This window comes from Kitasatospora sp. NPDC097691 (genome assembly GCF_040302665.1).
Lineage (GTDB): Bacteria > Actinomycetota > Actinomycetes > Streptomycetales > Streptomycetaceae > Kitasatospora.
In genome coordinates this window covers 1-55,980 of record NZ_JBEORY010000026.1, presented here as the reverse complement: position 1 = coordinate 55,980, position 55,980 = coordinate 1, and the positions used below count along the sequence as shown (strand labels likewise).

At 70.3% G+C, this 55,980-nt stretch carries 52 protein-coding genes and 5 pseudogenes; 32 read left to right on the top strand and 25 right to left on the bottom strand.

The window, feature by feature from the left end; all coding sequences use genetic code 11:
• Window positions 1–690: 690 nt before the first annotated feature.
• Together ABTY56_RS19970 and ABTY56_RS19965 are read left to right on the top strand one after the other, a co-directional pair.
• A complete protein-coding gene (locus tag ABTY56_RS19970) occupies window positions 691–900 on the top strand; it encodes a hypothetical protein (RefSeq protein ID WP_350630254.1) in 210 nt (69 codons plus the stop codon).
• Entirely contained in the window at window positions 893–1,150 is a 258-nt protein-coding gene (locus tag ABTY56_RS19965; RefSeq protein WP_350630253.1) for a hypothetical protein, read from the top strand. The genes ABTY56_RS19970 and ABTY56_RS19965 overlap by 8 nt, the downstream gene beginning before the upstream one ends.
• Window positions 1,151–1,320: 170 nt before the next feature.
• Here the strand turns inward: ABTY56_RS19965 and ABTY56_RS19960 are convergent, their stop codons facing one another.
• Together ABTY56_RS19960 and ABTY56_RS19955 are read right to left on the bottom strand one after the other, a co-directional pair.
• Entirely contained in the window at window positions 1,321–1,896 is a 576-nt protein-coding gene (locus ABTY56_RS19960; protein ID WP_350630252.1) for a hypothetical protein, read from the bottom strand.
• Between the two features lie 310 nt (window positions 1,897–2,206).
• Window positions 2,207–2,632 carry a hypothetical protein gene (locus tag ABTY56_RS19955; RefSeq protein ID WP_350630251.1) on the bottom strand — a complete coding sequence of 142 codons (426 nt, stop codon included), beginning with the start codon at window positions 2,630–2,632 and terminating at the stop codon, window positions 2,207–2,209.
• A gap of 582 nt (window positions 2,633–3,214) precedes the next feature.
• Here ABTY56_RS19955 and ABTY56_RS19950 point away from each other — a divergent pair.
• Together ABTY56_RS19950 and ABTY56_RS19945 are read left to right on the top strand one after the other, a co-directional pair.
• Window positions 3,215–3,949, top strand: a complete 735-nt coding sequence (locus ABTY56_RS19950; RefSeq protein WP_350630250.1) for a hypothetical protein — start codon at window positions 3,215–3,217, stop codon at window positions 3,947–3,949.
• Between the two features lie 305 nt (window positions 3,950–4,254).
• A complete protein-coding gene (locus ABTY56_RS19945; protein ID WP_350630249.1) occupies window positions 4,255–4,719 on the top strand; it encodes a DUF4265 domain-containing protein in 465 nt (154 codons plus the stop codon).
• Between the two features lie 177 nt (window positions 4,720–4,896).
• On the opposite strand, the gene ABTY56_RS19940 is transcribed toward ABTY56_RS19945, so the two are convergent.
• Entirely contained in the window at window positions 4,897–5,283 is a 387-nt protein-coding gene (locus ABTY56_RS19940) for a hypothetical protein (protein ID WP_350630248.1), read from the bottom strand.
• Between the two features lie 349 nt (window positions 5,284–5,632).
• Between ABTY56_RS19940 and ABTY56_RS19935 the strand changes: the two genes are divergently transcribed.
• Entirely contained in the window at window positions 5,633–6,340 is a 708-nt protein-coding gene (locus ABTY56_RS19935; protein WP_350630247.1) for a hypothetical protein, read from the top strand.
• 463 nt (window positions 6,341–6,803) lie between these two features.
• Here the strand turns inward: ABTY56_RS19935 and ABTY56_RS19930 are convergent, their stop codons facing one another.
• The gene (locus ABTY56_RS19930) at window positions 6,804–7,016 is read right to left on the bottom strand and encodes a hypothetical protein (RefSeq protein ID WP_350630246.1); all 213 of its coding nucleotides are present in this window, start codon (window positions 7,014–7,016) and stop codon (window positions 6,804–6,806) included.
• 20 nt (window positions 7,017–7,036) lie between these two features.
• A complete protein-coding gene (locus tag ABTY56_RS19925) occupies window positions 7,037–8,488 on the bottom strand; it encodes a radical SAM/SPASM domain-containing protein (protein WP_350630245.1) in 1,452 nt (483 codons plus the stop codon).
• Between the two features lie 203 nt (window positions 8,489–8,691).
• Between ABTY56_RS19925 and ABTY56_RS19920 the strand changes: the two genes are divergently transcribed.
• From ABTY56_RS19920 to ABTY56_RS19910, 3 genes are read left to right on the top strand one after another with little or no spacing between them, the layout of a single operon-like run.
• Window positions 8,692–10,749 (top strand): carbamoyltransferase family protein, encoded by a 2,058-nt coding sequence (locus ABTY56_RS19920; RefSeq protein WP_350630244.1) that lies wholly within the window; start codon window positions 8,692–8,694, stop codon window positions 10,747–10,749.
• A complete protein-coding gene (locus ABTY56_RS19915) occupies window positions 10,743–11,867 on the top strand; it encodes a cupin domain-containing protein (RefSeq protein ID WP_350630243.1) in 1,125 nt (374 codons plus the stop codon). The genes ABTY56_RS19920 and ABTY56_RS19915 overlap by 7 nt, the downstream gene beginning before the upstream one ends.
• The gene (locus ABTY56_RS19910) at window positions 11,864–12,439 is read left to right on the top strand and encodes a 2OG-Fe(II) oxygenase (RefSeq protein WP_350630242.1); all 576 of its coding nucleotides are present in this window, start codon (window positions 11,864–11,866) and stop codon (window positions 12,437–12,439) included. The genes ABTY56_RS19915 and ABTY56_RS19910 overlap by 4 nt, the downstream gene beginning before the upstream one ends.
• A 586-nt stretch (window positions 12,440–13,025) precedes the next feature.
• Here ABTY56_RS19910 and ABTY56_RS19905 read toward each other — a convergent pair.
• Window positions 13,026–13,424, bottom strand: coding sequence for a hypothetical protein (locus tag ABTY56_RS19905; RefSeq protein ID WP_350630241.1), 399 nt, complete (start codon window positions 13,422–13,424; stop codon window positions 13,026–13,028).
• A 291-nt stretch (window positions 13,425–13,715) separates the two neighbouring features.
• A complete protein-coding gene (locus ABTY56_RS38865) occupies window positions 13,716–14,888 on the bottom strand; it encodes a helix-turn-helix domain-containing protein (RefSeq protein WP_502893151.1) in 1,173 nt (390 codons plus the stop codon).
• Window positions 14,889–15,312: 424 nt separating this feature from the next.
• On the opposite strand from ABTY56_RS38865, the gene ABTY56_RS19890 reads away from it, so the two are divergent.
• A complete protein-coding gene (locus ABTY56_RS19890) occupies window positions 15,313–15,684 on the top strand; it encodes a hypothetical protein (RefSeq protein WP_350630240.1) in 372 nt (123 codons plus the stop codon).
• 324 nt (window positions 15,685–16,008) lie between these two features.
• Complete coding sequence (locus ABTY56_RS19885; protein ID WP_350630239.1) at window positions 16,009–16,761, top strand: hypothetical protein; 753 nt, start codon at window positions 16,009–16,011, stop codon at window positions 16,759–16,761.
• A gap of 251 nt (window positions 16,762–17,012) precedes the next feature.
• Here the strand turns inward: ABTY56_RS19885 and ABTY56_RS19880 are convergent, their stop codons facing one another.
• Window positions 17,013–17,609 (bottom strand): TetR/AcrR family transcriptional regulator, encoded by a 597-nt coding sequence (locus tag ABTY56_RS19880; RefSeq protein WP_350630238.1) that lies wholly within the window; start codon window positions 17,607–17,609, stop codon window positions 17,013–17,015.
• Window positions 17,610–17,767: 158 nt separating this feature from the next.
• On the opposite strand from ABTY56_RS19880, the gene ABTY56_RS19875 reads away from it, so the two are divergent.
• Window positions 17,768–18,721, top strand: coding sequence for an alpha/beta hydrolase family protein (locus ABTY56_RS19875; RefSeq protein WP_350630237.1), 954 nt, complete (start codon window positions 17,768–17,770; stop codon window positions 18,719–18,721).
• Window positions 18,722–19,004: 283 nt separating this feature from the next.
• Here the strand turns inward: ABTY56_RS19875 and ABTY56_RS19870 are convergent, their stop codons facing one another.
• Window positions 19,005–19,880 carry a LysR family transcriptional regulator gene (locus ABTY56_RS19870; protein WP_350630236.1) on the bottom strand — a complete coding sequence of 292 codons (876 nt, stop codon included), beginning with the start codon at window positions 19,878–19,880 and terminating at the stop codon, window positions 19,005–19,007.
• Between the two features lie 122 nt (window positions 19,881–20,002).
• On the opposite strand from ABTY56_RS19870, the gene ABTY56_RS19865 reads away from it, so the two are divergent.
• A complete protein-coding gene (locus ABTY56_RS19865; protein ID WP_350630235.1) occupies window positions 20,003–21,001 on the top strand; it encodes an NADP-dependent oxidoreductase in 999 nt (332 codons plus the stop codon).
• Window positions 20,998–21,312 (top strand): nuclear transport factor 2 family protein, encoded by a 315-nt coding sequence (locus ABTY56_RS19860; RefSeq protein WP_350630234.1) that lies wholly within the window; start codon window positions 20,998–21,000, stop codon window positions 21,310–21,312. Before ABTY56_RS19865 ends, ABTY56_RS19860 begins: the two co-directional genes overlap by 4 nt.
• Here ABTY56_RS19860 and ABTY56_RS19855 read toward each other — a convergent pair.
• Window positions 21,234–22,142: a LysR family transcriptional regulator gene (locus ABTY56_RS19855; RefSeq protein WP_350630294.1), complete on the bottom strand. Its 909-nt coding sequence runs from the start codon at window positions 22,140–22,142 to the stop codon at window positions 21,234–21,236. The genes ABTY56_RS19860 and ABTY56_RS19855 overlap by 79 nt on opposite strands.
• A 138-nt stretch (window positions 22,143–22,280) precedes the next feature.
• On the opposite strand from ABTY56_RS19855, the gene ABTY56_RS19850 reads away from it, so the two are divergent.
• The 3 genes from ABTY56_RS19850 to ABTY56_RS19840 are packed head-to-tail and all read left to right on the top strand — an operon-like array spanning window position 22,281 to window position 23,920.
• Window positions 22,281–23,099 (top strand): 3'(2'),5'-bisphosphate nucleotidase CysQ, encoded by an 819-nt coding sequence (locus ABTY56_RS19850; RefSeq protein WP_350630233.1) that lies wholly within the window; start codon window positions 22,281–22,283, stop codon window positions 23,097–23,099.
• A gap of 41 nt (window positions 23,100–23,140) precedes the next feature.
• Window positions 23,141–23,737, top strand: coding sequence for an NADPH-dependent F420 reductase (locus ABTY56_RS19845; RefSeq protein WP_350630232.1), 597 nt, complete (start codon window positions 23,141–23,143; stop codon window positions 23,735–23,737).
• A 30-nt stretch (window positions 23,738–23,767) separates the two neighbouring features.
• A complete protein-coding gene (locus tag ABTY56_RS19840) occupies window positions 23,768–23,920 on the top strand; it encodes a hypothetical protein (RefSeq protein WP_350630231.1) in 153 nt (50 codons plus the stop codon).
• Window positions 23,921–24,131: 211 nt separating this feature from the next.
• Here the strand turns inward: ABTY56_RS19840 and ABTY56_RS19835 are convergent, their stop codons facing one another.
• Complete coding sequence (locus ABTY56_RS19835) at window positions 24,132–24,860, bottom strand: TetR/AcrR family transcriptional regulator (protein WP_350630230.1); 729 nt, start codon at window positions 24,858–24,860, stop codon at window positions 24,132–24,134.
• 113 nt (window positions 24,861–24,973) lie between these two features.
• On the opposite strand from ABTY56_RS19835, the pseudogene ABTY56_RS19830 reads away from it, so the two are divergent.
• Window positions 24,974–26,106, top strand: a pseudogene (locus ABTY56_RS19830) (FAD-dependent oxidoreductase).
• 78 nt (window positions 26,107–26,184) lie between these two features.
• Here ABTY56_RS19830 and ABTY56_RS19825 read toward each other — a convergent pair.
• Window positions 26,185–26,847 carry a TetR/AcrR family transcriptional regulator C-terminal domain-containing protein gene (locus tag ABTY56_RS19825; protein WP_350630229.1) on the bottom strand — a complete coding sequence of 221 codons (663 nt, stop codon included), beginning with the start codon at window positions 26,845–26,847 and terminating at the stop codon, window positions 26,185–26,187.
• A 116-nt stretch (window positions 26,848–26,963) separates the two neighbouring features.
• Between ABTY56_RS19825 and ABTY56_RS19820 the strand changes: the two genes are divergently transcribed.
• Window positions 26,964–27,404: an ester cyclase gene (locus ABTY56_RS19820; RefSeq protein ID WP_350630228.1), complete on the top strand. Its 441-nt coding sequence runs from the start codon at window positions 26,964–26,966 to the stop codon at window positions 27,402–27,404.
• Window positions 27,405–27,567: 163 nt separating this feature from the next.
• Here the strand turns inward: ABTY56_RS19820 and ABTY56_RS19815 are convergent, their stop codons facing one another.
• Window positions 27,568–28,080 carry a hypothetical protein gene (locus ABTY56_RS19815; RefSeq protein ID WP_350630227.1) on the bottom strand — a complete coding sequence of 171 codons (513 nt, stop codon included), beginning with the start codon at window positions 28,078–28,080 and terminating at the stop codon, window positions 27,568–27,570.
• 377 nt (window positions 28,081–28,457) lie between these two features.
• Window positions 28,458–29,459 (bottom strand): serine/threonine-protein kinase, encoded by a 1,002-nt coding sequence (locus ABTY56_RS19810; protein WP_350630226.1) that lies wholly within the window; start codon window positions 29,457–29,459, stop codon window positions 28,458–28,460.
• 471 nt (window positions 29,460–29,930) lie between these two features.
• Between ABTY56_RS19810 and ABTY56_RS19805 the strand changes: the two are divergent.
• Window positions 29,931–30,101: pseudogene (locus ABTY56_RS19805) on the top strand (helix-turn-helix domain-containing protein); the annotation flags it as partial.
• 78 nt (window positions 30,102–30,179) lie between these two features.
• Here the strand turns inward: ABTY56_RS19805 and ABTY56_RS19800 are convergent.
• Both ABTY56_RS19800 and ABTY56_RS38860 read right to left on the bottom strand, forming a co-directional pair.
• Window positions 30,180–31,100: a hypothetical protein gene (locus ABTY56_RS19800; RefSeq protein WP_350630225.1), complete on the bottom strand. Its 921-nt coding sequence runs from the start codon at window positions 31,098–31,100 to the stop codon at window positions 30,180–30,182.
• A gap of 355 nt (window positions 31,101–31,455) precedes the next feature.
• Window positions 31,456–32,121: pseudogene (locus tag ABTY56_RS38860) on the bottom strand (helix-turn-helix domain-containing protein); the annotation flags it as partial.
• 702 nt (window positions 32,122–32,823) lie between these two features.
• Here ABTY56_RS38860 and ABTY56_RS19790 point away from each other — a divergent pair.
• The 3 genes from ABTY56_RS19790 to ABTY56_RS19780 all read left to right on the top strand — a co-directional run bounded on the left by ABTY56_RS19790 (window position 32,824) and on the right by ABTY56_RS19780 (window position 35,262).
• Complete coding sequence (locus ABTY56_RS19790; RefSeq protein WP_350630224.1) at window positions 32,824–33,906, top strand: hypothetical protein; 1,083 nt, start codon at window positions 32,824–32,826, stop codon at window positions 33,904–33,906.
• A gap of 291 nt (window positions 33,907–34,197) precedes the next feature.
• Window positions 34,198–34,815: a hypothetical protein gene (locus ABTY56_RS19785; RefSeq protein WP_350630223.1), complete on the top strand. Its 618-nt coding sequence runs from the start codon at window positions 34,198–34,200 to the stop codon at window positions 34,813–34,815.
• Window positions 34,816–34,947: 132 nt separating this feature from the next.
• A complete protein-coding gene (locus ABTY56_RS19780; RefSeq protein ID WP_350630296.1) occupies window positions 34,948–35,262 on the top strand; it encodes a hypothetical protein in 315 nt (104 codons plus the stop codon).
• Between the two features lie 156 nt (window positions 35,263–35,418).
• Here ABTY56_RS19780 and ABTY56_RS19775 read toward each other — a convergent pair.
• Window positions 35,419–35,624: pseudogene (locus tag ABTY56_RS19775) on the bottom strand (IS5/IS1182 family transposase); the annotation flags it as partial.
• A gap of 83 nt (window positions 35,625–35,707) precedes the next feature.
• Entirely contained in the window at window positions 35,708–36,301 is a 594-nt protein-coding gene (locus ABTY56_RS19770) for an SMI1/KNR4 family protein (RefSeq protein ID WP_350630222.1), read from the bottom strand.
• A gap of 863 nt (window positions 36,302–37,164) precedes the next feature.
• On the opposite strand from ABTY56_RS19770, the gene ABTY56_RS19765 reads away from it, so the two are divergent.
• From ABTY56_RS19765 to ABTY56_RS19755, 3 genes are all read left to right on the top strand, one after another.
• Window positions 37,165–37,557 carry a nuclear transport factor 2 family protein gene (locus ABTY56_RS19765; RefSeq protein WP_350630221.1) on the top strand — a complete coding sequence of 131 codons (393 nt, stop codon included), beginning with the start codon at window positions 37,165–37,167 and terminating at the stop codon, window positions 37,555–37,557.
• 100 nt (window positions 37,558–37,657) lie between these two features.
• Window positions 37,658–39,133, top strand: coding sequence for an FAD-dependent monooxygenase (locus tag ABTY56_RS19760; RefSeq protein ID WP_350630220.1), 1,476 nt, complete (start codon window positions 37,658–37,660; stop codon window positions 39,131–39,133).
• A 240-nt stretch (window positions 39,134–39,373) separates the two neighbouring features.
• Window positions 39,374–39,691: a hypothetical protein gene (locus ABTY56_RS19755; RefSeq protein ID WP_350630219.1), complete on the top strand. Its 318-nt coding sequence runs from the start codon at window positions 39,374–39,376 to the stop codon at window positions 39,689–39,691.
• A 135-nt stretch (window positions 39,692–39,826) separates the two neighbouring features.
• On the opposite strand, the gene ABTY56_RS19750 is transcribed toward ABTY56_RS19755, so the two are convergent.
• Together ABTY56_RS19750 and ABTY56_RS19745 are read right to left on the bottom strand one after the other, a co-directional pair.
• Complete coding sequence (locus tag ABTY56_RS19750) at window positions 39,827–40,936, bottom strand: mechanosensitive ion channel family protein (RefSeq protein ID WP_350630218.1); 1,110 nt, start codon at window positions 40,934–40,936, stop codon at window positions 39,827–39,829.
• Window positions 40,937–41,213: 277 nt separating this feature from the next.
• The gene (locus ABTY56_RS19745; protein WP_350630217.1) at window positions 41,214–41,774 is read right to left on the bottom strand and encodes a TetR/AcrR family transcriptional regulator; all 561 of its coding nucleotides are present in this window, start codon (window positions 41,772–41,774) and stop codon (window positions 41,214–41,216) included.
• A gap of 37 nt (window positions 41,775–41,811) precedes the next feature.
• Here ABTY56_RS19745 and ABTY56_RS19740 point away from each other — a divergent pair, with 37 nt between their 5' ends.
• Window positions 41,812–42,900, top strand: coding sequence for an epoxide hydrolase family protein (locus tag ABTY56_RS19740; RefSeq protein ID WP_350630216.1), 1,089 nt, complete (start codon window positions 41,812–41,814; stop codon window positions 42,898–42,900).
• Between the two features lie 178 nt (window positions 42,901–43,078).
• Here ABTY56_RS19740 and ABTY56_RS19735 read toward each other — a convergent pair whose 3' ends face one another.
• Window positions 43,079–45,316 carry a serine/threonine-protein kinase gene (locus tag ABTY56_RS19735; protein ID WP_350630215.1) on the bottom strand — a complete coding sequence of 746 codons (2,238 nt, stop codon included), beginning with the start codon at window positions 45,314–45,316 and terminating at the stop codon, window positions 43,079–43,081.
• A gap of 68 nt (window positions 45,317–45,384) precedes the next feature.
• Window positions 45,385–47,829, bottom strand: a complete 2,445-nt coding sequence (locus ABTY56_RS19730; protein WP_350630214.1) for a GH92 family glycosyl hydrolase — start codon at window positions 47,827–47,829, stop codon at window positions 45,385–45,387.
• 95 nt (window positions 47,830–47,924) lie between these two features.
• Here ABTY56_RS19730 and ABTY56_RS38855 point away from each other — a divergent pair.
• A pseudogene (locus tag ABTY56_RS38855) lies at window positions 47,925–48,535 on the top strand (SDR family oxidoreductase).
• Window positions 48,536–48,805: 270 nt separating this feature from the next.
• Here ABTY56_RS38855 and ABTY56_RS19715 read toward each other — a convergent pair.
• Complete coding sequence (locus tag ABTY56_RS19715) at window positions 48,806–49,075, bottom strand: lipopolysaccharide assembly protein LapA domain-containing protein (RefSeq protein WP_350630211.1); 270 nt, start codon at window positions 49,073–49,075, stop codon at window positions 48,806–48,808.
• A gap of 725 nt (window positions 49,076–49,800) precedes the next feature.
• Window positions 49,801–50,445, bottom strand: a complete 645-nt coding sequence (locus ABTY56_RS19710; protein WP_350630210.1) for a GAP family protein — start codon at window positions 50,443–50,445, stop codon at window positions 49,801–49,803.
• Between the two features lie 519 nt (window positions 50,446–50,964).
• On the opposite strand from ABTY56_RS19710, the gene ABTY56_RS19705 reads away from it, so the two are divergent.
• From ABTY56_RS19705 to ABTY56_RS19685, 5 genes are all read left to right on the top strand, one after another.
• Window positions 50,965–51,396, top strand: a complete 432-nt coding sequence (locus ABTY56_RS19705) for a hypothetical protein (RefSeq protein ID WP_350630209.1) — start codon at window positions 50,965–50,967, stop codon at window positions 51,394–51,396.
• Window positions 51,397–51,504: 108 nt separating this feature from the next.
• The gene (locus ABTY56_RS19700; RefSeq protein WP_350630208.1) at window positions 51,505–51,684 is read left to right on the top strand and encodes a hypothetical protein; all 180 of its coding nucleotides are present in this window, start codon (window positions 51,505–51,507) and stop codon (window positions 51,682–51,684) included.
• Between the two features lie 295 nt (window positions 51,685–51,979).
• Window positions 51,980–53,482, top strand: coding sequence for a serine/threonine-protein kinase (locus ABTY56_RS19695; protein ID WP_350630207.1), 1,503 nt, complete (start codon window positions 51,980–51,982; stop codon window positions 53,480–53,482).
• 736 nt (window positions 53,483–54,218) lie between these two features.
• On the top strand, window positions 54,219–54,848 hold the full coding sequence (locus tag ABTY56_RS19690; protein ID WP_350630206.1) for an LppU/SCO3897 family protein: 630 nt from the start codon (window positions 54,219–54,221) through the stop codon (window positions 54,846–54,848).
• Window positions 54,849–54,930: 82 nt separating this feature from the next.
• Window positions 54,931–55,071: a hypothetical protein gene (locus ABTY56_RS19685; RefSeq protein ID WP_350630205.1), complete on the top strand. Its 141-nt coding sequence runs from the start codon at window positions 54,931–54,933 to the stop codon at window positions 55,069–55,071.
• A 297-nt stretch (window positions 55,072–55,368) separates the two neighbouring features.
• Here the strand turns inward: ABTY56_RS19685 and ABTY56_RS19680 are convergent.
• The coding region (locus ABTY56_RS19680) for an NADP-dependent oxidoreductase (protein WP_350630204.1) at window positions 55,369–55,980 on the bottom strand (612 nt) is incomplete at its 5' end.

Here is a 55,980-nt window from a genome sequence, read left to right as displayed (position 1 = left end):
ACCGCTGACGGACGTCCTGGCCGCCTGGCTGGGGCCGGAGGTGGTACGGCCCGTCGACTGGCCTGCCGACTCCCACGGCCCCTCCCACCCGGCGGTCGGCGCCGCCCTGATGGCCTGTGTCCGCGCCGCACAGCGAGCCCGAGGCGAGGACGGTGAGGTGCTGACGGGAGTGCTGAACGGGAACACCTCATACCTGCAGTTCGCCGGCCGGATCCCGACGACGGACACATGGCACGGATACCTCGCCCACACGACGCTGCGCCACCTGACGTTGTGCGCCGACACTCCGTGAGCCGCGACCGTTGCCAGCGCTCGGCTTCGCGGTGCATCCGGCCCGCGGCGGCCACCACCCCATGCTGTCCGCATCGGCCGGGTCCGGCGGACGCGAGACGATGCAGCGGGCACGCCGGTTCCTCCCGTGCTCGGCGCGACCCGCCGCGGTCGGCGGACGAGGACACCCAGCCCCCGAGCGGAGCCAGGCGGCGATCCGGACGGACTGCCTGCGGACAACCTCGCCACCGCAGGCATCGGAGCGCTCCTCGCCTTCGCCGCCCGGATCCTCTCCCGAGGGAACACGGCCGGCCGTGAAACCCGGACCGGGGCCGACGGCCACTCATCCCCACCGACGCGACCGGAAGCCGCAGCGACCCCCTACCCTGAGAGACAGCAGACCAATACCAGGAGGACGCGATGCGGAGGGTGTTCGACCCCGACGAGTCCGAAGCACTGCGCGCCACCGCCCGCGACGCGGCGTTGGAGGACCCGACCCTGGCGTACGTCCTCCTCGACCTGGCGGACAGCGGCGTCGACCCGAACGACCGTCCCACCCGGGACGACATCAAGGCCGAGTGCGGCATCGAGACCGCCCCGGCGACCGGCGGCGAGCAGCGCGTTGCCTGACCGCCAGCCGCGCCGCGCGGTCATCACCTTCCACGAGGTCGCCGAACGCCAGCTCGCCGAGATGGACGACGCCGCCCTCGCCCGTCTCGACCCGCACCTGGACACCATCGCGTTGACCCCGAAGACCGCCGGTATCCAGACGCGACCCGACAGCCCGGTCCGCGACTACGCCAAGGACGGCGTCCGGATCGCCTACGTCTCCACCGTGCTCGGCACGATCATCCTCGTCGCCTACATCGAGGCCGACTGAACCACCCGGCCCCGCGTCGCCGCCAAGACTCCGGCTCGGCCGCGAGCCCCGAGCAGCCCGGCCCTGACCGTTGTCACCGCCCTCCAGCACGCACTGCGCGCCGAACACCACCGGAGGACCGTGTCTGCGTGAACGAGGTCGGGCGACCCACAGCCGGGCCACACACCCCGTCAGGCCGTGGACCGGCCGTTGACGCGGTACTCCTCGAAGGGCACCGAGTCCCATTCGGTATGCGCGCCGTCGCGTGCCACCATGAACAGCGGGCGCGATCGGAGGGCCTGCCCGACCAGTTGGCCGCGCATGACGACCCCGGAGTCATCCGGTCCTGGGTAGCCCTCCGGTGTGTAGCGGAAGTGCACGTCCATCGTCTCGGCATACGCGATCATGTCGTTCTCCAGTTCCGACAGGTCCCGCCCGACCAGCGGGATTCCGTCGTACGCGACCTGGGGACCCTGCATGGCGTCGGCCGCGATGCAGTACAGTCCCGCGACCTGGCTCACGTAGGCCGTGACGGCGGGCAGCGAAGTGGCCGCTCCGCGACGGACGACCTCGACCTTCCAAGCCGGCGAGAAGATCGCGTGGTGCCGTGCACAATCGCTGGCCCTCGTCTGGCCGAGGACCTCGGCCGCCTTGACCACTTCGTCGACGGTCATGCCGAACCGGAGCGGTCCGACGCCGACAGCCGACGAATAGGACCACTCGTCCCGTTCGACGGCTTCGAAGTAGGCCTCGGTCCTGAACGCCATGGTCACTCCTTCAGCGGCAGTGAGACTTGCCGCCGCTCATCGTGTCGATCGCCGACCGGCAGACTGCTGTGACTGGAAGCGCCACGTGTTCCCCGCCACCGGCGGCCTTCTTCGGTGGGCGGACTCGGTCCAGGCCGACCGGTTCTTCTGGCTGACCGGTTCCGCCGATCCCGGCCGCCGGCCGATTCTCGCCCAGCCGCTTGATGGCGTCGCCGCCGGCTGGGAGCGATTCGCTGGACCCACCGGCGAGTTCACGCCAGGGCGACGGCGCTCGCCGGGGCCAATGGGGCTTGACATGCCGGCCCGAGGGCTACGAACGCTCGGCACCACCGAGCTTCCCCAGGAAGCGATCCAGCTCAGAACGGGAATGGAACGAGACGTTCAGCCGGGTCGGCCTTGTCTTGCCGGGGAGGTTCAAGAACAACGCGTTCCAGGTGCGGCCGATCTTGACGCGGCTGACCAAGCCGCCGGCATCCTTGAGCGGGACGACGTGCACCAGCTCCTTCGGATGAGGGTTCAAGCGAGGGCCGCGGTGAATGAAGACCGACCGATCCGTGACGCTGATGAAGTAGGACTTGATCAAGAACATGCTGAGCAGTCCACCGAGCAAAGCGCCGACGAGATACTGACTCGGCCCGCTGATCGCCAAGAGCACCAGGCGGGGTCGCTCAGTCTGGTCCAACTGCAGAACTGCCCGTCTGGCCTGCGACTGAAGCTCGAGCTTCTGATCGGCCATGAGATGCCCCCACTTCGAAAGAACTGTGTCCCACCTGGACACGGGAGCAGACGATAACGATCAGTGTGATGGCTGCGGCCACCAGGGGTGCAACAGACTCCCCGCCCGCCGGCTGCCCCAGGCCGACCATCCCCACACCGCAGCCCCACACCGCAGCCCACACCGCGGCCACCCGAAAGCTGCAGATCATCGAGCTGCAGTACGGTTCAACCACCACGCTCTCACTCTCGCGGAGGGGTTGGCCGCGCCCCGCTCGGCTTGGCCCCGGCCCGGCCGTGGGCAGCCGTCGATGCTCTCATAGCTGAAGAGGGTCACCCATTCGAAAGTCTGACCGCCCCTGCTGTCATCATGCCGCGGCGTGCGAACCGGCTGCTCGACCTTCTTCGCATCGCGGAATCCCGGTCAGAGCTGTAACCCGCCTTTCTGATCTGCCTGCCCCGGGCACAGCGGCCCCGCCACAGCGGTGTCCGTCACCGCGGCGTCGGTCACCGCGAACTCGGAGCTCGGCCACGCGGACCGGGAACCGGCCGGTTTCGCACCTGCCGCCGGGCCCGCTTCTCGAATGCCCGTACGATGCGCCACATGTTCCTCGCAATTGACACACATTCCGACGCGTACCTGGACGGACAGCTCGTCGGGGCCGGCACGGTCGGGCTCGTGGCCGGGCTGCTGGTCTGGACACTCACCCGTTCCTGGCGCAATCCGGTCGCGCGCACGATGGAGGACGCCCCGCGTGTTGCCGCGCTGCGCGCCAGGCGCCGTGCCGTCGTGTCGGTGGGGATCCTGCTGTTTGTGGCCGCTGCGGTGGCCGTGCCGGCTGTCAGTGCGACGTCCGGCGCACCGTACGGTCCCGCCGCCCGGTCCGGTCCGACCGGGCGCACGGTCGAGGGGCCCGCGACGGTGGCCGGGTACCAGTTGATCACCGGCGATGCTGCGGACCAGCTGTCGGCCAGGGTGCGGGGGAGCGCGGAACACTACTGGTTCTACTCGGCCACTGCGGACGGGACCAGGCCGGACGTCGTCCTCGCCGTTTCCACGACCGCGTGGGATCCGCGATTCGCCCAGGAGAACGCCGCGCACTCGCTCTCTTGGGGCCTGGCCAACTACTTCGCGGGTGCCAAGGTCGACGACCCCGAGGACGTGGACCCCGGCCCGCTGGGCGGAGTGATGCAGTGCGGCCGCCAGAGCAGCACCGGGATCGTCGTCTGTCGCTGGGCGGACGCTTCGACCGCGGGCAGCGTGATGGCGCCGGCCGTCAAGGACCTTCACCAGGCCGCGGTTTTGGCCCTCCAGGTCCGCACCGCGGCCGAGCAGTGACCGCACACGGGCGGTAGCGCTTTCCTGCGGTCGGCGCCCCTGCCCGGCCCGTCGTCGTACGCCGCAGCCGGTTCTGACGGGCCCTGCCCGCCATCGATTCGGGCCTTCGCCGCTCTCCCGCAGAGCGACTGGGACGCTGTCGTCAACGGTCTTGCGCACGAGTGGAGTTCGGGTGCCGGGTTGCGCGGATCGAGCGCATCACGTGCCGGTCGTGCGGCCGGGTCTCCTTCCCGGTGTCTCCCTTGCGCTTGCGGATCTCGGATGGCCTCGGGGCCGTGGTCGGAGGCGTGTGGGACGATCACTCAATGACCTCCGATCCTCAGCCGCCGACTGGCACCCACGTACGCCTTCTGGCTGGGCACGCCGGGTCCGGGCGCCCGGTGTTCGAGGTTCTGCCGGCCCGCCTGGTGAAGCCGGGCCTGTTCGAACTGGCGGGAAGCCCGGGCATGGTGCTCGGATGCGCGGCCGGTGACGTGCTACGGGTCGCTGATGACGGCCGGTTCGAGGTTGTCGAACAGGGCGAGAACCTGTGCATCCAGGCAGCCGGCCTCGGGCAGGTGAGCCCCGAGGCGTTTGCGGCGCTCAAAGACGCGGTCGGGAAGCTCGCGGGCGTAGCTGAGGCGCCGGCAGGCCTGCGCTTCATCGTCGTCACTGTGGGCCGCGCGGTTGGCCTGGCCGCGATCGAGCAGGTCATGAGCACCTGGGCCGCAGGCCTCGATGGCGTCGAGTGGTGGTTCGGCAACGGAGATCACTCGGCTTCCTCCGTCTGAGCAGGCCGGTGGGCGGACCGCCGGAGGCGCGTTCTTCCGATCCTTCGCTCCGGTGCCGGCCGAGCCTGCTCCGGCGATCTCCCGCCCACGGTGTCATCTCGCCCGGCGTGCCGGGTTGACCGGCGACTCCTACCGGACCCGCCGGCGACGCGATCTCCTGGCGAAGGAGAACCGAGCTCACCAGGACTGAGCGTGCCGGTCGTGCTGGTCGGCCGAGCGATAGATGTGCTCTTGCCCTTCGAGGTCTTCGAACTCGACGTTGAAGGACACGCCCATCCCGTTCAGTGACGCCAGCAGGTCAGTGATGCGATCGGGGTCCACAAACCCGCTGAACACGACGGGTTCGAGCGGCATCAGCTCAAGTTCTGCGGACTCGTTCTCGACCTGGAACTCGGTCCAGCTCGATCGACGGACCCGCCAGCCGGCGCGGAAGAACAGCTCGGCCGCGCTTTGAGCGCTGGTTGTCCCGGTCAGAGATCCCCAGACGTTGTTGCCAAGATCAAGCTGAGCCATGGCGGCGGCGTCAAGACGCGGCCCGTCCGTCCCTCCGGAGGTGAAGTCCACGCCGGACAGTATCGGGCAGACGACCTTCACCTCGCGCATGAGCCGGCGGACAGGCCCGCACCGGCCCCAGGGGGTCAGTTCTGCGGGACTGGTGCCCGTCGACACGAGTCGGCCGGGCCTGGACGCCCCGGAGACGGAGGGCATCCACAGCCCGGACCGCACGCCCTTTCTCGTGCCGTGGACCGATCCTCCTCCAGCGGAACGGGCGCGCTCGGTGGTGCAGCACCACTGGTTCCGCCGAGGGAATCGGTCGCCGGACAACTGGGCCCTGGACTGCGCCTCGGTGCCCTTGCGTCTCCCGGCACCGTCGGGTGGAGCCGGCCGACGGTGCCGGGGGATGATCCCCTGCGTGGCTGAAAAAGCAGGTGCGGATGTGGACGAGGCTCGTGCATGGGATGAGCGGCTGGGCTGGGCGTTCGGACTGATAGCGGATGATCCGGCTGCAAGAGCGGCAGCGCTGGTCCGTCTGGCTGAGGCTCAGCGGAATGTCGCGGAGGCGCTCGGCCGGTCCAACGAGATGTGGTGGCTGACGCGGCCTCTGGGAGCGGACGAGCAGTACCGGGAGCCGGCTTTTCTGCAGGCGCGCCGGAGGTATCAGCAAGCCCAGAGGCATTCGCTGCCTGATGGGGTGTGGGGTAGACCTGTGGGCGGAGATCTGGCGACGTGGCCGGGGCTGCCCTATGCGCTGCTCTTCCTGGAGTGGGAGGCGAGGTACCCGCGGGAGTGGACAGAGTATGCGAAGGCGTGGGGTACGAAGCAGAGCCTGATCCGGGACGTGGCCCGCACGCACCAGGACGAGGCGGTCAAGGCGAAGCTCACCGACCTGGTCGAGATCGTCGTCCACCGCGCGTATCGCTGCAAGGATCGCGAGTACGTGCGGGTCGCCCGGGCCGTCGACAGCGCCGACCTGCGCGGCAGGCTCGATCGTGCAGCCGATTCGGACAGCCCGTGGGCCCGCTGCCAGGCCGGCTATGTGCTCTGGCTCCTTGACCACCCCGACCTGCCGAATACCCGTCACGTCTGGCGAGCCTGGGTAGCGGGCAGGCTGCGGCATTGACGTGACCGGGGACGATACCGGGAAGGCTTCCGTGATCACGGATTGCTCTACGCCCCGTGACCTGTCTGGAGGACCGTGCCTGCCGACGCATCGTCCCCGATCCGGCCTGCCCTTGACCAGCTGCGCGAGTAGCCCGATGTCGTGTCCGGGGGAGGTGCTCGGTCTGCTGGAGCGGCCGGCCCAGGTCCCGGACCCGCGCGATCCGCGCGGAGTGCGGCACGCGCTGACCGTCGTCCTCGCCTCACCGCGTGCGCGGTGCTTGCCGGGGCGGCCTCGCTGCCGGCGGTCGGCGAGTGGATCGCGGACGCGTCGCCGCCAGCTTATGCACCGGCACCACCGGCCGGTGCGCAGAGTGTTGAGCGCCTGGACGGTCAGTCGGGGGCGAACGCGCGTCCTGGAAGCGTTTCGGTCGAAACGCTTCCAGGACGCGCGGCCGAGGCTGAACGTCACCCTGCCCGGTGAGTCAGCAGCTGGGCCCACCGGGCGCGCTGATGCACCCGGGCGAAGTTCCCGAGTTTTGATCCATCATATCGCTGAGGTCCGCGAGCTGGTCCTCGTCGAGCGCGATCCGCATTCCCTTGCCGGACATGTCGATGTTCGCCTCCGGGACGAAGAACGTGAGCCGCTCCTTGTATTTCGGTTCCAGGGACTCGGGCACCTCGGGTTCGTCGGGCATGATTTTCCCTTTCTCGGCCGTTACCGCATGTGCTGGGCGAAATCGCCAGCCATCTTCACGTAATTGCGATGCTTGTCCTCGGGCGTGCACGTGGTGATCAGGCGAGAGCCGGTGTTCTTGCTGTCGCGTACGCGGCACGTCCCGCCGCAAAGGTATCGAATCTCGCACGTCTTGCAGCCCTCGACGTGGTCGACGTCGATCTGTGTCGCCAGTCCCGCCACCAGGTCGACGATGTTGCGCAGGGGCATGTCGTCGATGTGGCAGACCTTCCCGTCCAGCAGGTGGCAGGGGTAGACCGACCCATCGGGTCCGATCACCATCTGGTCAGCGTATCCGCACGTGGCCATATACCGCGTGATCTGGGGAGCGGTACCGTTGACCGTTGCAAGGAAGTCGCGCACTTCCTCTCGCGACGCCGGCCCGGCAGGGTCGATTTGGCTGCCGCGGCCGTGCGGCATGATGCCGTAGGTAAACTTGAAGGCGACATTCGGCGCCCCCGCGAAGCGATCTCGCAGCTGAGGGAATTTCTGCACCCAGTTGGGCCACGTGGCGGGCGCGATCGTCATGCCGATGCGCGTCGGAGTGCCCAGTTCGGTCAACCTGTCAATCGCCGCGATCGCGTGCTTGAAGGAGTTGCGGCCGCGGATGGCGTCGTGTGACTCGGCGTCGGGTCCGTCGATGCTGATCTGCACCAGGTCGGCCAGCGGATGAATCTGCTCGGCCAGCTTGGGAATCAGCAGGCCGTTGCTGAACAGGGTCACCTTCATGCGGTGCTCCTTGGCGGTCGCCATGAGCTCGAGACAGCCGGGATGCATCAGTGCCTCACCGCCGGTGAACAGCACCTGCCTGCCCCCGAGTGCGGCGAAGTCGTCGATGAACGTGCGCCACCGCGCCGTCGGGAGCTCGTTCGCGCGATCGATGTGCGGGCTCGAATCCGCATAGCAGTGTGCGCATTCGAGTTGGCAGGCCTGCGTGAGGTGGAGGCGGGCGAACAGCGTGACGCCCACGGGTTTGCGGTCGCGGTAGCCCGTCAACCCGCGAATCAGCCCGGAGGTCGCCAGGAGGGACACGACGTTCGAAACATTGTTCCATCCGGCGTCGTTCGCGATGCTGCGCGGCGACTCGCCGGCCGCGAATCTGAGGATGAGCCGGTGCTGTGCGTCGTCCGCCACGGCCAGTGCCGCCTCCTGGACGCCGACCCAGACGTGGGAACCGTTCACCGGCTCGTGGTGTAGTTCGTGGACCAGTGGCAAGGGTTCGTCGAGCGCGAGCGTGAGCTCCGTTGGTCCCGAGTCGGTCGGTGATGCGTTCAGCGTGACGTGCTCGGCCTGCTGGTCGGCTGCTCGCTGCACCAGAGTGCGCAGTTCTGCCTGCAGCGCGAGGGCGGAGATGTCCGGTGGGCGGGATTTGGACGGGCACGAACCGCACCCGGATGTGTTTGCGACGTTCAAGATCGGCAGCTGTTTCAGCATCCCGCCTCCATTCGTTCGGACCGGAAGCCGCAATCCCCGTGCTGAACCTACTAGACGTGCCGCCGTTCGGCGCGCGGGCTTCATTCGGAAGGATTAACGGAGCGGCCTGCTGCTGTGCGATTCGACGACTACGCCACCCCTCCGGGCATAGGCTTGGCGCGCGCCGGGTCGCCTCGAATTCCGATGATAGGCCGGGAGAACACTTGAGAAACACTGAAACGCCGTGGATTCTCGGACTCAGTGCCGCGCACAACGGCGGAGCGTGTCTGTTGCACGGAGCCGAGATCGTCGCCGCCGTCCAAGAGGAGCGGCTCTCAGGCATCAAGCGCGACCGCACCTACGGCGCCCGCGCCAGCCTGGCCACCGAGTACTGCCTTCGCCATGCCGGGATCGAGTCAGGGCAATTGGACGCCATCGTGCTGTGTGCGCAGGGGGAGGCGGGTCACGCCGAGCAGGACGTGAGCCTGAATCGTCAACTGCGCCAATGCTTTCACGGGATTCCTACCCTGCGGATATCGCACCACCTCGGCCACGCCATCAGTGCCTATGCCCTGTCAGGCTTCTCGGACGCCGCCATTCTCGTCGTGGATGGAATGGGGTCACCCGATCAAGATCTCAGCGAGGAGGAGCGCTGCGCCGTCATCGGCGCACCCTCCGGCTGGGAGATCATCTCGGCGTACGACGCGTCGGGAACGACCATCCGTCCCATCGCCAAGCAGCTCGTCCCGGATGGCAAGTGGCTGGACCACGCTGGCGAGGGAATGCCAGGCTTCGGCAGTATCGGCGGCATGTACTCCGCCGTCGCTCAGCAAATCTTCGGCGACCCGATGGACGCAGGCAAGGTCATGGGGCTGGCCCCGTTCGGTACGCCGTCGTTCCAGCCGCACGAATTCGTGTCCGTGACCCACGGCCTGGCGACGTTCGCCACTGCGGTGCCGGAGAAGTTTCGGCACTCCGAGCGATGGCCTCTGCGCCAGGGCGAGTACGCCGACCTCGCCGCCTCGGTTCAATCCGCCCTCGAGGAGGCGATCCTGGCGCTGGTGAGTCGGTTGCGCGCGTCGTCCACCTCGGCGTACCTGTGCTACTCCGGTGGCGTGGCGCTGAACTGCCTGGTGAACGAACGCCTGATGCGCGAGTCCGGCTTCTCCGACGTCTTCGTCGCGCCATTCGCCGAGGACAGCGGACCCGCCGTCGGCGCCGCGTTCTACGGACTCTGGCGTCACCACCAGCACCGCCCGGCCAGGCTGGTGAGTGAGGGATTCGGGCACCGCTATGGCCCGAGTGAGGTGCACGAAGCCATCCGATCGATCCCCCTTGTCGCCGTGTGCCCGGACCGAGATGTGACCGACATCGCCGACGTCGCTGCGGATCGGTTGGAGCGCGGACAGTTCGGGGCGTGGTTCGACGGCGGGAGCGAACTCGGCCCGCGCGCGCTGGGGCAGCGCAGCATCGTGGCGGATCCTCGCTGTGCGGAGCACAAGGTGAGGCTGAACCGCGACGTCAAGCAGCGAGAGGCGTTCCGCCCGTTCGCTCCATCGGTGCTGGCCGAACACGTCCACACCTGGTTCGACGTCGACGAGGCGCGGTGCGACAGCCCGTTCATGCTGCGCACGTTCACGTTCCGACCGGGCCGCGGATCCCGGGTGCCCGCCGTCGCGCACGTCGACGACAGCGCGCGCGTGCAATCCGTTCACGAAGAGCTCCAGCCACGCTTCCACTCGCTGATCCGGCGCTTCCACGAGCGCACCGGCGTGCCGATGATCTTGAACACGTCGCTGAACGGTTCCGGCCAGCCCATCGTCGAGACGCCGTCCGACGCGTTGTGGACGATGCTCGAACTGGGGCTGGACTTCGCGGTGGTCGAAGGCGTGCTCGTCGAGCCGGCGCCGGACTTCGAATCCGTCCTGGGGCTGGTGCCCGTCATCGTCGCCGATGGTTACACCGTCGACTATTCGTTCCCACCAAGGCCCACGACCTCGGTCACGGGCCGGGCGTCGGCCGTCCACTTCAAGGTGGTCACACCGTGGGGCAGCAGGCTCCAGCCAGTCACTGCGAGGGACCTGTCCGTGCTGGCACTGATCGACGGCGTGGCGACGGGTCGCGAAATCCACGAGCGGCTTCGGCGCGACCGGAACGACGAACTCGACGCCGCCCAGCTGATCCGGACGATGCGGTTTCTACGCCGAACCCGGATCATGGACTTCCGGGCAAGGTTGCCCTCGATCCCATTGGTTGATCGCCAGGAGGTTGTCGCATGGTGACGGGCAGTGAGACGGTGACACGCGGTCGGGTCGACGACTTCGTGTCCTGCACGGCCGCCGAGCTCCGGCACCGCTGGCGACGGTCCGACAACACCCCTGAATCGTTTCCATCCATTGCCGCCCGAGCCATCTCGGATGGCCTCGCCTGCGAACCTGTCACAGGCAACGACGTGCTGCACTGGGTGCTCGACGGTGCCGAGCTCCCCTTTCAACCGCGGCTCGACGAGACCTTCGGACAACCGCCCGTCACGCTCTACCACGACGGCGAGTTTCAGCTTGACGCACTGTTCTGGGTCCAGAGCAGCACCGACGTGCACGCGCACGGGTTCTCCGGTGCGTTCGCCGTCCTGGACGGTCAGAGCGTCCACACCCGCTTCGAATTCGCCGAAACACACCGGGTCGACGAGCATTTCATGATCGGGCGGGTCGTCGCCACCGACGCGGAGTTGCTCGGCGTCGGAGCCGTGCGCGAGATTCACCAAGGCCCTGCATTGATCCACTCCGTCGTGCATCTTGGTTGCCCGAGCGTGACCCTGGTGGCTCGCACCTGTGCGCATTCCGTCCCCATCCCGGAGTACGCCTACTTTCCTCCCGCCGTCGCTCTCGACCCCAGCAAGGACGATCTACTTCGGACACGTACAGTGCAGCTGGTCAGAATGCTGATCCGTTCCGGTGCCACGGCGCTCGGCCGGACGGTGGAGACGTTGATCGCCCGTTGCGACGTACACACGGCGTTCCTGGTGGCGCGCGAACTCAGTCGCAACGCGGCGGCCTCGGCACTGGTGCCGGCGGCGCTCGGGTGGTCGGACGCGCGGTGGCCGGGAGTGGCGGGGCCGTTCGGCGACGCCGTGGTTGCCGGACTGCGCCATGCGGGCGCCGTGACGATGTTGCATCGCATCACCGAGCCCGATTACCGGGTGGTACTGGGTGCCCTGGCCGCTCTCGACGAGCCCTCACAGTTGCGTGGGTTCTTGCAGAAGTACGTGGCCGCCGAAACCGATTCGCTCATCGCGGGTTTCGTACGCGCCGTGAGGGAGACCGGCGCACTGAACATCCCCGCCGAGAGACCCTTCGACCATATGATGCTCCGACCGTTGGCGGGCGAGGCGGCAGGATGATGGACGCCAACGCCCGCGTCATCGGCGAGCCCGGGCAGTGGGCCGCGATCGTGTCCGGCCTCGGCCCCGCCGTGTGTGCGGAGCTCGCCGAGCGGTGCAGGTCTCTCTATACCGTCACCCCTGGCGTCGTCGGCCAGAAGTCCTTGCCCGATCACCGCGTCGGCCATTCACGTCTGCTTCCGCGGTCGGCGCTGTTCGAGGACGTCTATCAACTCATCCGGGACGCGGGTGAGGCACTGAACCGCCGCTACTTCGAGCTGGACCTGACGGACATCGTCAAACCCCCGCAGTTCCTCGAGTACGTCGAGGGCCGCGGGCACTTCCACTGGCACAACGACTATGGCCTCGAACGACCGCTGTCCAAACGTAAGTTGACCGTCAGCATCCAACTCAGCGATGGTCGCGACTACGAGGGCGGTGACTTCGAGGTGTTCGGCACGCCGCAGCCCATGCCGAGGGCACAGGGCAGCATCGTCGTGCTCCCCGCCTTCGTGCACCACAAGGTCACATCCGTCACATCGGGAGTCAGGTGCGCATTGGTCGGGTGGCTGGCCGGACCGCAATTGCGGTAGGGGTGGCAGCACCTCGAAGGTCACGCCATCACGTAGCGCTCACCGCCGCAAGAATCAAAGTCGGACAGTTGGGAGGGAATCCCCTATCGAAAACCCTCTGGCACCCGCCTGCAGCACCGTCGGCGCTGCGACAGCCCGCGTAACAGCCGGCTCCACAACGGGCTGGGCGGTCGGTTCGGCTGCACATGCGCAACGGCCGGGCCGCGCTGCGCACCCGGTGCAGCGCGGCTGTGGCAGGCCGTCGCTGCCCGCAGCCGAACGCCGCCGTGACGCCCGGGAGGCCCTCAAGGCCCTCGTGCGTCGCAATGCCCGCCTGTCCGAGCGGCCGATGGACGGCCCGGGCACGGACACCCAGCAGGTGTCCGTGCCCGGCCCGTTCCAGCGAGGCGGCGGGGGCAGGTGCAGACCGCTGTCCCCGATCCCTCGCTCGGTGTGAACGGTCCGAACTGCCGCGGTCAGGCTTCGGAGGACACGGCGCCGGGGCGCTGGTCGCCGCCGCGTGTCCGGTCGCCGCGGCGTCCGTTGGGCGCCATGCCCCGCGCCCGCACCTGCTGCGATGGCACAGCGGGTGCGGGCGCGGCGGCCGTCAGCCGAGGTAGATCGGGTCGGTGCCGAAGGTCCAGGCGCTTCCGGACCTCGCATAGACCTGAATCGCGGCGGAGCCGGAGTCCTCGCCGGATATGTATTCGCATTGTCCAGGCGCGAGGACGGGGGTGATGTGCCACGGATCGGTGACGTAGTGACCGGTCACGTCCCTGATCCAGAAGTAGAACCTGTTCGCCGAACTCTGGTAGTTGCACAGCCGGGCAGACACCGTCGGGTTGACGCCCGTCTGGTTCCAGCCCGTGATCTCCACGCCGTGCGCGGAGTTGGAGTCGGACCCGGATGCGGCGGACGCGCTTCCCGACGCGAGTCCGACCCCTGTGACAGCCAGTGCGATCACCGTGGCGAGAGAGGCGACTCGGCGCCCCAGCTTGACGTGCATGTCTTCTCCTTGGTCGGACGAACGATCCACTGCAAGCGATCTCACCCACCGAGACGGCGGAGACAACTGCGCTTGCGCCGCGCTTGCCAACCAGCGCTGGCACCCATGCTTGCTACGGGACAGATCGACTGACCATGACGTTGACCGGACGTTGACCGGACGTTTGGCCGGATGTTCGGCCGGACACCTCCGCGCGGGACGCGAACTGCCGCAACGGGCACGGGTTCTGCACCGGAGGCGTACAGGCTGAGGTGCATAGCCGGCGGCCCCGGCGTTCTCGACGAGCCGGCTTCAGCGTGCGGCCACTGCGAGCGCTTCCCATCGCGTCGCGGGTCCCATCGGGACCTCGGTTTCCAGGCAGAGGTTCTCCGCTCCGTAGAGGCGGTAGCGCGTCGCCAGCCGGTACTGGTCCAGGGTCAGGTCGGGCAGCCCCTCCCAGGGGCCGCCGAAGACGGCGAGATCGGAGTAGCTCGCGACGGCGCTGACCAGAAGCCCTCGTTCGGCCTCGGCGCACAGCCATCCCTGGCCGAGGAAACGGGTGGTGCCGTGGCCCGAGTCCGTGCCGGTGGCCGAGCCGACGGCTGTGATGCCGTGGAATTCGTCGACTGTCACCTGATTGCCGCCGGAGGCGGGCCAGGTCAGGGTGATCCGGTCCCGGCCCGGCCGAAGCGGTCTGGTGCGGACGGCTGTCAGGATCAGCAACCGGTCGCCGTCGGCGTCGGTCGTCTCACCCGCCTCGGTGTAGGTGTTGCCGGCGGTGTCGGTCACGGTGACCGGACCCGGCTGCGCGTTGATCAGCCGGACCGTGACGAGGAGCGAGTCGCCCCGGGCGACGGGGTGTTCGACCAGCAGGCCCGTGCCGACGCTGCCGTAGGCTCCGGCCGGGGACACATCGTTGCTGACCCGGGCAACGTAGGAGATGAGCTGGGACGGGGGCGCCGGAGGGGAGTCGGCCGCCGGAACTCCATCGCCGCCGACGACCGCTACGGCTGCCAGCACACACGCGGCGGCCAACACGCCTGAGCGCGTGACGCGGACGAACGGGCCGGGGGACCGCAGACGGCTCACGGTGGCGTTCGCGGCAGGGACGGGCCGTGAGGAGCCGGTCCGGCCACCGGAACTGCGGCTGCCGTTGTCGGGCGGAACGTCCTCCGGAGCAGACGGAGCACCGCCCGATGGTACGGGCGCCGGGGGCGGCGACGGGGGTGAGACCTCCACTGCCGGGGGAGCCGCCGTCGAGGAAGCGGCCGGCTGCGCAGCCCGCGCCAGCCTCTTCCGTTCCTGCTCCGTGAGTTCCATCGAATCCGCCAGCAGTCGTACGGAACTCAGCCGTGGCTGCCGCACCCGACCGCGTTCCAGCTCACGGATGGCCCGGGACGACAGACCGGACCGGCCGGCGAGTTCCTCCTGGGTCAGGCCGGCCCGCAACCGCCACTGGCGCAGCAGTGGACCGAATTCGGGCATATCCATCGGATCCCCCTCCGAACGGGCTTCCCCCGAGCCACCGGACGATCAGACCAGCCGGGAAACGTCCGGTCAACCGCCGGTCATGGCTTCGGGCCAACTCCGGAACTTCCGGCCAACCGCCGGTCATGGCTTCGGGCCATCCTCGGAACCTCCGGCCAACCTCCCCCTTCGTTCCTGGGGCTTTCCTGCGGGGCTCCGAAAGACTCTTGGCCGAGCCGGGCCCAGCCCGTCTCCGGCGCTGCGGCCCGCAGGCGCCGATCAATTCCTGGGATGCCGGAAGACCGTGTGCCGAGTTCACCGGCTGAACCGGTACGCCCTGCCACGGCGGCATGGCCGCACGCGAGTCCGTGGCAGGCCCGACCCGCACGGGGTCCGGGCCGAGTCGGGTCGTCAACACCTCTGTCTATCAAGGGAGATCAGCATGCGTGTCAGGAAGACCCTCGCCGCCCTGGCCATCGCCACTGCGGCCACGGTCGGCGTCGGCATCGCGACCGCCGGCACCGCGTCCGCTTCCGACAGCGGATCCGACAGCGCTACCAGCTCCACGGGTGCCTGGTACCAGGTCTACGCGAACGGCCGGATCATCGGGTGGCACGTCAACGTGGGCAACACCGACGAGCGGTTCTGGCTGACCGCGGGGGACACCTGTGGGAACAGCATCAATCTCAACTGGAACGACGTGACCCAGTCCCAGTACGACAACACCTTCGCGCAGCTCCCGTGCAACCTGTCGTGGGCGCACCTGTACCCGACGAACAACGGGATCCAGTCCGGGCGTACCGTCTCGCGGTGATCCACGCCGGCGACGTCACTCTGCTGCCCGGTATGACGGACGGCTGAGCGCCGCTCGGATCGGGCGAAGTCCCACCATCCTCTTGCCTTTCGGGTGGTGGGACTTCGCCGTGCGAGACCTGTCCCGCCGCGCAGCGCCGCCCGCGGCGTCGGCGTTGCGTCCTGCGGTGGGTGGTGCCCGGTGATCCTGCCCGCAGACCGTGCCACCCGCATGCCTCACAGCCGCGGCCGGCCTTCGCACCCGACGTTGCCAACGGGAACTCAGGTGGCTGCGGCGGGTGTTCAATGGCCTGGTCACCGCATGCTGAGCTGGGAGGGCACCGTCATGGGACGCAGGAAGCCGGGCAAGCCGCGCCGGGAGCGGTCCGCCGCCGAGTACACGCTGCAGCAGCTCCGGCCGCCGGGCTACGACGAGTGGCTGACCGTCGCCCCCGACACTGCAGAGAAGGCCGCCACCGACACCCGCCTCAGCCCGGAGACCATCGACATCACCCGCCGCCTGACCCGGCTGCGCCCCGTCTACGGGCCGAAGATCCCCGCTCAGGCGCTGTGGCTCGACCTTGCCATCGACGGCGGCGTCCTACGGCTGGGCCACCCGGACGGCACGGTCCGCCGACTGCCGGTCGCCGAACTCACCGGCATGCTCGGCGGCCAGGGCTCCGGGCAGGACCTGCGGGCCTCGGTGCACGAGCTGCACGCCGCCGGCATGCTGCTCGTCGAGCCGTACGGCGAGGATGACTGCGCGCTGCGAGTCGTCGTCGGCAAGCCCGCCCGGCCGGGCGACCCGTGGCTGTTCAACGGCGACATCGCCGGCGACCTGGTCCCCAAGGTGTGCATCCCGGCGGACCCGCAGGCGATCGGCGCCGACCAGTATGCGGCCCTCGCCTACCTGCGCTCCCACCTGTCCGAGGGCACCACCGGCACCGTTGAGGACTACGCCACGTTCAAGGGTGTCGGCTCCGTCGAGCACGCCCAGGAGCTCTTCGACGCTGTCGCCGACCTGGTCGACGTCCGAGGCTGCCCGGCCTGCCCCACCGCACACCTGTGCACCCGCGCCCCCGAGGCACAACCGGCCTGACGCGGGACGCTGGGGGCGCTCTGCACACCGTCGGGCTGCGCTCCGCCCAGGGATGGACTCCTGGCCCGCTTTGGCGATCGAGGCGTCCCTGAGATGGTCGATACGTCCAGCTTTGCTACGATCCGTCGCTCTCCCCGCCTGGTCAGTGGCGGCACGTGCCCCGCCGGAAAGCCGGGTCCGGGGAAACCAGGGGATCCGCGCGGACCTGACCACCACAGGCCGCAGGGCCGGGTGTGGGCGCGGGCGTGGGGTCAGGTGTGCCGTCGGCGCAGTCCCTGGAGGAGGAGGTCGATCAGCCTGCGGGGGTCGTAGCGGGGGTCGGTGTCCCGTCCGATGCAGAGGTTGCCGATGCCGCGCATGAGTTCGTAGGGCTGGATGCCCGGCCTGATGTCACCGGCGTCGGCTGCGGCGTCGAGCAGTTGGGCGCAGACGGGCACCAGCCGGTCGAGGAAGTGGGTGTGCAGGGCGGCGAATCGGTCGCTGTCGGACTGCAGGGCGTCCGCGAGCCCGTGCTTGGTTACCAGGAAGTCGACGAAGAGGTCGATCCACTGGCGCAGCGCGTCGAAGGGGGAGGCGGCGCCGGCCAGGAGGGCCGGGCCGGCCTGGGCGCAGGCCTCGATCTGGTGGCGGTAGACGGCGGTGACGAGGTCCGCCCGGGTGGGGAAGTGGCGGTAGAGCGTCCCGAGTCCGACGCCGGCGCGGGCCGCGATCTCCCGGATCGGCGCATCGACCCCCGAGGAGACGAACACCTCCGCGGCGGCGTCGAGCAGCGTCTGCTGGTTGCGTACCGCGTCCACCCGCTTGCTGCGGGCGGACGCCCCTTTGGGCTGGTCTGCCGTGGGCACCATGCACTCCTTCCGGTCGTCGTTGACGAAACGGATCAGCGTTCCGTATTTTAAGTGGAACAACGATCCGCTTTCAGCGTAGCCGAAAGCGGGCGCTCCGCCCTACCCTGCCGCCGACCGCACGCGATCAGGCCGCAGGGCCGTCGAGAGGCAGACCCGTCATGAGCAGTCCCGCTTCCACGGCCGATATCCCCGGCACGCCGGTCCTGTCGGTCAGCCCGGTGCTGCTGCCGGCTCCCGGCCGCGCCGGCGACCTGCAGGTGCGCATCTCCGCCCCGGTGACCGGGGGTGACCTGCCGGTCATTCTCCTGTCGCACGGTCTCGGCTTCTCGAACAACCTCTCCTCGCTGAACGGCTACGCCCCGCTCGCGAACTTCTGGGCGGCCCAGGGCTTCGTCGTGATCCAGCCGACCCACCTGGACTCCAGGACACTGGACCCCGGCCCCACCGCGCCCGGGGCCTACCCGCACTGGCGCACCAGGGCCGAGGACATGACACGCATCCTCGACCGGCTCGACGCGATCGAGGCGGACGTCCCGCAACTCGCCGGCCGCATCGACCACAGCCGGGTGGCGGTGGCCGGGCACTCGATGGGCGGGCACACCGCGAGCCTGCTGCTGGGCGCCCGCCTCACCGACCCCGACGACGGGACCGAGGTGGACCTGGCCGAGCCCCGGATCACGGCCGGCGTCCTGCTCGCCGCGCCCGGCCGCGGCGGCGACGCCCTCACCGACTTCACCGTCGAGCACTACCCCTTCTTCCTGACCACGGACTTCTCCACGATGACCACACCCGCGCTCGTGGTCGCCGGCGACAAGGACGACTCCGCCTTCCTCACCACCGCCGGCCCCGACTGGCACGCCGATCCGTACGCCCTCTCCCCGGGCCCCAAGTCGCTGCTCACCCTGTTCGGCGCGGAGCACGGGCTCGGCGGGGTGTCCGGGTACGACGTCGCCGAGACCACGGACGAGAACCCCGAACGGGTCGCCGCCCTCGCCCGGCTCACCGCGGCCTACCTGCGCAGCGAGCTCCACACCGGGGACCCTGCGTGGCAGAGCGCGCGCGACGCGCTGGCCGCCGCACCCGACCCGCTCGGACGGGTCGAATCCAAGTAGGCGGTCTCAATCGTCGCTGCCGCCGCCGTCGTCGCTGCCGCCGTCGTCGTCGTCGCCCCGCCCGGCCGCGCCGCGGGCCGCAGGGGCCCTCGGCCGGGCTGGGAGCGGTGAGGCCGTAGCGGCCAGGAATGTTGAGGTTGCGGCACTGCCTCGCCGCGAGAGCACCGTTCCCCCCGCCACGCCCGCCTGGCCGGCCCGGGGTGTGGTGGGCGTGGGGCATGCCACGACGAACACAGCGCGCGTGAGCACCGCTTGGGGCAGTTCGGTGCCAAGCGGGTCCCGGTCAGGCTGCCGGGGCGGTCAGGACGGCCTCGGCCGCCAGCCGGAGATTCCTGATCATCGGATTCGGGTCGCCCTTGCGGCTGACCAGGACGACCTGGCTCGGGGGAGCGTTCTCGACAGGGACGGTGACGAGGTCGGGACGCAGTGAGCTACGCCGATCGCCGACCGGTAGCACGGCGATCGCCCGGCCGCTTGCGACGAGTTCGAGCTTGTCCTCGTAGCTCTCGATCGGCGGCACGCCGGCCCCGAGGATCCGGTAGGAAGTCCAGTCCGCGGTCTCGAACGCGCACGGCGCCGCCTCCTCGCCGGCCAGCTCTTCCGCGGTCACCGACGTGCGGTCGGCCAAGGGATGGCCACGCGGGACCACGAGCATCCGGGGCTCCTCGTACAGCAGCGTGGTGAACACGTCGTCGGCGGCGAGCGGCAGCGGGGCCCGCGCGATCAGGGCGTCGACGCGCTTGTCGGACAGCGCCCCGACGTCGCGGCAGCTCAGGTAACGGGTGGCGATCTCGGCGTCCGGGTAACGGCGGCGCAGTTCCCGTACGGCGGCAGTGATCACCAGGTCTTCGACGTAGCCGATGGCGATTCGTTCGGTCTCGGCTTGTCCACGCACGGCCAGTTCGGCCTGGCGGGCGGCCTGCAGCAGGGCTTGGGCCCGGGGGAGGAACCTCTGGCCGGCCGGAGTGAGCCGGGTGCCCTGTGGTACGCGGTCCAGCAGTCGTGTGCCGAGATACTTCTCGAGCCGTTGGATCTGGCGGCTCAGCGCCGGCTGGGCCACGTGCAGGTCGGCGGCGGCCCGCCCGAAGTGCTGGTGCGCCGCCACCACGGTGAAGTAGCGCACCAGCCGCAGTTCCAGGTCCTGTCCGAGATCGTTCACCCTTCCAGCGTAGGCGTCATGCCGTTTCGGAATGACGAGGTTGCCGAACCGGTCTTGGACGGCCATGCCGTCCTGGGCCTTGACTGAAGGAGCAACGTTTCCCCGAGAAAGCGACAGGCGCGATGAAGGCGATCCAGTTCCACGAAGCGGGCGGGCCAGAAGTTCTGCAGTATGACGAGGTGCCGGTTCCCGAGATCGGCCCGGGCGAGGTGCTCGTCCGGGTGCACGCGGCGGGTATCAACCCGCCGGACTGGTACCTGCGTGAGGGGATGAAGGTCATGCCGGCCGAGCTGAGGCCGGCGCTGGAGTTCCCCCTGATCCCCGGAACGGACATGTCGGGCGTGGTCCAGGCGGTCGCTCCGGACGTGCTGGGGTTCGCCGTCGGTGACGAGGTCTTCGGCATGCTGCGGTTCCCCGGATTCGACGGCCGGACATACGCCGAGTATGTGGCCGCGCCGGCTTCGGACCTGGCTCACAAGCCGGCCGGTGTCGACCACGTGCAGGCGGCCGGGGCGCCGATGGCCGTGCTTACGGCCTGGCAGTACCTGGTTGATCTCGGCCACGACGTGCCGTCTCCTTTCACCGGCCAGGTGCACCGGCCGGTGCCGATCACGCCGGGGATGACCGTGCTGGTCAACGGGGCCGCCGGTGGAGTGGGCCACTTCGCGGTGCAGCTGGCGAAATGGAAGGGGGCACACGTGATCGCGGTGGCCTCGGGCCGGCACGAGCAGTTCCTGCGCAAGCTCGGCGCCGATGAGTTCATCGACTACACCAGGACGCAGGCCGCGGACGTGGTCAGCGGTGTCGACCTGGTGATCGACACCGTCGGTGGCCCGGACAGCTCACGCTTCCTGACCGTGCTCAAGCGCGGCGGCACCATGCTTCCGGTGTTCTTCGCCCAGTACGACCCGGAAGAGACGGCGAGTCGGGGCATCACAGTCTCGAACATTCAGGTGCGTTCCAACGGTCGCCAGCTCGCCGAGATCGGGCGCCTGTTCGACGAGGGCAGGCTCCAGGTCGGGGTGGACAGCACCTACCCGCTGCCCGAGGCGGGCAAGGCACACACGCGAGCCGCGCAGGGCCACCTCCAAGGCAAGATCGTGCTGACGGTGGTCCCGTGATCGCCGAACTCCAGCAGGCGGTGTCGAACTACGCCCATGCCCTGGACGAGCCGAATGTGCCCGAGCCGGAAGCGGTCCTGACCGAAGACACCACCTGGACCTTCACGAACCCCGGACAGGGAGAGCTCGGCCCGGTCACCGGACGCGCGGCAGTGCTCGACCCTGTCCGTGACGGGTACACGGGCCGGACCCGCGATCCGGACGCATGGGCGCAGCGGTCGGACGGCGCCGACTACGGCGACGCTCCGCCCATGGCCAGCGCGGTTCGTGCCAGCCCGCGCAGCCAGGCGTGGGCGCGGTCGCTGTCGTAGCGCTGATGCCATGACAGGTACACCGGCGCCGACGGCAGTTCGAGCGGCAGGGGGAGCACGACCAGGCCGAGGTCGGCGACCGCTGACCGTGTGGTGGCTTCGGGGACGCTGATCAGGAGATCGGAACCGCGTGCGAACTCCAGCGCGGCTGCTTCCGTGGGCGCGGTCGCCACCACGCGGCGGGTGAGGCCGAGCCGCGCGAGGGCGTCGTCGAGGGCATTGCTGAGGTTTCCACGTCGCGAGACGGTGACGTGCTCTGCGGCGGCGTACCGCTTTGCGGTGACAGTCCTGACGCGGGTGAGGGGGTGCCCCCGCCTCACGACGATGACGAGGCGGGTCTCACCCACGTTCTCGGCACGGATGTCCGGTGCGCTCGGGCGGTTGGCGTTCGCCTCCAGGTCGACCTCGCCGCGCCGCAACTCGGGTGTGTCGACGCTCGATTCCGCCACGAAGCGCAGTCGCACGCCCGGCGCCTGGGCGCGCACGGCCGAGAGCAGTGCGGGGCCGCTCAAGGCGACCAGGGAATCGTGCCAGCGGAGTGTGAAGGTCCGCTCCAATGTCGCCAGATCGAGTTCACGGCTCGGCGCCAGCACCCCCTGGACCTGGTGCAGCAGCGCGTGCACCTGTTCCCGGACGGCGATCGCATACGGCGTCGGGGTCATCGTGCGGCCGGTGCGCACCAGGATCTGATCCCCGGTCGTGCGCCGGATCCTGCCCAGACTCCGGCTCATCGCGGGGGCGGTGACGTGCAGGCGCGCGGCCGCCCCGGCCACACTTCCCTCCTCCAGCAGCGCGTCGAGCGCGGCGAGCAGGTTCAAGTCCAATTGCATGGGAGTAATCCTAGCCGTGCCTGACATGCATTTGAGGTTAATGGCGGGGCTGCATACCGTTGAGGCAAGAGAGCAGGACGGAACGCGCCGCTCGTCCCGACCGGCCTCATCATCCCCTGCTCAGACGGGAGTTCCACCATGTCCGAAACGCTTCAGGCCCCTGACGTCGCCGCCTCCGACGCCGACCTGCTCGCCCAGACCGCGGACGCGGTGCGCGCGGCCGGCTCCGCGCTGCGCGAGCGCTTCGGCGACGTGGTCCAGTACCGGACGCGCGAGGAGCTGATGCGCGCGCTCGCCGCCAACGACGACACCGCCCTCGACATCCTGCGCCCCCGCCTCACACGCCTGCGTCCGGACGCCGGCTGGGTGGAGGACGAGCTGGACGGTGGGGCGCTGCCGTCCGGCGAATGGTGGGTCGTGGATCCGGCCGAGGGCAACGTCAACCACCTGCACGCGCTGCCGGAGTGGGCGGTGACCGCCACCCTCGTGCGTGAGAACCAGCCGGTGCTCACCGCGGTCCACCTGCCGTTGACCGGCGAGACCTACACCGCGCTCGCCGGCGCGGGCGCCCACCTCGACGGCCGACCGCTGCACGTCTCTCAGACCGCGGACCTCGGCCTGAGCATCGTGGCCACCAGCCAGGCCCGGCCGGACGAGGACGAGAAGATCGTGCGGCGCGTCGGCTCCTCGATCACCGCGATGCTCTTCGACGCGCTCGTCGTCCGCACCGCCGTGCCCGCAACCCTGCACCTGGTGAACGTGGCCGCCGGCCGGATCGACGCCTTCTGGCAGTTCGCCGGCGCCCGCGCTGACCTGCTGCCCGGGGCGCTGCTCGTCACCGAGGCCGGCGGACAGATCTCCGACGCCGAGGGCCGCCCCTGGACCCCGCAGAGCGAGAGCCTCCTGGCCGCCGCGCCCGGCGTCCACGCCGAGGCCGTCGCCACGCTCTCACGCTGACCGCGCACCACACCCTGCACGTACGGAAGGACCACACCATCATGACCACGATCGCAGTTCTCGGAAACGGCCGCGTCGGCGGCAACCTGGCCACAGCCCTCACCCGGGCAGGGCATGAGGTGACCGTGGCGGACCGCGCGCCGGGCGCCGCCGCCGACGCCGCCCGGACAGCCCGGATCGTCATCAACGCCACCCCGGGAGCCGGCTCGCTGGACCGGCTCGCCGCCCTGCGCGAGGAACTGCGCGACAAGATCCTCGTCGACGTCTCCAACGCCACCGTCGACGGACCGGACGGACTGCCGGCCCACCTGATCTACCCCGGATCGAGCCTCGCCGAGCAACTTCAGGAAGCGCTCCCCGAAACGCGCGTCGTCAAGACACTCAACACCATGCTCTTCCCGGTGATGACCGCGCCGGCGATGCTCTCCCAGGCGCCCGACGCCTTCCTCTCCGGCGACGACCTGCAGGCCAAGCAGACCGTCCGTGAACTGCTCGTCAACCTCGGCTGGCGCAAGGAGTGGATCACCGATCTCGGTGGGATCCAAACCGCCCGCGCCACGGAGGCCGCGATACTGTTCGTGCCGCACGTGATTCGGTCCAGCGGATTCGCGCCCTTCGCGATCTCGGTCGCCCGCTGATCCGCACACAGTGCACCGCCGGGGCACGGCATGGCGCAGACGAGGTTCGACAAGCAGGTGGAAGAGACCGCCGAATCCCTCGCGTTCGGTATCGGCCGGTTCCCGGCCGGGCGCCCCATCGACCCGGACGCCGACTCCCCGCACGTCCTGATCTCCGCACGTGCTGATCTCCGCATGGCCTGATCTCCGCACGTGCTGATCTCCGCAGGCACCGGCGGCGGCAAAGTCGACCATCCTGCGCACCGTCACCTGCCGGTCCGGCGTCACGTTCTTGATCCTGCCCGGGCAGGGGGCGCTTCCGGGAATCGTGCTGCGTCGGGGGTTCGGCGCGCGCGGAGGCCGACGGCGGAGTACGGAGTTCGCCGAGGAACCTCCGGTTGGCGTTGCCGAACCGTCAGGGCCGGATGGGGAGGTTGGCCTCCCATCCGTCGAGGAGTCGTTCGAGTCCCAGTCGGAAACCGCGCTCGGCGCTGTCGGCCGCGTGGGGAAGTTCGGCATCACGAATGACCCGGGCGAGGAGTGGATGGCGCCCGGCCCTGACGACCTTGTCGAGGTAGGGCGCGTGGGCGTCCATCCATTCCTGGTTGCCGACTCCGGAGCGTCGGACGGCTTCCTGCTGGGCGAGCTCGCCGATGGCGTAGCCGCGGACGAAGGCATGCAGCGTATTGACGACGGTGATCATGACGTCGATGTCGAAGCCGAGGGGATCGAGGGCGGCGAGTGCGTGTTCGGTGGCATCGAGGGAGTTCGGTCCGAGTGATGGGCGCCCTGCCGCGAGGGAGGTCATCCAGGGATGCCGGTGGATGGTGGCCCGGGAGCGATAGGCCAGTGTCCGCAAGTCGCCGCGCCAGTCGCCGGTGGGGGCAGGCGGGCCGCCGTCTTCGGCCGCTACGGCGTCGAGCATGAGATCGAGCAGGTCGTCCTTGGACGCCAGGTAGCGGTAGAGCGAGGCTGTGCCCGTTCCCAGTTCCTTGGCGACGCGCCGCATGGACAGTGCCTCGATGCCTTCGGTGTCGGCGATCGCGATGGCGGCGGCGGTGATCTCCGCCCGGGTGCGTGAGGGTGCGGGGCCTTTCGCAGCCCGCTCCGGCCGGTTCCAGACCACCGTGTGAGCGTCGTCCATCGGGTTTCCCTCCTCACTACTGCACTCACTGTTCGCAGTAGTGCTATCGTGGCGTTCCGTTACTGCGAACACTGTACCCGAGTAGAGCGTGTCCAGCCTGAGGGGAAACCACCATGACCACTCCCGTCACGATCATCGGCGCCGGGCTCGGCGGCCTGACCCTCGCCCGGGTCCTGCACCTGCACGGCATCCCCGCGACCATCTACGAAGCCGAGACGTCGGCGGACGCCCGCACGCAGGGCGGCCGGCTCGACATCCACGAGTACAACGGGCAGCTCGCCCTCGAAGCGGCCGGCCTCACCGCCGAGTTCCGCGCGATCATCCACGAAGGCGGCGAGGCCGTGCGCGTGCTCGACCGGCACGGCGCCGTCCTGCTCGACCAGCCCGACGACGGCACGGGCGGGCGCCCCGAGGTGCTCCGCGGAGACCTGCGTCGGATCCTGATCAACTCGCTGCCCGGCGAGATGATCCGGTGGGGACACCGGGTCACCAGTGTCCGCCCCCTCGGAGACGGGAGGCACGAGTTGGCGTTCGCCGATGGGTCGACCGTGACGACCGGCCTCCTCGTGGGCGCGGACGGCGCCTGGTCGAAGGTCCGGCCGCTGCTCTCCGACGCGAAGCCCGAGTACGTCGGCACGTCGTTCATCGAGACCTACCTGTACGACGCCGACCGACGCCACCCCGCAGCGGCCAAGGCCACCGGCGACGGTTCCCTGTTCGCCGTCGCGACCGGCAAGGGGATCCTCGGCCATCGAGAGGCCCACGCCGTTCTTCACACCTACGTTGCGCTCACCAAGCCGCAGGAATGGATCGCCGCCATCCTCGCCAGTCCCGAAACGGCGGCGGCCCAGGTCGCGGCAGAATTCACCGGATGGGCGCCTGAACTCACCGCACTCATCACTGACGGGGAAACCGCCCTCGCCCCGCGCCCGATCAGCGCCCTGCCCATCGGCCACCGGTGGGATCGCGTCCCCGGAGTGACGCTGCTGGGCGACGCCGCCCACCTCATGTCACCGTTCGCCGGGGAGGGCGCCAACCTCGCCATGCTCGACGGCGCCGAACTCGGCAAAGCCATCGCCGCACATCCCGACGACATCGAAGCCGCCCTTGCAGAGTACGAGCAGGCGTCTTCGCCCGCAGCGCCCGGTTCGCCGCCGAATCCGACAAGAATCACCGGCTCATCTTCGGCGACAACGCCCCCGTCGGCCTGCTCGACCTGCTCACCGGCCAGGAACCGACCGAGTGAGCGAAATGCCATGAAAGAGCAGAACTGTGGTCGGCATCGCTTGCTCTTGTCGGACTTCACCGAATCGAACGAAGCTTCTCAGCCCGAGCGCAGCGCGTCGAAGCCGAGCAGCAGGGCATCGAGTGCGAAGGCGAACCGCTCGGCGTCGTCCGTGCCGGCCCGCTCGTTGGCGGCGCGGATCAGCAGGGGGTATCGCTCCGCGTCGAGCGTGGCCAGCCAGTCGGTGCCACCGGCCTCCTCGGCTCCGACCACGATTCGGGCCTCCGCCGTCGCGTGGCCGATCACGAACACGGTGAGGGAGTTGAGCGCGTGCAGGGCGCGGCCGAGCGGGAAGCCGCCGGTCGTGAGCAGGCGCAGGAGGGCTTCGAGGTCGTCGAGGGTCGCCGGGGTGACGGCGGGCCGGGAGGTGGCGAGGGGGAGTACGGCCGGGTGCCGTAGCAGGCCCTCGCGCAGGGCGGTGGCGTACGCGTGCAGGGCCGTGCGCCAGTCGGCCGGGCCGTCCATGGTGGGGGTCGCTGCCGTGAACACCTGCTCCACCAGGCCGTCCAGCAGGGCGTCCTTGTTGGGCACGTAGTGGTAGAGGGTCATTGCCTCCACGCCCAGCTCCTGGCCGAGCGAACGCATCGTCAGGCCCTTGATGCCGTCCCGGTCGACCAGGCCGAGCGCCGCGTCGAGGATCTGCTGCCTGCTCAGTCCGGCCCGCTCGCCCCGGCCGCGCCGGGCTTCTTGATGCTCCGTCATCTCCCGTTCCTTCTGTCTTCCCGCCACTGACTTGACTTTCTTACGGCATAAGATAACACTCGTCTCCAGCGAAACTTACCGCGTAAGAAACTCGGGCCGCCGCAGGGGGAACCACGATGTCGACCACCACCAACAAGCAGGTCATCCGCGACTTCGTCGCCGCGCTCAACGACCGCTCCGGCGAGGGCTGGGTGCAGCTGCTCTCCCCGTCGGTCATCGACCACAACAAGATCATCTTCGGCGAGGAGGACGCCCCCGGCGCCGCCATCGAGGGCTTCCGCCTCCAGCTGGCCGCCTTCAGCACCGAGGCCGAGGGCGACGGCTTCCACATCGAGCAGCTCATCGCCGAGGACGACGAGGTCGTGGCCCGGCTGCGGGTGGCCGGTGTGCACACGGGCTACCACGCCCGGATGCCCGAGCCGACCAACCGCCGCTGCGACGTCGAGCAGATCTGGATCTTCACCGTCCGCGCCGGCCGGATCGCCGAGATCCGCGCCGTGAGCGACCGCCTCGGCATGTTCATCCAGCTCGGCTGGGACTGGCCCACCACGGACTGACCCCGCTGGCGGATCACCGAACCGGATCCACCGCCCGGTGAATCCGAAACGGCCGCGAAAGACCGGAAAGATCCTCCGGCGCAGCCACGCCGTATCCGGAAACGGGCGGCAGCCGGGCCGGTCAGGGACGCCCGTATCCGAACCGGGCATGCCGGTGCGGAGCCTATCCGCATCCTTGGACTTCCTGGAGATCCGGCTTGCGTCCGCTGGTTCCGGCTGCGTCGGTCTTGCCCTTGACCGCGGTGAACGCTGCCGCGGGCCTTCGGCTGTCACCCGTTGCTTCGGTTCTCCCGGCGGTGTCGGCCTGGTACCACTGGCCTCCGGTATGGAAGTACATGGTGAAGTCATCGAACTCGGCGCCGTCCGGAACCTCGACCGAGTATCGGGTACAGGGCGGGAGCGTCGGAATCTGGTAGAACCTGCTGCTCGGCTCGTCCACGAGAAGAACGTTGTAGGCCGGAAGCAGACTGCGGTTCTCGATGAGCAGCCGCCGGGGCCCTTCGCCTTCCCTGTCAATGTGCCAGGCGACGCGGTAGGCGGTGGCCAGGCGATTCGCGATCCGCTGGTTCGTGTAGGCCTCGTCCGACGCGCTGGTCGACAGGAACAGGCTGATGCTGGCGAGGACCAGAGCCAGGATCGTGCCCACGGCGACGGCTTGATCCGTGAAAGCCTTCACCTTCTCCAGTGGCGGCAAGGCACCCCAAGCCTGACGCAGGGATCGAAGACCGCTTCGCAAGGTCAACCGACCGCGCCTCGGATAGGCCTCGCAGGGCCGTATCCGTTCCAAATCGGCAGTAGGCGACGCTTGTTGAGGCCACCGTGTTCGACGGCCGTCCGCCAAGGGGTCGAGCACGAGAGTGGACACGCCCTTGCTCGGGCGAGAACCCCGAGGTTCGCCATGCATGAAGCGTTTCAACGCAATCCGCACGCATGTCGCCCGCCACGCCCTCGGCCGGCGCGCGGTCACCCGAACGCGCGACAAGGATAAGGATTCAGTAGCGCATCCGGGCAGCTACGGCGGGCCGAGGCGTGGAACCTGGCGGGCCAGCGCGTTCAGACGGGGACTCGCGCCCTCCTCCGCTTCGGCAGCTCGGTCCAAGAGCGCGGCCGCTGTGCAGCCGTGACGGAAGCTCGGCGTCCGCCGGCTGCACTCGAGACCCATGGCTCACGGTGCCGTGGCAGCCGACGTGTTGTACAGGCCGACCATCGGCGCACGGGCAGCGGCAACCAGTCTCCGGTCGACGGGACGTTCGGGGCGAGCAGGTCGAGGACCTGGGTGGCCGTCGGACGGCGGCCGGGATCGTGGTCGAGGCACCGGGTGATGACGCCGGCGAACCGCGCGGGCAGCAGGCCGAGGGCGGACGCCAGGGATTCGCCGTCGGCGAGCGGGGCGGCTCCAGCGGCATGGCACAGCACCATGCCGTAGGCGTAGAGATCCGCGGCACGCGTGATCGACGCGCCGGTGAGCTGTTCCGGCGCGAGGAACCCCTGTGTGCCGATGACGTAGCCGGTGCCGGTGAGCCGGGTGCTGTCCAAGGCCCGGGCGATGCCGAAGTCGATGATGCGCGGGCCCGTGTCAGCGACGATGATGTTGCCGGGCTTGAGGTCGCGATGGACGATGCCGCAGACGTGGATGTGCTCCAGTGCCTCGGCGACGCCGACCGCGAGGGTGTGCAGGGTCCTCGGGGGCAGCGCACCCTGCTGTTCGAGGACGTCCTGCAGTGACGGGCCGGGGATGTACTCGGTGGCCAGCCACGGCGGGTCGCCGTGCGGGTCGGCGTCGACCACCGACGCGGTGTGGAACCCGCCGACGAGACCCGCGGCTTCGATCTCGTGGGCGAACCGCCTCCGGAAGACCGGATCCTCGGCGAGCTCCGGCCGGACGATCTTGACCGCGACCAGGCGCTGCCCGGGCGACCGGCCGAGGTAGACCGTGCCCATCCCGCCCTGGCCCAGCACCGCCGTCAGCCGGTAGCGGCCGATCCGGCGGGGATCGTCCTGCCCCAGCGGACGGTGCCCGGGGGCGAGGCCGGTCGGTACGGGCGGCTGTGGCACGCCACGCTGCCCTGCGCTCCGACCGGACGGGACGACGGGCTCCCTGTCCCGGTCGGCACGGACCTGCTGCACCACCGAGCCCCGGAGGGAGCCGGGCGGTGCGGCCACCTTGCACTCGACGGACCGGTTCCACAGCGGCCCTCCCACCCTTCCGGTTTCCCCCTGCGCCCGGCCGGCTCCGGACCGCGCGTGCAGCAGTCTTCCAGATCCACCCCGCGAAGGGCCCGTGCTCGGGACGATCAACTGCCGACCGACCACGGGTAGTTGACTGTCAGGCACCGGTTTGACGACTGTCAGGCATCGGTTTGACGACCCCGCCGCCCCGGGAATCCCCGGGCCGTCGACGCCGGTCGTCCGTGGCGGCGTGGCCGGCACCGATGCCTCGTGGCGGGCAGCGAACGCAGGAGAGCCGGTCGTTGAAGACGGCCAGGCCGGGCCGGTTTCGGTGCCGTGCCGGGGGAACTGGCGGTCGCCCGCGTCGAACCGGCCCGCACCCGGCTGGAGATCATCGACGAGACGCTCGAACGCATCGCGTCCACCTGCGGGTTCGGGACCACCGGCACGCTCGTGCGGGCGTTCCGCCGCCGGCTCGGCACGACGTCGACGGAGTACCTGCGCCGGTTCCGGACCGTCCGGGGGTGAACGGACGACGGACGCCCGCGGTCCGGGGACCGCGGGCGTCCTGGGTACCTCAGTCCTGGCTACCTCAGCGGTGCCGCGTCAGCGGCGGGCGCCCCGACGGCGGGCGATCACCAGCGCGCCCCCGCCGACGGCGAGCAGCGCGGCCCCACCAGCGCCGTAGACGATCATCTGGCTGCTGTTGCCACCCGTGCTGGCCAGCGTGCTGGCCGGCGTGGTCGAGACCGGATTGGCGGTCGGCTTGCCGACCGGGCCGGTCGTGTCCGCCGGGGCGGACGGCGCCGGCACGGCCGGGGCGGTCGACGGCGTCCCGGTGGTGGCCGGCGCCGACGGCTTGGCGGTGGTGGAGGGCGAGGCGGTGGCCGTCGCGGTGGCGGTGGCCGAAGGCGTCGTCGTGGCGGTCGGCGTCCCGGTCGGGTGCGGGGTCGCGGTGGCCGTGGGCGACGCCGAGGAGGTCGGCACCGGGACGGTCGGCGTGCCGGTCGGGGTCGGCACGCAGGCCTTGCCGCCGTTCCAGGCCGAGATCAGGTTGTCCGGGAAGACGCCGTCCGGGTACCTCGGCGCGGGGTTGGCGACGCCGTCGAACTTCTTGTCGCCGTTGTACAGGTCGATCTGGCCGTAGCACTTCGGCAGGTGGGCGGAGACGTCCAGGGTCGCCTGGCGGTTCCCGCTGCGCAGCGTCGTGGTCGCCCAGCCGAGGAAGGTCTGCTTGCCCGAGGTGGCCCAGGTCGGCCCCTCGGTGTCGTAGGAGGCCAGCGAGACCCGGTAGTCGCAGCCGTCCGCGACGTCGCCGACCAGGCGGACCTGGATGACGCCGTGCGGCTGGGACATCCGGCCGTCGGAGATCCAGCTCTTGCCGCCGTCGACGGAGAACTGGACGTCGACGGTGCCGCACCCGTGCTCGGCCCGGGCCTGGGCGGTGCCGGCGGTGAGCAGTGGAGCGCTGACGGCTATGCCGAGGGCGGCGAGGACCGGAAGGCTCCGGCGCAGGAGTTGGTGCACGAGGAAGCTCCCTAAGGGTTGTACACGGTTCGGGTGGGACTCACCGCTCCACCGGTGGCGATCCGGACGGGACCGTCACCGGAACTGAGCGGGACGTGAAACCGTGACCGTACCCGATGGCCCGGCAGCCCCGGCCCCCAGGGTGTAGACGTGGCAGCGAGTCAGCCGCACTCTCGTTCGGCCGGACCGGTTCAAGGAGCTGATTTGCGTACATGCACCCCGTAATCCCCCAGTTGGGCGGCTCACGCGGGTCGGTCGATGCGTTGGGCGGCTTCGAACTGTGCGAAGACTTGTCCCAGGACGAGGTCACCTTCACGCCGAACAGGTGGCAGAGTCTGGCGGTGTGGTTGCGTACGGCGCGTTCGGAGACGATCAGGTGCTCCCAGTCGTGCCAGTTCGCTGTGTCGCGGTCCCAGACCAGCACGATCGGTGCCTTGACGAGTTGGTGGACGCCGTCGATCAGCGCGATGAAGTCGCACTCGCCCATGCTGCGGAGCTTGCCTCTGCCAGCTGGGTGGGTACGCAGGCGGTGGCACAGCCGGGTGCGGGAGCCGGGCCGCATGGCGGTCAGCCCGGCCACGGACAGGCGTCCCGAACGACGGTCGCTGACTGGTCACGACCGGTGTGCGGCCGCGCCGGCCCCAGGTGCGTCCTTTGGGCGGACGGCGGGTGAAGCCTGCCTCGTCCTCGAAGCAGATGTAGCCCCCGCAGGCCGCCCGGGCTCTTTCAGCTCCACCCAGGTCGCCTCCTCTCCAGGCAGCGCGGGGACGGTCGGCCTCGGGATCCGCTCGGGCTTCGGGAGGTCAGAGCCTGCACACCTCCATCCCGCCACAGCTGATGCCACTGGTAGGCCGACTTGCTGGCTCACCCGTAGCCGTCGCGCCACTTCCGACGGCTTGATCCTCTGTTCGAACAGCTCGGCCGCCTGCATTCGGACCGCTTGTCGGCGCTCACGTCCCGCAGGGGTCGGTCCGCCCCCATCCGCATACTCACATACCACCGAGTACCGCCACCGCACCATGCCCATCGAGGATTTCGGGAGATCTCACCCTGACGAGCCGAAGTCACTACCAGAGCCCCGACGGAACGGTACATCCGTGCGGCGGCGGCCGGTTCGACTGCCGGGGTGGTGTCGTCAAGGACCGGATCGCAGACGTCGGCGGCGGCCTTCCCGAAACCGTTCGAGTCTCCATCGGAGTCGACTTTCAGCCCGAAGGTTGTCGAGTTGCAATGCCATGGGCGCCGGTTGAGGCTAGGAGGAGAACCCTGTCGAGTCAGCCACACCATGCCGTGGGATAGTCGGTCACTGGGCCGGTGCCAAGCAGTTGACGGCTTCGGCGGCACCGTTCACAGAGCGACGGTGAGCGGAGAGTCAGTCCTGGCCAGGCTCAAACTCCCCACAGACTTGGCGGTCTTGTGCTTTCCGCCCAAGTCCGCGGCGCGCATCAATGACGACGGAGTGCCTGTCACCACCCTGGGCGTCGCCCCGGAGGGTGTCCGGCGGGCGCTGTCCGGGCACGGCGGGGCCGGGCAGACCGTTGAGGCGGAGTCCGGACGCGGCCGGTGATGAACGCGAATGGTGTGAAGACTGCCGCTCTGAGTCCGATCTGCCCGACCGTCACCACCCCAAGCGGGCACATCCTGTCGATGATCACTGGCAATGATGCCATGTCGGCACGATCCCGGGCCGGACTCCGCGCACGACGACAAGGAGTCACCGACCATGGAGATGTTCACCGGCGCGTATCCGGACAACCTCGAACCGGAGGGTGACCCGGCACGCAACAGAAGCATGCAGGACGCGCTCGACACGTTCATGAACGGACTGTCGGGAGCCGACCGCACCGCGCTGGAACGGACGGGTCTTACTGTGGTCGCGCTGACCGGCGCTGACCTACTGCCGTGGGCCGGGCACCGGCACAACGAAGTCCACTACTCGGCGAGTGTCGTCAAGCTGCTGGCCATGTACGCCGCTCACACTCTCAGATTCCTCGCCGAGGAATTGCGCGCAGAACAGCCACCCGCCACCTCCGCCGACTTCTACGCAGCCCTGGCCACCGAGTTCAACAGCAAGATTCGCGCGGTTACCCCGCCAAAGATCCTGGCGAAGTACCCGAACCCCGCCGACGAGAACAAGATCCTTCCGGACTACCAGACCGTCCTGGAACCGCAGTTCGATGCGACCGGAACGGCAATCAGTGTCGACTTCACCTTCGGCTACCGAAACCAGCTCCGAGGGATGCTGATCAACCAGACGGACCCGCCGGCCGGGGAATGCATCCACGGCGTCGCCTTCGGATTCATGAACGCCAAGGCCGGCGACGACGGGTTCTTCGACGCCGCGAACCAACGAGGCATCTGGCTCGCCGGCGACTACGTCAACCAATGGACCCCAGTGACGACCGCATCAGTCAACGACGGGGCCACCGCCCAGGCCACAACGGCTGTGGACATGGCGAGGCTCTTCGCCCGAATGTTCTCCGGAACGCTGGAAAGCGGCGATCTCACCGACCTGATCCCCATGCTGACGCCAGGCGGGCGGAGCTGGTTCCACCAACTCCTGCTGTGGCCCAACGGGAACCTGTCCGCCACCCACTCGAAGATCGGATTCGGCCCACTCAAGCCAGACGGCTCCGGAGTGATCAACCAAGTGGTCTCGGAGGCCCTGATCGCACACGACAGCAGCGGCGACCTCGACTTCGCAGTGGTTTGGCAGAACCTGAAGACCTCCGGGAACCCGACGAGACCCGACGTGGAGCCGGTCGCCCGGATGGTCGAGGCGACGATCAACGCCTTCTCGCCCTAGCCGTGTCCGACGCGATCAGGACAGGCAGGCGAGGCCAGGGTTCCACTGCCCAACACCCGAGGCTCAGCGGCTGCGCATCTCCCGCATGTCTGCGGCGACTTCTGAAAGAAGCTGCGCGGGTAGGGCGGCTGGTCATGGCCGGCGGTGGAGCGTCTGTCCGGACGGTGGATGGTCCAGGCCTGGAGGATCCGACTACGCGCAGTGATGTCGGTGACGCCGTAGAACCGCTGGATCAGCACTCGTCTTCGCATCATGGCGGCGGGGCCCGGGTGAGTGTCGGCCGAGGACGCTATGGTCCCCGCCACGGAACAGGATCTCCTCAAGCACTTTGCACCTCTACCCGATCGGATCGGCCACACAGGCGGCATTGAGTCGCTCACTCTGGACGGGTGCCGCTACTACTTCGGCTTCGATTACAAGAGCGACGTGGTTCTCTCCCCGCTGATCGACGATCCCAAGACGATGGCCGCCTTCGCGAGCGAGTACATGCGCCAGAGCACTGGCAGGCATGACGTGACCTACTGGGAGGGCCTGGTCACCGCAGCGGCCGAAGGTACGGAGCTGGACTGCGACGATGCGGAACGGGATGTCACCTCGCGGGACTTGCGCGGTGGTCTGCCGGACGCCGAGAGCTACCTGCTCTATCTTCTGGGTGCGGCCACCGGATGGGACGACTGGTTCGAGGAGGCGCCGGAGGTACAGCAGGCGTGCGAGCGGCTCGGGTTCGATGAGGAGGACTCGGAGTTCATCGACCACTGTCTTCAGGCTGTTCGGGAGCATGGTGCACAGGCGCGACCTGACGAGTGGACAGTCACGCGTTTCCACCTGACTGCGGCGACACAACATCTGCCAGGCAACTGGAACATGCTGTTCGCGCCGCTCGCGGAAGGCGTCATGAGTCACCAGTGAGCGGCGCCGCAGGAGGGCAGGAGCCCTGCCGGGTCATGGGCTGGCCGACCTTTTTTGATCAATGGAAGCATCACCAGGCATGGCGGCCACGGAGGAGCCGCCGTCCGCAACGACATGGGGAGTTGGTTCTCGTTGAAGAAGCCCTACTGGCAGCCGTATTGGTGGCGGCTGCTGTTCCGTGCGGACGGTGAGCCGGGATTTACGGTGATGGGTCCCGAGCCGGTCAGCCAGGTTCCGAACGATGCTCTGAAGAACGCGTCCCTCGAAGTGTGGGCCGACGCCCTGCTGGAGGATTCGCCCGACACGTTCGACGACCTGCGGGGCGACCTGGTTCTTGAGTGCTACGCAGAGCCCGTTCCCGCAGAGGGCACTCCGCCGGTGTATTCACGCCAGGTACGGCTGCCGGGATACGCCCTGCCTCCGTACCCCAAGAGGCGACACGTCTGAACGCCACCGCCGAGTCCGGCCGGCGGGACAGGCCGGGGATTCCCATCCCGCGTCAGCGGCCAGATGTGGATCGCCGAACTCGCCGAAGGACCTCGGAGCAGCGTGATGAAGAACGCATCCACGAGTGAGAAGCCGCGCGGGTGGGTGACAAGCCCAGGTGGCCGAGCACGAGGAGTCCGCGATTGCCTCGTAGGAGCAGCCGGAGCGAGGGACTTGCAGCAGTTGTCGAGGACGATCGGGTCGCTGATCCGGCGTCGATGGCAGCCCAACGGGTGGGTCGAAGCGAACTCGGGCCGCTGCGGCAGCAGGGTGGCGAGTTGGTCCCAGAGCGGGTCGGTCAGCCATGCTGGAAGTACAGGCACAGGTCTCCCCAGTGGTCACAGAGCGTCTCAACTCCATGGTCACCGGGACCTGTGCCCACCTTCCTGCCGGGCCACGACGCCGCCTATCTGCGCAAGCTCCAAGCGAGCCGCTGCCGAATTGGATGCGCTGGGAGCTGGGGTGAGGTGAGCTCCAGGGCCCGGTTGTCCCGTCCGGCAGCCATGTGGTCGAGCCATCGTTCATACCAGGCGAGAAAGTCCGGGGCTGAGGAGACGTTCGGGCCCCAGAAGCCGTCTGCGTTGCCGATGAGCATGCGCCCGGTGAGAGGGCCGGTTATGCCTATGAGGACGAGATCGCTGCAGCCGCGTTCGATGACGTGCAGGAACAGGTCGCCACGGCGGGTGGGGCGGTAGGCCCGGCTGAATCCTCTTGGGCCCGTTCTGGAGTCTCTGGGGTTCATTGTGAAGAGCGTGCAGTCCTCCAGCGGGATCAGTCCGTAGTACGGAGAGGCGCCACTGCCGCCCATGTTGGTGAGGAAGTCTCGGTAGGGCTGCGGGAGTTCCACGTCGTGCTCGGCCTCAAAGGCGTCTGCCTGGCTGTTGGTGATGCGGGGGCCGAGACGAAATTCGTGTCGCTCCTCCCCGAAGGAGTGGCTTCGGGTGGGCGCGTAGGGGATGCGTGCCAGTTTGCGTCGCAACCGCGGGATGCGGGAGTCCATGCGAGCTCTTCTCTCGTGTCGCCCGCAATCTATCGCACGGCACCGGAGCCCATCCCTGCGAGCAGGTCCCGCTTCCTCAGCAGCCGGAAGCCGGCCCGGCCGAACATCTGGCGCTTGAGCATCTTGAAAGTTACGTGGAATCTGCCGGGGTGATCATGACTCTCCGGTGCAACCACGGCCTTGGGAGATGGCTTGAGCGGCACGACGGTGCTGACGGAGAAGTGGCCGGTGCCGGGCCGGCATGAGCAGGCGGCGGTGTAGCTGCAGATCTGGACTGATCTCGGTCGGGCGCCTCGAACGATCGACGCCTACGCCCGCGGGTTGGCCGAGTACCTCCGCTCCACTCGCCTGCGTGCGGCGCGGCGCCCGGGCCCGGGCGCCGCGCCAGAGGGCGGATCCGCCGCCGCTGCGTGACCGCTCTGCTGCGGACGGCCGTCGTCCGGCTGGTCGCCGGCGCTCGGCATTGGCTGATCTCCCCCTGGTACGCCGCACAGCGGCCCGTGGTGTTCAAACGGCTGTGTGAATATGGCCGACCGCTCTCATGGCAGCGGCTCCTCGCCGTCAGGCTTGGCGGGCGCGGGGCGCGGGGCGCGGGGCGCGGGGCGCGGGGCGCGGGGCGCGGGGCCGCGGGGCGTGGGGCGCGGGGCGCGGGACGTGAGGCGATCGGCGAACTCGATGACGAGGTCGCGTAGTTCATGGGGCGCTCGATACCCCATCAGGTGGCTTCCGTTCGACGCACCGAAAGCGTTCCGAATGTGCGTGCGTCGCACACGCTTTTCCGCTACAGTCATAAGCGTGCTTCAGGCACGCATCTCCGCTCGATCCGCAGCGGAACGCTCCCGCCCGCAACCGGAGGAATCCCCGTGACCCACACCGACGTCCGCGCCGCCCTCACCGACCTGCTCCTCACCCCGGGCCTCGACCTGGACGAGGCCGCCGACCGGCACTTCGCCCCCGACTACCGCCAGCGCACCGACGGCGAGTGGGCCGACCGCACCGAGTTCCTCACCCACATCGCCCACCTGCGCACCGTCGTCGCCGACGGCACCGTCGAGGTCCACGACGAACTCACCGTCGGCGACCGCTACGCCGACCGCCACACCATGACCGTCGTCAAGACCGACGGATCCACCGTCCGCATGGAGGTCTACCTCTTCGGCGAGTTCGCCCCCGACGGCCGCTTCCGCCGCATCGAGGAGACCACCCTCATGCTCGAAGGCACCGACGGCGACCGGAACCTCGGCAGCGCCCGCTGAGCACGCTGCTCACCCGGCGTCACGAGGCCGCCGCCGTCCCGGCGCATCGGCCCGCCGCCGCCCCAGCGCATCGTTCGAAGAGTGAGAGGAAGTGGTCGTCATGCTCGACGTGCTCATCGCCGGAGCCGGCCCGGTGGGGCTCTGGCTCGCCGCGGAGTTGCGCCTGCACGGGGTGGAGGTGACCGTCGTGGAACGCCGGGCGGCACCGGACGGACGGTCGCGCGCGGTCGGCATGCAGGCCGGCACGCTGGACACCTTCGCCACCCGCGGCCTCGCGGAGCGGTTCATCGAACGCGGCACCCCGGTGCCGACCGGCCACTTCGGTGCGGCGACCACCCGGCTGGACTTCTCCACGACCGGGGCGGTGCACCCCTTCATGCTGGCGCTCGGTCAGTCCGTCACCGAACAGCTCCTGGAGGAGCACGCGCTCGCCGTGGGCGCCCGGGTGCTCCGCGGGGAGGAGGTCGTCTCGCTCACCCAGGGGCCGGACGCCGTCGAGGTGGTGATCCGGGCCGGCGGCACCCACCGGACCGTGCAGGCCCGCTGGGTCGTGGGTTGCGACGGCACGCGCAGCGCGGTGCGCCAGGCAGCCGGCATCGACTTCCCCGGTCAGGACACCACCCTGACCGGGTGGCTCGCCGACGTCGAACTCGACGATCCGCCCACCGCGCCGCTCGCCGCCACCGGGCCGGCCGGTTCGTTCCTGGCAGCCCCGATCGGCGACGGCGTCCACCGTCTGGCGGGCCTCTCCACGGCCACCATGCACCACGGCGCCGGCGAACCGCTGACCCTGGAGGAGGTGCGCGAGCAGACCCGCACGCTGCTGGGACGGGACCTCGGCATCCGCAACCCGCGGTGGCTCTCGCGCTACGGCAACGCCACCCGCCAGGCCGCGCGCTACCGCGCCGGACGGGTGCTGGTGGCCGGGGACGCGGCGCACATGTTCTTCCCGGCCGGCGGGCAGGGCATGAACCTCGGTATCCAGGACGCCACCAACCTGGGCTGGAAGCTGGCCGCCACCCTCCAGGGCCGGGCACCCGACGGGCTGCTCGACAGCTACGACACGGAGCGCCGGCCGGCCGGCCGCGCAGTCATCGACAACACCCGCGCGCAGCTCGCCCTGTTCGCTGCGGCGAACCCGGAGCAGATCGCCCTGCGCGAGGTCTGGTCCGCCGCACTCGCCGAACCACGGACCAACCACCTGTGGGCCCGCCGAATCGCCGGATTCGACGACCCGCTACCGGCCGGCACCGAGCCCGGCGGGCACCCGCTGAACGGTACCCGGCTGGCCGGCCTCGCCCTGAACACCCCGGCCGGTGCACCCACCGCCCACCCGTTGATGCACCACGGCCGACCACTGCTGCTGGACCTCGACGGGACTCGGACGCCGTGCCCGACGGACGGTCTGGAGCAGCGAGCGGGGACCGTCGACACCGAGGTGTCCCATGCGCTCTGGCGGAACGTCACCGCCGTGCTCATCAGGCCGGACGCCCGGATCGCCTGGGCCGGCACCGACACCGACCCGCGGCGCCGGGCAGCGGACTGCCTCACCACCCTGCGCACCCTGTGTCGTTGAGTGCCGCTCGACGTCGAACGGTCGGACCGATCTGAGGTGCAGGAGCCGCCTGGGGATTGTGGCCGGTTCCGGCTCTCGGCGCACGATGCGCTGTCGACAGCAGCGGGTGACTGTGTGGATGCTGCTTGTCGTTGTCATATGCGGAATCCGATCGGCCAGAGGACGACGCAGCGGGCCGTCCCGCACACCGCAGCGCACGGGACGGCCTGTCCGACCGAACGCCAGCGAAAGGACCATCCCATGGACGCCACCACGCTCATCGCACGGAACGACTACCGGCTGTTCAAGCAGGGACGTCTGGCTGTCATCGACACCCAGAAGAGCAACGCCGTCACCTTCGACGGGAAGCTCGCAGACCACGGCACCTATCGCAACATCCCGGAGGACTTCAAGCTGGGCATCGACGCCGCGACGTTCTTCGGCTACGGGGACTACCGCCTGTTCCGCGGCGACCAGCTCGTGGTCATCGACACCCAGAACGGCAACTCGCTGTCCTACCAGGGCGCCATCGCCGACCACGGCACCTACCAGAACCTGTCGTCGTTCTGGACCGGCTGACCGCACGGGCCCTGAGCCCGGGCCAGGCATGCTTGACGGGCGGCGCCGGCACGACAGTGCCGGCGCCGCCGCTCATGGCGTGGCGGCGTACGCGCTGATCGCCTCGGTCCGCCCGGGCGGCTCCTCCACGCCCGGCTACCGCCGTCGGTCCGTCAGCGCCTCGGACGACGCGTCCCATTGGTGCGGCACCGGTGGGAGGGACGACGGTGCGCCCGCCCCGTCCTGCCGGAGCGAGACCGTGCGCGTGGGTGCGGGGATCGAGATGCCCTCCGTCCGGTACCGGCGGTGCAGGCGTTTGATGAACTCGTGCTTGATCCGGTACTGGTCGCTGAACTCGCCGACGCCCAGGATGACCGTGAAGTTGATCCTGGAGTCCGCGAAGGTGTGGAACCGGACGGCGGCCTCGTGGTCGGGCACGCCGCCGCTGATGTCGGCCATCACGCTGTCGACGACATCGAGGGTGACCCGCTCCACGTGCTCCAGGTCGCTGTCGTAGCCGACCCCGACCTGGACCAGGATCGACAGCTTCTGCTCGGGCTGGGAGTAGTTCGTCATGTTCGTCCGCGCCAGACGGCCGTTGGGGATGATCACCAGGTTGTTCGACAGGTTGCGCACCACGCTGTTGCGCCAGTTGATGTCGACGACGTACCCCTCCTCCCCACTGGTCAGCCGGATGTAGTCACCCGGCTGTACCGTCTTCGAGGCGAGGATGTGCACACCCGCGAAGAGGTTGGCGAGGGTGTCCTGCAACGCCAACGCGACTGCGAGACCGCCCACCCCGAGGGCGGTGACCAGCGGGGCGATGGATACCCCGAGGGTCTCCAGGGCCACGAGGACGCCCATCGACAGCACCACGATCCGGGTGATGTTGACGAAGATGGACGCGGACGCCGCGACGCCGGTCCGGGACGCGGCCACCGACTGCACCAGCCCGGCCATGACCCGGGCCGCGCTGAGCGTTGCGATGACGATGAGCACGGCCGTCAGCGACTGGTCGACCAGTCCCGCGATCCGTGCGGAGAGTGGCAGGGCCGAAGCGGCGACCGCGGCCCCGGCGATCACGGCCGCCCAGGGGACGACGGTGCGCAGTGCGTCGACGATGATGTCGTCCCCGCTCCACTTGGTCCTGCTCGCGTGCTTGCCCAGCCACTTCATCAGGGCCCGCAGCACCAGGCCGGCGACACAGCCGGAGGTCAGCGCGATGCCGGCCACCACCCAGTCGTGCAGGACCAGGTCCCGGGTCACCGTCCCGCCCCCGCGGCGTGGAGGTCGATGGAACGGGCCGCCGCCGGCCGCTGTATGTGCTGTTTCGTCACCTTGTTGCCTGTCGGGTCGTGTTGTGCGCAGCCACGTCGGAGCGGATGTGCGCATTCCGAACGGACTGCCATCCTGCCCCATGGCCCGGCCGCCACCACAGCCGGACCTCGGCGTTCCGGCCGCCGGCCATGCCGGCGCTGCGGTCTTCGGCCGGGGAGACGTGCGGCGGGCGAGACCGCGGTGGTCCGCGGCCGGCACCTGGTCCTCACCCGTCGGCGAGCCGTTGGATGGTGGCGCTCAGCCAGGCCTGGAGGTCGGCGGGGTCGCCGAGTTCGGAGCGCAGGACCCGGCGGCGGGTCGAGACGCCGAGCACGAAGGCGTCGATCGCCGCGGCTCGGCCGCGGGCCTCTGCGTCGTCCAGACCGCTGTCACGCAGGTAACGGTGAAGCGGCTCGAGCGAGTTGGTGTCGAGGAAGGCGGCCAGCGCCTCGGCCGCCTCCGGGCGTTCGCCGGACGCGCGGTGCAGCACGAGCAGCGGGTCTTCCCCGGCTGCACCGAACCAGCGCTGGACGATGTTCGACGCGAGGCGCGCGCCCAGCTCGGAGCGGTCGCCGTCGAAGGAGTCGGAGACCGGGATCTCCACTTGCGTCGCCGCCAGGAAGAGGCCGTCCTTGCCGCCGAAGTAGCGGGTGATGAGGTTGGGCGACACGCCGGCCGCGTCGGCCACGCCCTTGACCGCGACCGCGGTGAAACCGTGCCGGGCGAACTGGCGTCGGGCGTTTTCCAGGATCCGCTGCCGAGTGGCGGCCGCATCGCGCGAAGTCATGTGTACGAGCATACACATCATGTGTACGCTCATACACATGAGCGATGACATCAAGGCCTACATCAAGGGCGACCTCAAGGGCGACATCGAGGGCGACCTCGGGGAACGGCTCCACCGGACACGGCGCGTCCCGACCCCGTGGGCCGACGACGAGAGGCGCGGCATCAGCGGCAGCCGCCTCGACGAACTGCTCGAACGCTGGGAGACCGGATACGACTGGGGCGTGCACGAGCGCCGCATCGGCGAGTTCCCCTGGGCGACGGTGCAAGCGGGCGACACCGATCTGCGAGTGATCCACCAGCGGTCCACGAATCCCGGCGCCCCGGTGGTCGTGCTGCTGCACGGCTGGCCGGACTCCGTGCTGCGGTTCGAGCGCGTCCTGCCGCTGCTCACCGACGTCCACGTGGTGGTCCCCGCACTGCCGGGCTTCCCGTTCGCCGCCCCGCTCACCACGTGCGGCATGTCGGCCGACCGGATCGCCGGGATCGTCGCCGACGCGCTGGACGAGCTCGGCTACTCGCGGTACACGGTGTCCGGCGGCGACGTGGGCGGTACCGTCGCGGAACTCCTCGCGGCCCGACACCCGGACCGGGTGGCCGCGCTGCACCTCACGAACACCGCCCCGCAGCGTGCGCTCACGGCGGACCCGGCGAAGCTCGCGCCCGACGCAGCGGCCTACCTCGGCCGGTCGGCGCAGTGGTTCCGAACCGAGGGCGGGTACATCGCCGAACAGTCGACTCGGCCGAACACGCTCGCCATCGCCCTCGGCGACTCCCCCGCCGGCCTCGCGGCGTGGATCGTCGAGAAGCTGGAGTCCTGGTCCGACGGGCCGGCCTTCACGACGGACGAGCTCCTCACCTGGGTCACCGCCTACTGGGTCACCGGCACGATCGGCACCTCTTTCGCCACCTACGTCGAGCCCGTCGCCCTTCCCGACCGGATCGACACGCCGACCGTGCTCTCCGTGTTCCCGCACGACACCAAACCTGAGCCACGAAGCTACGCCGAGGCGTTCCTGAACATCCGGGACTACGTGGAACACCGTGCCGGCGGCCACTTCGCGGCCTGGGAACAGCCCCAGGCCTACGCCGACGACGTACGCCGAGCAGTCAACCTGGCCGGCTGACACGGAGCTTGCGCACGCCCCACCGCCGTCCCGCGCCGGCGGCCCCGCGCGGGGCCGCCCGAACGGCCCGAACCTCGGCCGTCGGCCTCATCGCTGGTTGGTCCGAGGACGGTGACCGCCACGGTGCCGCCGCGCCGCCCAGCTGGTGACGCGCAATCCGCACGGCGCTGTTCCTCGATCAGTTGCCGGGCTTCAACCGCAGCGGGGCCAGGGAGTCCAGCACGCGCTTCGTCAGGGCCTCCGGCAGCGGGCCGTACATGAGGTTCTCGCCGGCCGCCTGGCCCGGCGCGCTCAGCCCGTGGGCCAGGAAGTTCGTCAGGACGGCGGTGCCGGCGAAGGCGCGGTCGGCCCCGCCGTGGTCGCAGAAGCCGATGTAGCCGACGTCGACGATGGGGTAGCTGCCCGAGGCGGGCTTCGCGTAGTCGATCGTGACCGTCACGTTGGTGCCCGTGCCCTGCACCGAGCCTCCGGCGGCCATCAGGCCGGCGGAGTGGGGGGTGAGTTCCACCGCCTGGGAGCTGCCGGACCTCACCTTGGCCTTCTGGAGGGTGCCGGCGTCCGGGAGCGGTACGAAGGACATCGACCACTGGCCCCCGGCGACGTAGGCGGGGAGGTCGGACGCGTTCGTGCCGGACGCGGGCCGCGACTTGTCGGGCCACGCCCGGCCCGGCTGGTACGGGAAGTCGGCGGGCGCCGCCTTGGCGAGGTACTGGGTGAAGATGGCGGTGGACGCCGACTCGTTGCTCGGGATCCGCACGTCGATCGGCGAGTCCGGCAGGTTCCAGATCGAGTTGAGGCCCTTGATCGCCGGGTCGTTCCACTTGGTGATCTTGCCGGTGAAGATCTTGGCGAGCGTCGGGGCGTCGAACTCCAACCCCTTCATCCCGGGCGCGTTGTAGACCACGGCGACCGGCAGCACGGTGACCGGGATCTGGGAGGCGTAGCCGGTGGGGCAGTGGCGGCCGACGACGGCCCGCTGATCGGCCGTCATCGGGGAGTCCAGGGCGACGCCGTCGGACTTGAAGGTCGCGTACTGGTCCATCACGGTGCCGCTCGCGGGGCCGTTGAAGGTGATCGCGGCACCCGGGCACTCCTTGGCGTAATCCGCCTGCCACTGCTTGACGAGGGCCACCTGCAGCCCGTCCGCGCCGACCGCCTGCTTGCCGTCGGGGCCGCAGGCGGAGGCGGCGGTCGGAGCCGTCGCCGTCGCCGAGGAGGACGGGCCGGGCTTCGGGCCATGGGACCCGGGCTCGTCCGGGGCGCGGTCCCACCAGGCGAGGAAGCCCAGGGTGCCCGCCGTGGCGACGACCACCGCGGACAGCGCCGAGCCGATCAGCACACCCTTGCGCCTCCGCGGGCGGGTGGAGGGGGCCGCCGTGTACGTGGGGGCGGCGTACGAGGGCACGGCCGGTGGGACCGGGTTCGTCGGCGCTGCGGCCCCGGCGGGCGGAGCGGCCGGCGTCGCGGTCACCGGAGTCGGCGGAGCGGCCGCCGCGAGCGGAGCCGCCAGGACCGTCGGCGTCGGCGTCACCGGACCTGCTGCCGTCGGCGTCGGCGTCACCGGACCCGCTGCCGTCGGAGTCACCGGTCCCGTCCGAAACCGAACCGTCCGCTCCTGCTCGCCCTGCGCAGCGAGCCCCAACAACCGCTCCACCGTGGGCCGTTGCTCAGGGTCCTTCCTAAGGCAGGCAACGACCAGCGGACGCAGCTCCGCCGCGAGCCCGGTCAGGTCAGGCTCCTCGTACACCACCCGGAACCCCACTGCATGGGAGGAGTCCGCGCCGAACGGCCCGCGCCCGGTGGCCGCGTAGGCGAGCACTGAGCCCAGCGCGAACACGTCCGTGGCCGCCGTCGCCGTACCGCTGCGGTACTGCTCGGGCGCCATGAACGGCGGGGTGCCGACGGCCACTCCGGTGCTGGTCAGCTGGGTCTCGCCGGCCGCCTTGGCGATGCCGAAGTCGATGACGCGCGGGCCGTCCTCGGCGAGCAGCACGTTGCCGGGCTTGAGGTCGCGGTGTACCAGCCCGACGCGGTGGATCTCCCGCAGCGCCTCGGCCAGCCCGGCAGCCAGCCTGCGAACCTCGGGCGGGGTCAACGGGCCCTGGCCGGAGACCCGTTCTCCCAGCGAGGGACCGGCGATGAAGAGCGTCGCCAGCCAGGGCGCCGGCGCGTCGGCGTCGGCGTCGAGCACGGGTGCGGTGAACGCCCCGCTGACCTTGCGTGCGGCCGTGACCTCCTGCCGGAACCGGGCCCGGAACTCGGCGTCCGCGGCCAGCTCGGGCCGGATCACCTTCACCGCCACCTGACGCCCGGACACCGACCGGGCGCGGTACACCACGCCCATCCCGCCCGCGCCAAGCCTGCCCTCCAGGAGGTACCCGCCGATCTCTCGCGGATCGTTCTCCAGCAAGGTCACGTCCCGACCCCTCCCCCCAGGAATGAGCGGCCACCCGGCCGACCGGCCCAGCCTAGTGGGGCACCCGTTCACGAACCGACGGCGGCCCTCGGAAACCGCAGGTCCATCCGCTGCTCCGGCGGGGTCCGCCGGGCAGTGGGCGGACGCGCCGGACGGAGGCGGGTGCCAGGCTGGACGGACCGAGCCGGCCGCGGCATCCCGTTCTCGCCGACGTGGCCACCGGCGTCAGCGGGCTGGTGGTCCGGGGCCGGGGCCGAGGCCCGGGCCGGGGGCGGCGGGAAGGAGGGCGGTGCGTCGGCCGGGTCGCTGCCCCAGGAGGGCTCGGGCGTGTCGGAGAGCGTGAAGGCGAGGGTGCCGCCGCGGCGGACGAAGTCCTCGCTCACCCAGGGGCGACCGGTGGGACGGCCGTCGGTGCGCAGCGCGTGGACGTAGCGGACGGTGTCGGACGCGCCCGGGGCGCTGATGTCGATGGTGGGGCCGTCGCCCCTTCGGATGGTGACGGCGGGGAACCGGGGGCTGGCCAGGACGAGTTCGGCCCGGCCGGGCACCTGCGGGTACATGCCGAGGGCGGCCCACACCGCCCAGGACGACATCTGCCCGAGGTCGTCGTTGCCGGGTTCGCCTCCGGGGGTGTCGGTGAACAGCGTGGTGAGGGCGCGCCGGACCACGTCCTGGGCGCGGTCCGGGCGGCCCGCGTAGGCGTAGGCCCAGGGCGTGTTCAGGGAGGGCTCGTTGCCCAGGTAGGCGTAGGGCGCCCGGGAGCCGGCGTTGAGCTCGGTGAAGAAGGTGTCGAGCCGGTTCACGGCGGCCGCACGGCCGCCCATCGCGTCGAACAGGCCGTGCTGGTCGTGGGGGACAATCCAGGTGTACTGGGCGGAGTTCCCCTCGGCGAAGCCGCCGGGCCGCTCGGGGCCGAAGGGGGGCCAGCTACCGTCCGCGTCGCGCGGCTGGACGTAGCGGCTGGTGTCGTTGAAGACGTTGCGCCAGTTCGCCGAGCGTCGCAGCAGGACGTCACGGGTGGCGAAGTCCCCGAGACGGGAGGCCAGTTGGGCCAGTGCGAAGTCGGTGGTCGCGTACTCCAGCGTGATGGACGCGCCTTGCCCGTCCGTTTCCGCCGGGACGAATCCCATGGTGTCGTAGGCCTCGTGGCCGGGGCGTTGGCGCGGGTCGTCCCTGCCCTGCCGGGCCAACCGGAGCAGCCGGGGCGCGTCGAAGCCGGTGGCGCCGAAGGCGTGGACGGTGGCGGCCATGGTCGGCAGCGGGTCACCGACCATCACCCCGGTGCCGCCGTTGGCCAGGGTCCACCGGTCGAAGTAGCCGGCCGAGTCGCCCTGGTCGGTGATCGACTGCGCGATGTCGGCGGCCTCGTCCGGGGCGATCAGAGCGATCAGCTGGATCTGCGAGCGGTAGACGTCCCAGCCGGAGAAGTCGGCGTACTGGGCGTGGCCGTGCCGGCTGGTGCGAAGCCGTCCGTCGAAGCCCGGGTAGCGGCCGTCGGTGTCGCTGAACACGCTCGGGTGCAGCAGGGCGTGGTAGAGCGCGGTGTAGAAGACCCGGCGCTGCCCGGTGGTTCCGCCCGCGACGGCGATCCTGCCGAGCAGGTCGTTCCAGCGGGCGCGGCCGCGGGCACGGACCTCCTCCAGCGGGACGCCCCGCTGCTCGCTCTCCAGGTTGGCGCGGGCGCCCTCGACGCTGACGAAGGAGATCCCGACCCGGGCGGTGACCACGCGGTCGGGGCCGGCGTCGAACGAGACCACGGTCCTGGCGTCCGGCGATCGGCCGCCGGCGTCCACGTGGCTGAACGGGCGGTCGAACGCGGCGTGGAAGTAGACCCGGTAGCGGTTGGACGTGCCGCAGAAGCCACCGCCGTCGGTGAACCCGGAGACGGTGGAGTCCCGGACGGTGAGTTCGCCCGACGCCGCGTTGAAAGCCCGGCCCGCATCGACGGTGAGGGACGCCGTGTGCCCGGCCGGATAGCTGAAGCGGGCGATCCCGGACCGCTGGGTGACGGCCAGGTCGATGCCGATGCCGTTGTCGAGGGTGACACCGTACGACCCGGGGGCGAGGCGCTCGTTCGCGTGCGAGAACGCGGAGGATGCCGTCGGCGTGGCGTCCAGGACTGGCATGAACGGGGTGGTCCCGTAGTCGCTGCAGCCCGCACCGGAGATGTGGGTGAGGCTGAGACCGCTCAGCCTGGGGTCGTCGTAGGTGTAGCCGCCGTGCTGGTAGGTGACGGTGTCGGGACTCCACTGCATCATGCCGAACGGCACCGACGCCCCCGGGAAGGTGTTGCCGGCGCCGCCGCCGTGGCCCCGGTCGGGAGCGTCCGCCCGGGTGCCGACGTACGGGTTGACGTAGGCGGCGGGGTCCTCGACCCCCACGTGGGCCGGGAACCGCCCGGCAGCGGGCAGGCCCGCCGCGGCCGCTGCGCGCGGGGTCGACCCGACGGCCGACATGGCGGCCCCGAGGAGTAGGACGACCCCGGCCCGCGCAAGGGAACGGAGACGGAACACTGGACCTCCCGAGTGCGCCTGGTTGACTGCCGGTCAGCGCATTCTGTCGGTGTCCGTACCGTTGACCCGGCCGCGACAGGCAGCTTGTCCCCCGCGTGGCCCGGGGCCGACGCGGATCCGTGGCCCGGGCGCGGTTGGGCGAGCCGGCCGAGGGCCGCCGCCTGGACGTCGCCGACGGCGACGCCATCGCCGCGTTCTTCGAGGAGGTCGGGGAGTTCGACCACCTCGTCTACACCGCGGGCGAGTCTCTGCTGATCAAGCCGCTGGTCGACACCACCCCGCTGGAGGCCGGGGCCGTGTTCGAGCGCCGGTTCCGGGGCGCGTTCCTCTCCGCCAAGCACGCTGCACCGCGACTGCGCGACGGCGGCTCGATCACCTTCAGCTCCGGCGTCCTCGCGATCCGCCCCCTGTCCGGAACCGCGCTCACGGCGGGTATCACCGGCGGCATCGAGGCCCTGTCCCGGGCCCTCGCCGTCGAACTCGCCCTCTGCGCGTCAACGTGATCCGGCCCGGTGTGATCCGTACCGAGCTCTGGGACGGCAGTGTCCCGGACCCGGAGGCCTTCCTCCGGGGCGCCGGGTCCGAGCTGCTCACGCGGCGTGTCGGCACTGCCGAGGAAGCTGCGGCGGCCTGTCTCTTCGTCCTGGCCAACGCCTACGTCACCGGCACCACGCTCGCGGTGGACGGCGGCGCGGCACTGGTGTGACACCGGCGCCGGCCCGTGGGCTCGCGGCAGGCCGGTCCGCGGCGACCGGGTTCGGAGCGACGGGCGGGCCGGTTGGCAGGTCATCCGCCCGCCTCGACCGGTGCGGCGCGGTGCGGCGGTGCGGCGCGTTACGGCCGCGGGCTGATCGTGGCCTGCCGGGGGCGGTCTCAGCCGCCCGGGAAGGCAGAACGGCGCTTGGGCGCCGGAAAGGCGCAGCCCGCGCTCGGGCTGCCGGGTGGGGCCCTGGGCGCCGGCCCACGGGCCCCGGGATCACGACCCAGTCGACTTGCGGGCGGCTCGGCGGCGGGCCAGGAAGACGCCGATCAGCATGCCGACGAGGATCGTGACGGTCAGGACGACCCAGAGCGGCATGGTGACGTCGGAGATCCACAGGGTGATGGTCACCGAGGCGGTGTTGACCGCGATGAACCAGACGGCCAGGACCGCGATGACGGCCATGGCAATGGTGCGCAGTCGTACCTCGCGGCCCTTGACCGTGAGACGCGACGGCTCGTGGTGCGTGCGGGCGTTCTGCGACATGGCTTCAGTATCGTGCGATTTGCCCGCTGCCGCCCCGCGCGGCGGTCCAACCCGTCCCACGCCCCGTCGCGCAGTGTGATCGGCCGAGCGCCACCGCCTCCGGGGCCGGGCGGCCCCTGCACCTGCGCCCGTTCGCGATCGGTCAGCGCCTTGACCGCGTTGTGGTCGTCGCCGAGCTCCCGGAACAGCACTGCGGAGCTGCCGAAGGACTCCGGGGCCGTCCCGCCCGGTGCCGTTCCCCACGCGCAGCCGGTCAGGAGGGGTGCGGCGAGTCCGCGGAAGGCGGCCGAGGGCATTCGGACTACGCCGCTGCGGTGATCCGGACCGCCGAGTGCCCGTGTTGCCTGCCGGGGCGACGGTGTGGTTCGTGCACTGACTGGAGTTTCGTCCGGCAGAAATGATCTCGCCATATGAGCAGGAGTCTGGGCCCGCGGGCTGTCGTCGCCGCGGTCGCCCTGGCCGCCGCGAACGCCGGCGCCGGCGCCAAGGCCAGTGCCGGCGCCAGTGCCAGCGCGGAGGAAGGCAGCAGCGAGCCCCGTTCGGACAGCTCCGGCAAGAGCAGCAGCAGTCCCAGCCAGGCGGCAGGCAGTCGGCGTCCTACGGCTGCCAGGCGTCGTACCGGACAAGACGCGGACACGGGCGGCAGGAAGGTCCCGGTCTCGCTGAAATCCTGCCGTACGGCGGCCCCGGAGCCCGTGACGAGCCCGAGGTCTCCCGGTGGGTCCTCAGGCGACGAGTTGGTAGATGCTGCTGGCGGTGAGCCAGAGTCCGGCCATGAGGGAGAGGGTGATGATCAGCTGGTCCTGGTGCTGTTCGAGCCAGGTCCGCAGGGCGTTGAGCCGGGCGTGGGAGGCGTCCGGAGCCCAGACGGTGTACAGCTCCATCACCAGGAGGCTCAGGGTGGCCAGCAGGCAGTAGCCGGTCAGGTCGAGCCAGGTGGACGCCGAAGAGAGGTCGGCGTCGACGACCGTGGCGGCGCCGGCCCCGACCAGTGCCCAGGGCTGGAGCAGCCAGGCAAGTCCGGCGGCGGTGCCGAGCGAGGCGTTGTCGACGCGCCCCGCCCAGCTCGGTGGCCGGTACGGGCGGGGAGGCTGCCGACTCCGGTAGCCGCCGTACACGACCAGGCCGACGCCGATCGCGAGCTTGGCGGCGAGGGCCGCGCTCGAAGGCGAACTGTGGTGGACGGGTGGAGTCCCGCCGGTCAGCAGCAGCACACAGGCGACGACGGCGACCAGGTTGGCCAGCCAGGACAGCAGGAAGGCGAGGCCCTTGTGGACGCCGCGCCGCGAGGAGAGCAGTAGGACGAAGGCGCTGTTGTGCAGAGGCCCCAGGGTGATGGCCGTACCGATCACGATCAAGTCGACAACCATCGGATCACCCGCTCCCTCACGTCGACGCTCCGCCCGCAGGCCCAGACCGGCTTCGGCCCACGCGGCGGGCCGACTGCCGTTGCCCGCGGACGGCAGCACACGGCCGCACCCGACTCTGCGGGGCCCGATCCGACGGGTCAAGCAGGCCACGCCGACAGCCTCTTCGGCGTCGCGGCTCCGTCCGCGGCGCGTCACTCCACGGGCCGGAGCTGCTCCGATCAACCATGTTGTCGCACAGGCGGATTGTGTGATCGAGAGCGCCAAGGCCCCGATTCATCCGCACGTGATCGGACGGATGCGTGTGGACCCCGGCGGTCCTCGATGGCACCGTCCGCGCCTGTCCGCGCCTGTCCGCGCCCGCGAACCTGAGCACGCCCACCGCCTCCTGACGCCGCGACTCGACCGCGACGCCTCGGTACCGGCCCCGTCGGCTCGCGGCCGGTCGGGGAGAAGATCGGGGACCGCGTCGAGAGTCTAAGTTGGGGCCCAAGTAACCCGATTCCGATTGGCACTGGTCAGATGGCTCACAACTCCACCACCGTCCCGGCTCGCTCATCCTCGAACGATCGGTGGCCGCTCTTCACCACCCTGGCGATCCTGGCCGTCCCGGTCGGACTGGCCTGCACCGTCTACGCGTTCTGGGCCCATGGCCACTACGTCGGCGGACTGGTGTGCGTCCCCACCCCCGCGATACCCGTCTCCGCACAGGTCGCCGCATGGGCCGGTCCTGCCATCGGCATACTCGCCGTGCCCGGCCTCGCTGTGCTGATGTGGGTCGCGGTGCGGGGGCAGAACGCCATGGCGCGGCCCCTCATGCCGCTGATGATCATCGCGCTCGTCATCGACCTGCTGATCATCGTGCCGGAGGTGGCCAACCTTCACTCGGTCCTCCCGGACTTCGAGCCGCACAAGGTCACCGCCACCTTCTGCGGGAAGGGCTACAGCTTCTGAGATCCGCCATCCCGCAGGCACCGGACCGAGGGTTCCCGCCGTCTTCTCGTCCGGGGCGACACCGTCCACGTTCCCACGCTTCAGTTCGACCAGCCGAACGTGTCCTGGGTGCTCGACGGCAACCAGTCCCAGGCCCGCGACGCGCGAGCAGCCCTCCTCGAACGACTGGCCCGGCCAGACCACTTCGTGGCCGGCACCCACCTCGACTCACCCGGCATCGCCCGCGTGATCCCCTCGGGCGACGGCGACGGCTATGCGTTGGAAGACCTCGCACCACCGATCGGCTGATCGATCCTGTCGGTTCCGAGTCGCGCTCGCGACGGCGGGCGGGGAGGGAAGCCTCGCCCGGCCGGCCGGATGACCGTCAACTCGACTACCCGTTTGTGCAGTTGACGCTTCCTTCGCCTGGTCGGCGGCCTGCCCTTGAGCCTGCCGGGCTGACGGATCGGGGATCGGTCGTGGACGTTCCGCCGACACTGTGTGGGCGGTTGTGCCGACGGTGTCCGTGAGCAGAGCCATGCGGTCTCGAATCCTGTGCCGATGCCCTACTGTTTACCCGATCTCACAAGGGGCGGGGGGTCCGATGCAGGGCGTGCTGATCGGCGAGCGTTACCGGATGGCCGAGCTTCTCGGCGCGGGTGGGATGGGCGCGGTGTGGAGCGCTCATGACATCCGGCTGGCCCGGGACGTTGCCGTCAAGCTCGTCCTGCCGCGCTTCGACGGCGAGGACGGCGCCGCGGCGCAGGCACGTTTCGAGCGGGAGGTGCGGATCACCGCGCGGCTCCGTCATCCGAACATCGTGGGTGTCCACGACTGCGGGACCCACCAGGATGCCGGGCGGTCCGTGCCGTTCGTGGTCATGGACCTCCTGCCCGGGCAGTCGCTCGCCGCGGTGCTGAAGTCCGGTCGGCGTCCGGGCGTCGGGCAGGTCGTGGACTGGGGCGTGCAGGTCTGCCGGGCGCTGGCCGCGGCGCACCACGAGGGTGTCGTACACCGCGACATCAAGCCGGCCAACCTCTTCCTGACCCGACGTGCGGACGGCACGGAGGACGTCGTCGTCCTTGACTTCGGCATCGCCGCCTACCTGCAGGGGGACCACACCCAGCTGACCGCCGATGGTCACATGATCGGCACCGCCGCCTACATGGCCCCCGAGCAAGCCAGGGCCGAGAGCGTCGACGGCCGGGCGGACCTGTACGCGCTCGGTTGTGTGCTGTACGAACTCCTCACCGGTGCACCGCCGTTCGGCACGCGAAGGCACCCGCACGTCCTCGCGGCCGCTCACCTCGACGAGGCGCCGGTTCCGCCGCGGCAGCACCGGCCCGACCTGCCCGGCGGCCTCGACCGGTTACTGCTCCACCTCCTGGCGAAGAGCCCGGACGGGCGCCCCGCGTCGGCGCTCGCGGTCGCCGAGGCGCTCGGGGGCGTCACCCACCACCGGCCGGTCACCGCGTTCGCCGCCCCGCCCGTCACCGACACCAGGCTCGCCACCGCCATCGACGGTCGGCTGCCCACCGCCGGAGAGCTGACCGCCGCCTACGACCTGGCCAACGCCACGGGCCGGGAGGGCCGCCACGGGGAGGCGGCGGCGCTGCTGGAACGGGTGGCGGCGGACCGGGCGCGCGTTCTGGGCGCCGACCATCCGGACACCGTCAACGCCCGGCACAACCATGCGTACAACCTGGGCGAGGCGGGGTGGCTCCAGGAGGCGGCCGGCCTGTTGGAAGGGGTGGCGGCGGACCGGGCGCGCCTGCTGGGCCGCGACCATCCGCACACGCTGACGGCCCGGCACAACCACGCCTACTACCTGGGCGAGGCCGGTCGGCGTGTCGAGGCGGCGGCACTGCTGGAGGCGGTGGCGGCCGATCGGGAGCGCGTGCTGGGCCGCGATCATCCGCACACGCTGGCGGCCCGGCACAACCACGCGTACAACCTGGGCGAGGCGGGGCGGTACGCGGAGGCGGCCGGGCTGCTGGAGGCGGTGGCGGCCGATCGGGCGCGCGTCCTGGGGGCATCCCACCGACTGACGATCACGTCCCGGCGGAGCCAGGCGGTGTACGCCGGGAAGGTCCGGCGGTTCGGCTGATCCTCGGCCCGGCCGCGGCGGTGGTTCGGCCCTGGGGGCCTCCCACCGGCCGGCCCCGGGAGGTCGAATTCATCGACGGGACACCGGGCTGGCCGGGGCCGCCGGTGAGGAACAGCAGGTCGCCCTCGGGGGCCTCGGTGTTGCCGGCGACCGCCACGGCGAGGTCGAGAGTGCCGGGCGTGGCGCTGCTGTGGTCGAGCGGGACGGTGAGGGTCCCGCAGGTGAACTCGGGCGGTCAGGTGGTGGCCGGGTCCGTCGGCGCCGCAACCCCGCTTTGGGGCCCGGCAGCCGAAAGGTCCCCGGGCCCTGATGATCGGTGAGGGATAGCCGCGAGACTCGGGGGCGAAGAGGGCCGGTGGAGTGTCTTCGACGACGGTTCGCGGTGAGCCGGCGCCGGGGCAGGACAGTGGACCCGGCCTGCCCTGACGGGCGTCTGAGTGACCGGGACCGTCACCGGCAGGCCGCGGGGTTTCGCGGCGAACGACCGATTCGTGGTCACGGTTCGGTGACCTTCGAGCCCTTGGGGGATCGACGGCCCCTTCTCGGTGTTCGAAGGCGGTAGATTTCCCCAGCACACTTTCTTGATCACCACGGGGGATTCACCATTTCCGCTCAGTCTGCCGAGCTGCCCGACACCGCCGCGCCCACGGAGACCGCCTCCGCCACCCCGGTCCAGGGGGAGCCCGGGTACGGCGAGGGGCAGCTCACCTGCGCCGTCTGCGGTTCCGTCCCGGCTGTGAACGCCACCATCCGCGGGCACCAGGGCTTCGTCATCGTGATGCGCTACCTCAAGCGCCGGGGCCCGTTCTGCCGCACCTGCGGCATTGCCACCCACCGGGAGATGACCTCCGATACCCTCTGGCAGGGCTGGTGGGGCATCCCGTCGTTGATCGTCAACCCGATCGTCATGCTGTTCAACATCCCGCAGCGATTGAAGATCAACAAGCTGGCGGAGCCGGTGCCCGGAGCCCCCGGCACGCCGATGGACACCGGCAAGCCGGTCTACCTGCGGCCCACGATCGTCGGCTTGCTGATCCCGGCGGTCCTGATCACGCTGATCTTCGCCCTGCTGAAGGACGACCCCGAGTTCGCCAAGGCCGGCGACTGCATCCACAACAGCAGCCCGCTCGCCATGTCCGGTCTGAACGACAACAACCCGGACGTCAAGGTGGTCTCCTGCTCCGACCCGCAGGCGGACGCCCGCATCGTCGGCCGGGCCGACGGCACCACCGACGGTCAGACGGAGTGCCGCAAGTACCCCGACGCCGACAGCTACTTCACGTACAAGCGGGGGAGCGACAAGTACCTGCTGTGCCTGACGAGCCTCAAGCCGCGGCCGAATCCGACCTTCCCCCTGGCGGGCTGACCGGCCCGGTCGGCGGCCCGGGCAGGCCGCGCGCCGGGGCGGCCCCCTCAGACCCTGCGTCTCCCCGGAGGTCTGCTCCTCGATGGACCTGCTCGTCGCCGCCGTCACCGTCCCGCGCTCGGACGGCAAGGGCGACGAAACGGCGGTAGCGCTGCTGCCCGCCGAGCGCGAGGGCCTGAGCGTGGGCGGGGCGGACACCGTTCAGCGTGGCCTGCCCGACTGAGGCTGTCGGCACGGGCTCGGTGGTGGTGACGGCCGAACAGGGCCGTTCCATCCGCGTCGGGGTGGCCGCGTCGGCTCCGGACGTGCACTGGGGGTTCGCGGTGACCCGGCCGGACGCATGGCCGCCGGAGGTGGGGCGGTCACTCCCGTGGTGAAGAGGCGGGTGTGGTCGCTCCGGTGGCCGGGGCGGTAGCCGCCCCGCCCCGGCCCCGTCCGACGCGGTTTCACCGCCCGCTGCCGAACGGACGGTCGGCGCGCCGACCGTCCGTTCGACGCGGGGACGCCGGCGGGCGGCGGCTCAGACGATCAGGACCCGGCGCCCCCGGGTGTGGCCGGCGCGGCTGTCGGTGTGCGCTGCCGCGGCCTCGGTGAGCGGGTACGACTTCTCGACCGGGATGTGGAGTCTGCCCCGGGAGATGAGGTCGACGGCCTCGGCGAGCGCGTCCGGCACGCTCCCGGCCACGCCGGAGAACCGGACGCCCAGCTGCGGCGCGCCGAGGTCGGCGATGGAGACGACCTTGCGCGGGTCCCCGGTCAGCTCGACGAGTTCGCGGATCACGCCCGAGCCGGCCAGGTCGAGGGCCGCGTCGGCCGGGCCCAGGAGCCGTACCCGTTCGACCCAGCCCTCGCCGTAGGTCGTGGCGAGGGCGCCCAGGCCGCGCAGGTAGTCCTGGTTCGCGGCCCCGGCCGTGGCGATCACCGTGATGCCGCGCTCGCGGGCGATCTGCAGCACCGCCGACCCGACGCCGCCGGACGCGCCGCTGACCAGCAGCGTCTGCCCGGGCCGCACGCCCACCTCGCGGATGATGCGCAGTGCGGTCTCCACCACGGACGGGTACCCGGCCGCCTCCTCGAAGGTCAGTCCCTCGGGCATGCGGGCCCAGGCCGACAGCACGGCGAACTCGGCGTA

Coding starts and splice junctions, on each gene's coding strand:
- ABTY56_RS19970 (WP_350630254.1), top strand. CDS start 691: ATGCGGAGGGTGTTCGACCCCGACGAGTCCGAAGCACTGCGCGCCACC.
- ABTY56_RS19960 (WP_350630252.1), bottom strand. CDS start 1,896: ATGGCGTTCAGGACCGAGGCCTACTTCGAAGCCGTCGAACGGGACGAG.
- ABTY56_RS19955 (WP_350630251.1), bottom strand. CDS start 2,632: ATGGCCGATCAGAAGCTCGAGCTTCAGTCGCAGGCCAGACGGGCAGTT.
- ABTY56_RS19950 (WP_350630250.1), top strand. CDS start 3,215: ATGTTCCTCGCAATTGACACACATTCCGACGCGTACCTGGACGGACAG.
- ABTY56_RS19945 (WP_350630249.1), top strand. CDS start 4,255: ATGACCTCCGATCCTCAGCCGCCGACTGGCACCCACGTACGCCTTCTG.
- ABTY56_RS19930 (WP_350630246.1), bottom strand. CDS start 7,016: ATGCCCGACGAACCCGAGGTGCCCGAGTCCCTGGAACCGAAATACAAG.
- ABTY56_RS19925 (WP_350630245.1), bottom strand. CDS start 8,488: ATGCTGAAACAGCTGCCGATCTTGAACGTCGCAAACACATCCGGGTGC.
- ABTY56_RS19915 (WP_350630243.1), top strand. CDS start 10,743: ATGGTGACGGGCAGTGAGACGGTGACACGCGGTCGGGTCGACGACTTC.
- ABTY56_RS19910 (WP_350630242.1), top strand. CDS start 11,864: ATGATGGACGCCAACGCCCGCGTCATCGGCGAGCCCGGGCAGTGGGCC.
- ABTY56_RS19905 (WP_350630241.1), bottom strand. CDS start 13,424: ATGCACGTCAAGCTGGGGCGCCGAGTCGCCTCTCTCGCCACGGTGATC.
- ABTY56_RS38865 (WP_502893151.1), bottom strand. CDS start 14,888: ATGCCCGAATTCGGTCCACTGCTGCGCCAGTGGCGGTTGCGGGCCGGC.
- ABTY56_RS19890 (WP_350630240.1), top strand. CDS start 15,313: ATGCGTGTCAGGAAGACCCTCGCCGCCCTGGCCATCGCCACTGCGGCC.
- ABTY56_RS19885 (WP_350630239.1), top strand. CDS start 16,009: ATGGGACGCAGGAAGCCGGGCAAGCCGCGCCGGGAGCGGTCCGCCGCC.
- ABTY56_RS19880 (WP_350630238.1), bottom strand. CDS start 17,609: ATGGTGCCCACGGCAGACCAGCCCAAAGGGGCGTCCGCCCGCAGCAAG.
- ABTY56_RS19875 (WP_350630237.1), top strand. CDS start 17,768: ATGAGCAGTCCCGCTTCCACGGCCGATATCCCCGGCACGCCGGTCCTG.
- ABTY56_RS19865 (WP_350630235.1), top strand. CDS start 20,003: ATGAAGGCGATCCAGTTCCACGAAGCGGGCGGGCCAGAAGTTCTGCAG.
- ABTY56_RS19855 (WP_350630294.1), bottom strand. CDS start 22,142: ATGCAATTGGACTTGAACCTGCTCGCCGCGCTCGACGCGCTGCTGGAG.
- ABTY56_RS19850 (WP_350630233.1), top strand. CDS start 22,281: ATGTCCGAAACGCTTCAGGCCCCTGACGTCGCCGCCTCCGACGCCGAC.
- ABTY56_RS19845 (WP_350630232.1), top strand. CDS start 23,141: ATGACCACGATCGCAGTTCTCGGAAACGGCCGCGTCGGCGGCAACCTG.
- ABTY56_RS19840 (WP_350630231.1), top strand. CDS start 23,768: ATGGCGCAGACGAGGTTCGACAAGCAGGTGGAAGAGACCGCCGAATCC.
- ABTY56_RS19835 (WP_350630230.1), bottom strand. CDS start 24,860: ATGGACGACGCTCACACGGTGGTCTGGAACCGGCCGGAGCGGGCTGCG.
- ABTY56_RS19825 (WP_350630229.1), bottom strand. CDS start 26,847: ATGACGGAGCATCAAGAAGCCCGGCGCGGCCGGGGCGAGCGGGCCGGA.
- ABTY56_RS19820 (WP_350630228.1), top strand. CDS start 26,964: ATGTCGACCACCACCAACAAGCAGGTCATCCGCGACTTCGTCGCCGCG.
- ABTY56_RS19790 (WP_350630224.1), top strand. CDS start 32,824: ATGGAGATGTTCACCGGCGCGTATCCGGACAACCTCGAACCGGAGGGT.
- ABTY56_RS19785 (WP_350630223.1), top strand. CDS start 34,198: ATGGTCCCCGCCACGGAACAGGATCTCCTCAAGCACTTTGCACCTCTA.
- ABTY56_RS19770 (WP_350630222.1), bottom strand. CDS start 36,301: ATGGACTCCCGCATCCCGCGGTTGCGACGCAAACTGGCACGCATCCCC.
- ABTY56_RS19760 (WP_350630220.1), top strand. CDS start 37,658: ATGCTCGACGTGCTCATCGCCGGAGCCGGCCCGGTGGGGCTCTGGCTC.
- ABTY56_RS19755 (WP_350630219.1), top strand. CDS start 39,374: ATGGACGCCACCACGCTCATCGCACGGAACGACTACCGGCTGTTCAAG.
- ABTY56_RS19745 (WP_350630217.1), bottom strand. CDS start 41,774: ATGACTTCGCGCGATGCGGCCGCCACTCGGCAGCGGATCCTGGAAAAC.
- ABTY56_RS19740 (WP_350630216.1), top strand. CDS start 41,812: ATGAGCGATGACATCAAGGCCTACATCAAGGGCGACCTCAAGGGCGAC.
- ABTY56_RS19715 (WP_350630211.1), bottom strand. CDS start 49,075: ATGTCGCAGAACGCCCGCACGCACCACGAGCCGTCGCGTCTCACGGTC.
- ABTY56_RS19710 (WP_350630210.1), bottom strand. CDS start 50,445: ATGGTTGTCGACTTGATCGTGATCGGTACGGCCATCACCCTGGGGCCT.
- ABTY56_RS19705 (WP_350630209.1), top strand. CDS start 50,965: ATGGCTCACAACTCCACCACCGTCCCGGCTCGCTCATCCTCGAACGAT.
- ABTY56_RS19695 (WP_350630207.1), top strand. CDS start 51,980: ATGCAGGGCGTGCTGATCGGCGAGCGTTACCGGATGGCCGAGCTTCTC.
- ABTY56_RS19685 (WP_350630205.1), top strand. CDS start 54,931: ATGGACCTGCTCGTCGCCGCCGTCACCGTCCCGCGCTCGGACGGCAAG.